The sequence below is a fragment of the Serratia sp. AS12 genome (assembly GCF_000214195.1).
Taxonomy (GTDB): domain Bacteria; phylum Pseudomonadota; class Gammaproteobacteria; order Enterobacterales; family Enterobacteriaceae; genus Serratia; species Serratia plymuthica.
The window spans coordinates 1835278-1892948 of the sequence record NC_015566.1 but is presented as its reverse complement, the minus strand read 5'-3'; the positions used below and the strand labels follow the sequence as shown (position 1 = coordinate 1892948).

Below are 57671 nucleotides of genomic sequence, written 5' to 3'. Positions count from 1 at the left end.
ACCGTCCGCAGGCATACATGTTACTTGAACAAGGCGTCTCTCAGCAGGTCTGTTGGCAGGAAGGTGCCATCAGTCTGGTCGTTTGCCCGCAAAGAGTAGCCAGTGAACAGGGATGGCCGGTGATCACGCTGTTGGGTGATTTGATAACCTTGCCGGGCGGACAAGGGCAAAACGAAATGCAGTTCCCGCCTCCTCGCTATTTTTCCGGTGCCAACCAGGTTTTCAGTCAGATTGTCGAGATGGTGCTGAATCAGCGCCAGCATTGTGGGGGACGATCCTTTACCGGGCGCAGTTGGCAGATCAGCGTGACGCAAACCCACTCATTTTCCCCTGCCGTGCAGGATCGCGTGGCGATCGTAGATTATCAACCGGTGACCGCACAGGGGTTGGACAAGGACCGTTTTTGGCAAACGCTGGTTACCGGAGACGATGCTTTACGGACACAGAGTGCGGAGCAACTTCATCCCGACGCGTTCCTGCGCGCCACACCACAAAAACTGAGCACTTATATTCAGCGGGCAATGAGTTTCCCGACACACCGTCCACATGATGTCAGCCTCAACAAGCCGATGATGCCCGCCAAGAAACTGCGGCTGGATGTCACGCAGTTATACGCACTGAACGGCTGTCATTTATGGTCCGATAAGGTACGCCAATTCGAACGCATCGCCATTGTGGTCGCCAGCAACCTGTCGTTGAGCGCCGACCGTCTGTTGGCGACGACGGCCTTGTGGCCCGATCTGCCGCACTCAGCAGTGGCGATCCCCCTGCCGGCTCAGCCTGAGCTTACCGTCTGGAGCTGGTATGGTGCCTGCGGTATCGGCACGGCACAGCTTTTGGCTCAGTCTCTCGGGGTCAACGCCGACTGTTATGCGGTGGAAGCCGCCTGCGCCAGTTCATTGGCCGCTTTGCACAATGCGGTTAGAGCATTGCAGGCGGGGCGTTATGATGCCGTGCTGGTCGGCGGGATCGAAACCGCGACACTGGAGCGGGATCTGGTTTTGTGTAGCGCGCAAATGATGCTTTCCGCCACACGTATGCGCCCGTTCGCAAAAAACGCTGATGGATTTACCCCTGGCGATGGCGGCGGTTTTTTCATTCTGACCCATCACCCATCACCCCAGGCCATCGCCACCGTTGAGGCGATATCTGGCTCCTGCGACAGCCATTCCATGACCGCCCCTTCACCTCAGGGGCAGGCGCTGGCGATCGCGAAAACCTTGGGTTTGGCCGAGATCAATGCCCAGAGGGTGCAATATCTTGAGGCTCACGGTACAGGCACCGATCTGGGCGACAAATCCGAGCTACAGTCCCTGCAAGGGAGCTATCGCCGCGCTGCTGATGTCCCGTTATATCTGGGATCGGTGAAGTACAACTTTGGACACTGTTTTGCCGGTGCCGGGGCGTTGAGTCTATGCAAAGTGTTAAGCGGCCTCGAACATGGGCAAATTCCCCCGACGCCCGTCTCTGAGCTGAACAGCCATTTGCCACTGGACGATATCCCCGCAGAGATTCCGCAGCAGGCAATGCCCTGGCCCCAGCCGGATGAGGGAGAGCGCCAAGCGGCGATCAACGCCTTTGGCACCGGCGGCATCAACTACCATATGGTCATCAACCAATCATCATAAAAGGCGGCCCCTATGCACGTCATCATCCATAAAATTCGACTGAAAGACATCGCCCAACGAGGCGCTTTTCGCGACTGGGTGGAAACCAGCGATTATGCAGCCTGCAAACAACTGAGTGCCGTACAGGCTTTCGAGGTTATTGAGATCAGTCAAAGCGCGGATGCCCAATTTCATTTTATCGAGATTATTCACCTGAATTCGTTGCAACGCTTTGAGCAACAGATGCAAACACCGCTGTTCCACAGTCTGGTCAACCGGTTTAATCAGTTGGCTGAAGTCGTTAACGAAATTACCGGTGAGCGGATTGCTGATGGCTATCGGCTGTAATAGTGGCGGAATGCCGTCCCGCGTCGTCATTGCTGTTGCACACGCTGCTGCCGATGCAAAAGAACCGAGGTTGTATCGTCAACGGAGGGTGAAACAAAATGCCCGTGAACTGACCCTGGCGCTGTTGGATCAGGTCTGGTGCACAACGGGGTTCATACTGCGTCATCATGCTTCTGGCCAACCGATTGGCGAACATCCCTTGCTGGGATGGCGACAGGTGTCCGTCAGCCATTCGCACTCCTGGTATGCGGGAGCGACCAGCAATGCTGCAGTGGGCATTGATCTGCAACAGTATCGGACATTTAGCGCCACCGCGCGGCGTCTGGCCTTTACTGTCGATGAACTCGCCCTGGGATATGTGCAAACCTCTGCGGCCTGGGCTATTCGCGAAGCTTTTTTAAAAAGTCACGGGCAAGGCTTGCCTTACCCATTGCGGGATATCCATATCGACTGGCAACAGTCGCAGGTTTCCACCTTATCAGCCCGGCTCGAACGCAGGCAGTTCTGGTTGTGGTACAGCTTGGAATGGGTGTGCGCACTGTGCTTTCCAACCGGGACGATTGCCATGCCTGATACCGACATTGACGTTATCTCTTGCTCACGGGGGATCTATCGCCATGAGAAATGACGCATTTGAGCAGGCATTGCAAAACGGAGTTGATATAGCCCGCCTCGCGCCCTCTTCGCATAACTGCCAGCCATGGTCAGTCCGCTACCATGCCGATACTCAACAAGGTTGGGTCACCATCGACCGACCACGCGCGCTCAAAGGATTACCCTCACTGGAGCGAGAAATGCTGATGAGCTGTGGCCTTTTCTTCGAGTATGTCAGCACTCTGCTAAAACACGCCGGTTACCCGCTTAACTGGCGGTGGGAAGGTACGCATCGGGATGATCCTGTTGGGGGATTGATCTCCTTTACACCGGCGATGCCTATCACCGCCGATATCAATGCTTACTCACAATTAGCCAAAGCGATTACAGAACGGCGCACCGTCAGGGCGCCTTATCAGCCAACGCAGGTGAATCCAATACAGCAGGCATGCCTACAGACTTTATTCGACGGCTCCCCGGTCACCCTTCATTTCTACCAGGGTGAGCCGGTGCGCCATGCCGTCGCCCACCTTACCACTCGATATGCGTCTCTTGATTTCTCTCATCATCAGGCTTGGCAAGAAACCTATCAGTTCATTCGGTTTAATGAACGTCAGTACACCGAGGATGGTTTCTATCTGCATAACCTGTTTGGCCCGGTCTCCAACCTGTTCAAGTGCGTTTTCCGGATCGCCTTTCACCCGAAACTGACCCCGCTGGCCACGCGTTTGCAATTGCCCGCCATGATGGCGAAAGGGTTGGCAAAACAGGTGGGCGAAGGGCCGCAATACCTGGCAATGAGCCTGCAGGATGAAAGTGACGAACACCTGTTTATCGCCGGCATGACGCTGGGTCAGCTGTGGCTGACTTTACACTCATGGGGATGGGGCCTGCATCCGATCAGCGTGCTGGTGCAACACGCCAGTGCACGGCATGCCCTGTCCGATACGCTGGCGCTGGTCAACCCAGCCGTTTTTTTCGCACGCTTTGGTCATTTGCAACAATCTGGCGCAGCCACTCCCAGGCGCAGTTGGCAAAGTATTTTAACCGTATCACATCAACATTCGGCCGCTGAAACCAAGGCCGATGTCAGCAAATTTTAACCTGAAAAGGAGTATAAAATGGATGTTTGGATTACTCTGGTAGTGGTATTGCTCACCCTGTCAGTACTGGCCTTTGTCACCAGCCAAAAAGCGCAGGATACCCGGCCCATGTTCTTATGGGGGTTTAACTCAATGGGCCCGGTCGCGCTGGTATATTGCTACTTTGGCGAGGGAGATATATCGCATAAAGCACTGATTATAATATTTATTGTAATTTACCTGCTGCGCATGAATATCGTACTCACTCGCTGGTATGATAATACTGCCGCGTCGAAACTCAAGAACGTGATGCCCATTCGACAGGTACCGCTATTAGCGGTAATGATGGTCAATATCTTCGGTTGGTTATATTGCCTGCCCTTTTACTGGGCCAGTCAATTACAAGGGCCATTGGGAACACTGCAATGGCTGGCCATCGGTGTTTATTGTCTCGGCACCCTATATCATTTCGGTAGTGATTACCAAAAGCGACGTTTCAAACAGGACCCAAGCAATAAGGGGAAAATTCTCGACACCGGCTTTTGGGCAACGGCACGGCACCCTAATTACTTCGGTGACTTTTTGATCTTCACCAGCTTTGGGCTGCTGGCTGGCAATGTATTTGGCATCATCGCGCCACTGACCAATCTGATTCAGTATTTTGCCGATGCGATCCCTAAAAGCGAAAAGATGGCCGAGCAGCGTTATGGTGACGCCTGGCTCGAATATAAACGCAAAGTAAAATGTTTTATTCCGTTCATCTTTTAGCTACCGCACCCCAACGGCAGACCGGGGGTTGGCCACCCCTCTTCTGATACCTTCGGTCATAAGGCCAACTTTAGACAGCCGGCGTTAACCGCGACCATAGTCAAGTGACTGGCTCGGGTTGACAGGATAAACGAGAGTCTGGCGCGGCATTATCCGCAAGTGTCGGCATCACGATTATGACGATATCTCATATTCATTATCCACCGACGTATGGCTAGCGGGTAATGACGGCTATTTTGGTGCAAAGCCAGCGAGGGAAGATAGGGGTAAAAAGTGAAGCTCTCAGCGCAACATAGGATAATGTACACGCATGAAGCCAATGGCCCATGCCATACTGGGCAGCATACTGAAAGTCCATAAAACAAAAAACCCCACGCTCAAAGAGCGCGGGGTCAAAATATATGGCGGAGGAGCAGAGATTCGAACTCTGGAACGGTTTCCCGTCGACGGTTTTCAAGACCGTTGCCTTCAGCCACTCGGCCACCCCTCCGCAACGAGCCGAACTATAAACAGAGCCAATCGGCTTGTAAAGCCCATTGCCGTTCAACCGAACGAAAAAACAGCATTCGGTGAGCAAACGTTGAAGAAACCGCCAACGGCAGCTCAGGGTTGCAGCAATGATAACTAACGGTAAAGATTGGTAAACAAACTTTAATCAAACGCTTGCGCTGCCTATCATCGGAACTAATTTTGTGATGACCTGATAAGAGAGATCATTATGGACCGTATTGTCGTCTCATCCTCCTCGCGCGACTCGTTGCTCAGCACGCATAAAGTTCTGCGCAATACCTACTTCCTGCTTTCGTTAACGCTGGCGTTCTCCGCGCTGACCGCGACCGCCAGCACTATGCTGGGGCTGCCGGCTCCGGGCCTGTTGCTGATGCTGGTCGGGTTCTATGGCCTGATGTTCCTGACCCACAAACTGGCGAACAGCCCGGCAGGCATTCTGGCGGCGTTCGCGCTGACCGGTTTTATGGGTTACGCACTGGGCCCAATCCTCAGTTCGTTCATTAATACCGGGGCCGGCGACCTGATCATGCTGGCACTGGGTGGCACCGCCGTGGTGTTCTTCTGCTGTTCGGCTTATGTGCTGACCACGCGCAAGGACATGTCATTCCTGTCCGGGATGATGATGGCTGGCTTTGTGGTGCTGCTGGTTGCGGTAATCGCTAATCTGTTCCTGCAAATTCCTGCCCTGCATCTGGCGATCAGTGCGCTGTTCATCCTGTTCTCCGCCGGCGCAATCCTGTGGGAAACCAGCAATATCATCCACGGCGGCGAAACCAACTACATCCGCGCTACCGTCAGCCTGTACGTATCGCTGTACAACATGTTCATCAGCCTGTTAAGCATTCTGGGCTTCGCGCGCAGCAACTGATTGAACGCTCGGTAAACGCTAAAACCCCGCCTCGGCGGGGTTTTGTTTTTTGCGACAACCAAAAATTTGTTAAACTGGCGACCGTTCTGAATCATTCGTTATCGAGGCAGTATGTTGGAGTTTGAAGGCCAGATTATTGAAACTGATGCGCAAGGTTACCTGAAAAACAGCGCAGACTGGCATGAGGGCCTGGCCCCGCTGCTGGCCGCACAGGAAGAAATAACACTGAGCGAGGCGCATTGGGAAGTGGTGCGCTTTGTGCGCAACTTTTACCAGGAATTTAATACATCACCGGCGATCCGTATGCTGGTGAAAGCTATGGCGCAGAAATACGGTGAGGAAAAAGGCAACAGTCGTTACCTGTATCGCCTGTTTCCAAAAGGCCCGGCCAAACAGGCAACCAAAATCGCCGGCCTGCCAAAACCGGTAAAATGCATCTGAACGCTAATAGCGAATGCTGAAACCTGGGAAATCGGTCGTGCCGCGGGGTTCGACCAAAACGCGATCGACACGTGCACTGCGCGGGCCACCGTTCTTCAGCCATTCCACCAGCTTATCCACCTGCGGTTGCTCGCCGCAGGCCACCACTTCGACGCTGCCGTCGTCAAGATTGCGCGCATAACCGCTTAACCCCAACGCCGTCGCCTGATGCTGGGCGTTATAGCGAAACCCCACCCCTTGCACCACGCCATAGACATACGCAGCAATGCAAACTTGTGTCATAATCCGCTCCTTATCAACTTTCGTGTATGGTATTGCCTGTGCGCCGCACGGCAATGTCACTCTTTTTACCTAGCTGGCAGCATTCTTAATTATGACCGTACGCCTGTATCTCGCCAAAGGACGTGAAAAGTCCTTACTTCGTCGCCACCCGTGGGTATTCTCCGGTGCCGTTCAACGTATTGAGGGTAAAGCGCTTTCCGGCGAAACCATTGATATTCACGACGCCCAGGGCAAATGGTTGGCGCGCGGCGCCTACTCGCCGGAGTCCCAAATCCGCGCCCGTGTCTGGACCTTCCAGCAGGACGAAGAGATTAACATCGATTTCTTCATTCGCCGTTTACAACAGGCACAAAACTGGCGTGATTGGGTAGCGAAACGTGATGGACTGGACAGCTATCGTCTGATTGCCGGCGAATCTGACGGTATGCCAGGCGTGACCATCGATCGCTTCCAGAATTTCCTGGTCCTGCAATTGCTGTCCGCCGGTGCCGAATACCAACGCGCGGCGCTGATTAGCGCCTTGCAGCATTGCTATCCGGAATGTGCAATCTACGATCGTTCAGACGTAGCGGTGCGCAAAAAAGAAGGTTTGCCGTTGGCTCAGGGGCCGGTGCTGGGCGATCTTCCCCCTGCTCTGCTGCCCATTACCGAGCATGGCATGAAGCTGTTGGTGGATATCCAACAAGGCCACAAGACCGGCTTTTACCTCGATCAGCGCGACAGTCGCCTGGCTGCACGTAATTACTCTGCCGGCCGCCGCGTACTCAACTGCTTCTCCTACACCGGCGCCTTCGCTGTTTCGGCCCTGATGGGCGGCTGTTCACAGGTGATCAGCGTAGATACATCACAGGCAGCGTTGGATATCGCTAAACAGAACGTCGAACTGAATCAGTTGGACCTGAGCAAAGCGGAGTTTGTACGCGATGATGTGTTCCAGTTGCTACGCGCCTACCGCACGCAAGGTGAAAAATTCGACCTGATCATCATGGATCCGCCGAAGTTCGTCGAAAACAAAAACCAACTGGCCAGCGCCTGTCGCGGCTATAAAGATATCAATATGCTGGCGTTGCAGTTGCTGAATCCGGGCGGCATTTTGCTCAGCTTCTCCTGCTCCGGCCTGATGCCTACCGATTTATTCCAGAAAATTTTGGCCGACGCCGCTGTAGATGCCGGGCGTGATGTACAATTTATAGAGCAGTACCGTCAGGCTGCCGATCACCCGGTTATCGCAACTTATCCTGAAGGGTTGTACTTGAAAGGCTTTGCGTGCCGGGTGATGTAACTTGAAATACGCTGCTTTGCCCTCATATAGAGAGCAAAGCACTGTTTCTCAGGAGGTCATCATGATTGCCAGCAAATTCGGTATCGGACAACAGGTTAGACATAAGTTGCTGGGGTATTTGGGGGTGATTATCGATATTGATCCTGAATACTCCCTCGAGCAGCCCAAAGCTGATGAGATAGCGGCGAATACCGATCTACGGTTCGCCCCTTGGTACCACGTAGTGATGGAAGACGAAGAAGGCCAACCTGTACACACTTATCTGGCGGAAGCACAGCTGGATGGAGAAGCCCAGGACGCCCACCCCGAACAACCATCGCTGGATGAACTGGCGGAATCCATCCGCCACCAGTTACAAGCACCACGTCTGCGCAACTGACGCGTAACCATGGCCTGAGAAACTCGCCTTAAAAGCCTGGCACTATGCCAGGCTTTTATTTTACTCAGCGCTCAAGGCCCAAACGCGGGATTTCGATTTTAGGGCAACGATCCATCACCACCTTAAGCCCCGCTTCGTTTGCCAATGCCTCTGCCTGTTCATTAATCACACCGATTTGCAGCCACAACGCCTTGGCACCGATGGCAATAGCCTCTTGAGCCACCGCGTATGCAGCCTCTGAATTACGGAATACGTCAACTATATCAATCGAATGCGGAATGTCCGCCAGCTTCGCATAAACCTGCTGGCCCAGCAACGTCTGCCCCGCCAGCTTGGGGCTAACCGGTGTTACCTGATACCCCTGCGAAAGCAAATAGGCCATCACGCCAAAGCTGGCGCGCGCCGGATTATCACTGGCACCCACCAGCGCAATGGTTTTCGTCTGTTGCAGCAGGCTGGCAATCTCGTTGTCTTGCATTTTCCGCTCCCAAAAGTTGACAGGGACTTCCCTATGTTGAGTGTAACTCATTGACCTTGAATCAGCTAAACGCAAGCCCCCGGAAACTCCCTGCCACTTTTGCGGTCTGATGCTGTCGCTGCTAACATTCACTTGCACTTGGCGAATAATGTCAAAATGAATACAAATGTGTATATTTGTAAACAATAGCGCAATCCTGAAAAACTTTGACACAATCCATGGCGTGTTCAACACTAATAACGATGCCACTTATAAGGAGATAACGATGAAATTTGGTCTGATGGTTGCGGGGCTGCTCAGTGTCAGTATCAGCATGCCTGCCGTAGCTACGACCCTGAGACTCTCCCCTGATATCGACCTGCTCGTGGTCGACGGCAAGAAAATGACGGGATCGTTGTTAAAAGGCGCCGACAGCCTGGAGCTGGATGGTGGGCAACATCAGTTGCTGTTTAAAGTCGTCAAGCCCGTTCGTTCGAGCCAGCATGAGGTAACGGCCTATGCCTCACCACCGCTTATTGCCACCTTCAATACGCAGAATGTCAGCTCCGTAGCCATCGAGTTGCCGCGCATTGAGAATGTGCGTGATGGCCAGAGATTTGATAAAACGCTTAATTATCAGGTTATCGATAATAAAGGTAACGCGCTGGCGATGAGACACGACGTGCTGCACCCCGATGGCGTGACGCTCAATGTTGATCTGGAAAAACTGATGGCAGATTACAACAGCCAGAATCGCCCGGCCTCGGTGCCGTCCTTTGTGCAGGTTCGTACCGGCGCGTCGTCCTCCCCGCTGGGCAACGTGGCGTTAAGCTCCCCCACGGTGACGTTGAAGGGTGAGAACGTTTCCGAACAAATGCTGCAATATTGGTTTCAGCAAGCGGATAAAGACACCCAGAAACGCTTCCTGCAGTGGGCCAATAAACAACCCACCCATTAAAATGATCGGCGTCTTTTACGCAAAGGCGCGCTTTCTTCGCATTTTCCGGTGTAAACGCTAGGCAGTGAAAAACAGTTTCAGTAATCTGTCGCACATCCCCCCGATTAGCGAAGGACATCGAGATGGAATTTACCACCCGCACTATCGCCGCGCGCAAACACATTGCGCTGGTGGCGCACGATCATCGCAAGCAAGCCCTGCTCAAATGGGTTGAAGACAATAAGTCCGTCCTGGAACAGCACCAGCTTTACGCCACCGGTACTACCGGCAACCTGATTCAACGGGCTACAGGCATTCCGGTACAAAGCATGCTGAGCGGCCCGATGGGCGGCGACCAGCAGGTCGGCGCATTGATTGCGGAAGGCAAGATCGATATGCTTATTTTCTTCTGGGATCCGCTGAATGCGGTACCACACGATCCGGATGTAAAAGCCTTGCTGCGCCTGGCGACAGTATGGAATATTCCCGTCGCCACCAACCGCTCCACCGCAGATTTCCTGATCGATTCCTCGCTGTTTAAAAACGAAGTGGAAATCGCCATTCCGGATTATCAACGTTATTTGCAGGATCGCCTGAAGTAGTGATTGCGGCCTGGCAAAAACCAGGCCCTAAGCTTAAGGTTTTTTCTGCAGCGGCACGCCGAGATCCTGCAAATGCTCAACGAACACCGAGGGGCGTTCGCGATCCTGCAATAGCCAGACCTGATGTTTGGCGCGTGTCAGCGCCACATACAACAACCGTCGCTCCTCAGCATCCGGGAAATCTTCGGGTTGTGGTAACAGGACATCCTCCAGCACCGACTCGCGCGCTACCGCAGGAAAACCATCGCTGCCCTCGTGCAAACCGGCGATGATCACATATTCCGCTTGCTGCCCTTTACTGGCGTGAATAGTCATAAACTCGAGGGTCAGTTTTGGCCACCGGGTCGCCGCTTTCGACAGCACTTCCGGTTTCAGATGGTGATAACGCGCCAGCACCAGAATGCGCTCATCCGGCTTGGCGTAACCGCTCAGTTTATCGAGCAGGTTCTCCAGCTGTTCATGCGGTAAAATTACCACCGATTTCTTGTTGCCCTTACTCAGGCTATTCAACGGTTTCTTCAACTGATGCGGGTTCTGCTGCACAAAGCGGTTTGCCACCTCGCCGATACGATCATTGAAGCGATAAGTGGTATCGAGCGCGCACTGAGCGCCTTCACCAAAGTTTTCGGCAAACGCCGTGGTAAGCGTCAACTCTGCACCGCTAAAGCGGTAAATAGCCTGCCAGTCATCACCGACCGCGAACAGGCAGGTCTGCTTATTCTGCTTGCGCAGCGCTGCCAGCAACTGTGCACGTTGCGGCGAGATATCCTGGAACTCATCCACCAGGATGTGCTTCCACGGGCTGACAAAGCGCCCTTTTTCCAGAATATGGACCGCCTGATGAATAAGGCCGGAAAAATCTACCGCCCCCTCATCTTTAAGTGCGCTCTTCCAGGCTTTCAACAGCGGCGCCATCAGCCGGATGCGTTTTGAAAACAGGTCACGGATCCCTTCATCCGCCTGTTCGATCATTTCCGCCTGGCTGCCGCCGTGCATCCTCATCAGCCCCAGCCAACGTTCTAGCCTGCCTGCCAGCCGCTCGGCCAGGCGTTTATCCTGCCAGAAGTCGCCTTCGGGCACGTCCCACTCCAGCTCCTCAATCAACCACTGACGCCACCCTTTGGCCTGCGCCTTTTTCTCTGCGCACTGTTGCTGCCAATGGGTAATCAACAACGTACGCCGGGCTTTGCTGTCGGTTTCCAACTTGCTGATTGCCGGCACTTTACGGTTGCCCTGCTGAATGATCTGCAGCGCCAGCGCGTGGAAGGTTTTGGCTTGAATCGCCACGCTGCCCAAACGCTCCTGAATGCGCTCATTCATCTCTTCCGCCGCCTGGCGACCAAACGCCAGCAGCAGTATCTGCCCGGGTTCAGCCTCCTGACGGCGCAACAACCAGCCGGCTCGCGCCACCAGCACCGAGGTTTTGCCGCTGCCGGCGCCAGCCAGAACCAGTACCGCGTCTTCGCCATTTACCACGGCACGGCTTTGCGAGTCATTCAACGGCGAACTTTCGATAGTCTGGAAGAAATCGTGATACGTCTCCAGCATGCGTTCTGTCCACTGCTGATTACGCAGCCCCACACTGCGCAGCCCATGCTGCAACCACTGCAGACACAGCTGGTAGTCATCCCGACAGTTGTCGAACTCATCGAGCCGCGCTACCGGCATTGGCAAGGCGCCAAAAGACTGCCGGATCTGCTGCTGCAATTTGCCCAGTTCTGACTTTTTGAACCATTTATCCTGCTGTTCAATACGCTGGATATGTTCTACCTGCTGCTGTAAAACGCCGGAGCTGACGTCACTCATCTCGGTGCTCCATTGCTGCCAGGCCTGTTGCAGGTAGTGGTAGAAACGCTGAGTTTCTTGCCATTCGGTACCGTGTAGGCGTACCACTTTCTCATCGGGCAGCTCAAATTCCAGCTCACCCCAGACGATGCCACGTTTACATCGGACCTTAATCAACTGATTGAAAGGGATAAGATATTCGTGTTTCTCACCGCTCACCTCAACCCCGGCGTGCAGCAACCGCACGCGGTTGTAAGGATGCTGAGCCAGGTGTTTCCCCAGCGATGTCGCTTTAAGTTCCATATCGGCGCGCCATGACTATGTTGAGATTAAATAACGGATATCTGCCAGTTTACCTGTGATAAGCAGTGGCACTCTAGCGCTAAAAAAAGGGTAGAATAGATTTTGCGTTTTGATACCAAACGCAACCGCTTCGCGGTTTGGCCATCATTAGAGCAGAATGACGACTATGCGTACTGTACTGAATATTCTTAATTTTGTGTTGGGCGGTTTTTTCACTACCTTTGGCTGGCTGATCGCAACGGTATTCAGCGTCATACTGATTGTTACCCTGCCTCTGACCCGCTCGTGCTGGGAGATCACCAAATTATCGTTTCTGCCTTTCGGCAACGAAGCCATTCACGTGAATGAGCTGTATCCGGAAAAAAGCAACGCGCTGCTTTCCGCCAGCGGTTCACTGCTGAATATTGTCTGGTTGGTGCTCTTCGGTTGGTGGTTGTGCCTGTCCCATATCGCCGCAGGCATTGTGCAGTGCGTGTCGATTATTGGCATTCCGGTTGGTATTGCCAATTTCAAGATCGCCGCCATCGCACTGTGGCCGGTGGGTCGCCGCGTGGTATCGGTTGAGATGGCTCAGCAGGCCAGAACTGAAAATGCCCGGCGTCAGTACCAACAGCGTTAATTTTTTCTCCGTCTGAGGAGTTTTTCGTGCTCTCTTTTGCACCCGCAATACGCCGTTATGCCTACAACAGCAATTTGCTTTATAACCTGCGTATTTTTATTGCGCTGGCCGGCGCGGCCTCTGTCCCTTGGTGGCTGGCCATTCCCAAACTCACTATTCCCCTGACTCTGGGAGTGGTAGCGGCGGCGTTGACGGATTTGGATGACCGCCTGAGCGGCAGGCTGCGTAACCTGCTGATCACGCTAGTGTGTTTTTTTATAGCCTCCGCCTCCATTGAGCTGCTGTTTCCTTATCCATGGTTATTCGCCCTCGGTCTGACTACCTCGACCTGCGGCTTTATCTTACTGGGGGCATTGGGGCAGCGCTACGCCACCATTGCGTTTGGCGCCTTGCTGATCGCAGTTTACACCATGCTTGGCACCTCAATGTATGACGCCTGGTATCAGCAACCGATACTGCTGATCATTGGCGCCCTGTGGTACAACCTCCTGACGCTGATTGGTCATCTGATTTTTCCTATTCGCCCATTACAGGAAAATTTGGCGCGCTGCTATGATCGGTTGGCAAATTATCTGGATGCCAAGGCCAACCTGTTTGACCCCGATGCCGAACATGCTGCGGACCTGCCGTGGGTGGATGTGGCAATGGCCAACAGCACGCTGGTGACGACTCTCAACCAGACCAAAGTCTCATTGCTGACGCGGCTTAAAGGCGACCGCGGTCAGCGCGGTACGCGTCGTACCCTGCATTATTATTTTGTAGCGCAGGATATTCATGAGCGTGCCAGCTCCGCTCATGTTCAATATCAGGCCCTAAGCCGACAATTTCGTCATAGCGATATCCTGTTTCGTTTCCAGCGCTTGCTCAGCATGCAAGCGCGCGCCTGCCAGCAGTTGGCGCAGTCGATCCTGCTGCGGCAAAAATACCAGCACAACCTGCGTTTTGAGCCGGCTTTCAGCCGCATTGATGAAGCTCTGGCCCGCGTGGCCGTCACCCAGGAAAATCGTGAGCTGACCAAAGCGCTATCGCACCTGTTGAAAAATTTGCGCGCGATTGATGCGCAGTTGGCGAATATCGAATCCGAACAGGCGCTGGCCGACGGCCAGACGGAAGAGAACAGTCTGTCAGATGACCGGCTCACTGGCTGGAGCGACATCCGCCTGCGCATTAGCCGCCATCTGACGCCCCAATCAGCCTTATTCCGCCATGCTATTCGCATGTCTGTGGTGCTGTGCATCGGCTATGCTTTTATTCAGTTTACCGGCATGCAGCACGGTTACTGGATCCTGCTGACCAGCCTGTTTGTTTGCCAGCCCAATTACAATGCCACGCGCCGCAGGCTGGCGCTGCGTATCATAGGTACGCTTGCCGGTATTCTTATCGGCCTGCCGATCCTCTATTTTGTCCCTTCGCAGGAAGGCCAGATGGTGTTAATCGTCATTGCCGGCGTCCTGTTTTTTGCTTTTCGTACCGTGCAGTACGCGCACGCAACCATGTTTATCACCCTGCTCGTACTGCTGTGCTTTAACCTGCTGGGTGAGGGCTTTGAAGTGGCTGCGCCACGCGTCTACGACACCCTTTTGGGATGCGCCATCGCTTGGGCAGCCGTGAGTTTTATCTGGCCAGATTGGCATTTTCGCCAATTGGCGGCCGTGGTGAGCAAAACGTTGAATGCCAACTGCCGCTATCTGGATGCGATTTTGGTGCAATACCATCAGGGTAAGGATAACGGTTTGCCGTACCGTATCGCCCGCAGGGATGCACACAACAGCGACGCAGAGTTGGCCTCGGTGATTTCAAACATGTCGGCCGATCCAAAGGCCGACAAGGTGGTTCAGGATGCCGCTTTTCGCCTGCTGTGCCTGAACCACACCTTGTTGAGTTATATCTCCGCATTGGGCGCACACCGCGAACACATGAACAATCCCGCAACGCTGAAATTGCTGAATGATGCCGTATGCTATGTCGATGGTGCCTTGCATCAGGAAGAACAAGACGGCCGACGCATCGCTCAAGCGTTAGAAAGCCTTGCCGAGCGCATCCAACTCGCGGCTCCAGAACCAGAAAGCAAAGAGCAACTGGTATTACAGCAGATAGGGCTGGTCATTGATCTGCTGCCGGAGCTCATGACGTTAAAAGAGCAGATAGCGAAATCGGCATGATCACGCGAGATCTTTCATCAAGTCCTTGATTCCTGGCGTATGCCCATGACTAAGCAGGACCATGGTATGTTCGAACCACTCGGTTAGCTCACTGCGCAGGGCCAGGGGCAAGGCGGCATGGTGATAACCGGCAATCGCCCCGCCTAAGGAAAGCAGCACTCGCAATCCTAAATTGCGTTGCTGCTGCAACAACCGTAGATAGCTGCGTTTGGCGCCATTCAAGCGCAAATCATAGACATTGCGAATACCGGCCCGCCACAGCAAACGCTCCATGTTGATATCGATGTTCGGTAACGTTCTCAGCCGACCATGCGTATCCATTTTGACCTGAAGTTCCAGGCGGGCCTCCCGGATGGCCTGCCGCGCCAATCCAACAAGCTCATCCTGCGCCCGCCACAGAGATTCATCGACCCAGTAATAACGCAGGGTGATTGGGACGCCCCGTTTGGAGTAAACCATATTGACCATTCCACGGGCGCGGAAAGCAGGCTCCAGGCTATCCGTCGCTCGAAGATAGAGCTCGTCTTCCGCTATCACCCCAAACATGACGCCATCAGCCAGCAGCCCATAACCGCCAAACTGCGAGCGCGTAGTAATGCTCCCTAATGCGTAGAAACACGCTTTGGCCTGTTTGACCCTTCCTGTAGATATCCCTTTCATGAAGCTTCTCCTTGTGTAGGTTCTAATTGTATTATTTCTCACATCAATGAAATAAAAGTAACGTGAACAAGTAATTAGAAAAATACGCACTATCAGCAGCCCTGCCAATCATAAAAACAGGACGTCTAAAAAATAATCGCAATTATGCGAGGCACTACGAAAATTTGAGTTGATCTTATTCATGTCCAGATGTACTGTATAAACATACAGTGACACTACGGGCGGGATACTTTATGCGTACTCAATCACTCTACAAACCCCATTTCAGCCACACCTCTTTTGCGGTGAACAATGCTGCGGAAAACTCGGATGCCGGTAAAGGAAATGGCCTTATCAGTGAACTTGTTTACAACGAGCATCAACCCGCGGTGGCGCAACTATTGCTCCCCCTGTTGCAACAGTTAGGCAGACAGTCACGCTGGCTGTTATGGCTAACCCCACAACAAAAACTCAGTAGATTGTGGCTACAGCAGTCTGGTTTGCCTGTCCATAAGGTCGTGCAACTGAGCCAAATCACTCCGCTTGCCACCGTTGAAGCGATGGAAAAGGCACTTCTGACGGGTAACTACAGTGTGGTTCTCGGATGGTTGCCCGATCTTACGGAAGAAGATCGTCTAAAATTACGGCGTGCAGCCGAATTGGGTCACGCTTATGGGTTCATTATGCGTCCACAACGTGACACAAACCCGACTCACGGACAGTGTTCCATGCTAAAAATTCAGTCTTCTTTGTATCATTAAGTAAATTTAGGATTTTTCCCATCATTTTTATCTCTTTGGGTGGGAACCTTTGATGGATCAGGTGCAAAGCGAGTGCCGCTGCGGTTCCGCACGAAAAAATGCAGGCTAAATTGCCCCATTTCTTACCGGTTAGTGTTAGTAAATATGTACGATTCTGCGTTTTTTTTTAGAGCTTTATCACATCACACTTGTAACTTTCGCGCCACGTTGTAGACTTTACATCGCCAAGGTTGCTCTATAACGCCAGAAAAACTGGCCGAGTAACAAACGAGGGCTCAAACCTTGGCGAAGGAATTTAACCAAGGGCTTAAAACAGCTTTAAAGCTCATTGCCTATTTGGATGATAACGAGGCGCAAAATGAAAAAGACAGCTATCGCATTAGCAGTGGCACTGGCTGGTTTCGCTACCGTAGCGCAAGCCGCCCCAAAAGATAATACCTGGTACACCGGTGCTAAACTGGGCTGGTCCCAGTACCATGACACTGGTTTCTACGGCAACGGTTACCAGAATGGTATCGGCAATGGTCCGAACCATAAAGATCAACTGGGTGCTGGCGCGTTCCTGGGTTACCAGGCGAACCAATACCTGGGCTTCGAGCTGGGCTATGACTGGCTTGGCCGTATGCCTTACAAAGGCAGCGTGAACAACGGTGCTTTCAAAGCACAGGGCGTTCAACTGGCAGCTAAACTGAGCTACCCAATTGCTGACGATCTGGATATCTACACTCGTCTGGGTGGTATGGTATGGCGTGCAGACTCCAAAGCTAACTACGGCAATGGCACTCGTCTGAGCGACCACGACACCGGCGTTTCTCCGCTGGCTGCAGTGGGTGTTGAATACGCACTGACCAAAAACTGGGCTACTCGCCTGGACTACCAGTTCGTTAGCAACATCGGTGATGCAGGTACTGTCGGCGCACGTCCAGACAACACCATGCTGAGCTTGGGTGTTTCTTACCGTTTCGGTCAGGATGATGTTGTTGCTCCAGTTGCTCCAGCACCAGCTCCGGCTCCAGTTGTTGAAACCAAGCGTTTCACTCTGAAGTCTGACGTGCTGTTCAACTTCAACAAAGCAACTCTGAAACCAGAAGGCCAACAGGCTCTGGACCAGCTGTACACTCAGCTGAGCTCCATGGATCCTAAAGACGGTTCTGTTGTAGTTCTGGGTTACACCGACGCAGTGGGTTCTGACCAGTACAACCAGAAACTGTCTGAAAAACGCGCACAAAGCGTTGTTGATTACCTGGTTTCTAAAGGTATCCCTTCAGACAAAATCTCCGCACGTGGTATGGGCGAAGCTGATTCCGTCACTGGCAACACCTGTGGCTACAAAGCTGGCCGTGCTACTAAAGCGCAGATCGCTTGCCTGGCACCAGATCGTCGCGTAGAGATCGAAGTTAAAGGCATCAAAGACGTTGTGACTCAGCCACAGGGCTAAGTTACCACTTCTTAGTAAAAAACCCCGCAATGCGGGGTTTTTTTTGTCTATAGGCGTTGAGTTTTACAACAACGGCCCTTTTCTTGCTGGGCAGATTACTTTTCGTCTTTGCCGAGGATCGCCTTCAGATCCTGTTTCAGCGACGACATCTGACTGGCGTACTTCTCTTTACGTTCGGCATCTTCGATCAGTTGTACTACCGTCTCTGACAGTGTCACCCCACGGCGACGAGCAAGCGCGGCCAGACGCTGCCAAACCAGAAACTCCAGATCGATAGATTTTTTACGCGTATGTTGATGTTCTGCGTTAAAATGACGCTTACGCCTTGCGCGGATAGTTTGCTTCATCCGGTTATCAAGTTCCGGATTCATATGCCTGCTAATCCACGTCAGCACTTTTACCGGCTCATTTTCCAGCTTAAGCAGCTCGTCAATGGCTTCCTGAGCTACGCTGTTTTCAATGTGGCGGGTAATAGATTCACCTTCCCGGTGCTTTTTCACCAGGTATTTCCATTTCCAACCACTCTCCAGGTTTTCCAGTTGCTGATATTTCATCTTGAACTCTTCAGTGACCGCGTAACTTTATTAAGCATAACAGCTTTGCGCCGAATTTCCCCGGCAATTACGCCCCCTTTTAGACTGTTTTTTGCACAGTCATCGCGCGATGTCAAACTCCCTGATACCAACTGTGACTCTGTATGTATCAAGCTGGCGTTATTCTTGTATAATCGCCCTTTCCCTTTTTGACGATTGCATCTAACACTTTGACCAATAACCGACTTGAATGGCAATCTCTGTTGCCGGACGTTACGCCTTATCAAGCGATATTTGATACCGCTGCTCAATTGGCACCTGTGTCCTTTGCCTCTATTCAGCCTCGGCTGGAAAATGCACTGACGCTGTTTTGCCACCCACAGTCGCCACCGCGTTTCATGTTGCTGAAAGCGCAGGAAACCCGCGAATATCTGGCATTGATTGCCCGTGCGGTTGAGCCATTGCAGCCACAGAACACTGCATTCAAAGGCAGCCACTATGTGATCCAGGGCAGCAAGATAAACGTAGAGCCTGCTCGTCAGGGTGATGAACCCTTTGCCGCCGGTGGTGCCTGCGTGTTTCAGGAATGGGTGGAACCGGAGCAACTGTTTGGCTGTGTCAGAATTCATAATGATGAAATCTCGCTGCAGCCGGGCCTGGTGCATCAGGCCAACGGCGGCGTACTGATCCTGTCGGCACGTTCTCTGCTGGCCCAGCCGCTGCTATGGCTGCGGTTGAAGCAAATGATCACCCAACGCCAGTTCCATTGGGTTTCCCCTGATGAAACACGCCCGCTTCCGGTCACTATTCCACCGATGCCGCTTGAGCTGCGTCTGATCGTAGTTGGCGATCGTCACGGTCTTGCCGACTTCCATGATATCGAGCCGGAACTTAGCGAGCAGGCCGTCTACGGCGAATACGAAGATGACCTGCAGCTCACCGAAGCCGAGGATATGGTGCAGTGGTGCAGCTACGTCAATACCGTTATCGATGAACAACAACTGCCCTCGTTGGCGGCAGATGCCTGGCCCCCATTGATGATACAAGCTGTGCGCTACAGTGGCGATCAGGGCAACCTGCCGCTTTCACCGCTATGGATCGGCCAGCAGCTTTCTGAAGCAGCACTGTACGCAGAAGAAGAAAGTATTACAGCCAAAGCCTTTGAAGCTGCTTTGAATGCACGCGAGTGGCGCGAAAGCTACCTTGCCGAACGGATGCAGGATGAGATCGAGCTGGGCCAAATTCTGATTGAGACCGAAGGCGAAGTTGTCGGCCAGATCAACGGGCTCTCCGTGCTGGAATACCCTGGGCATCCACGCAGCTTCGGCGAACCTTCCCGCATCAGTTGCGTTGTGCATCTTGGCGACGGCGAATTTACCGACGTTGAGCGTAAGGCCGAGCTTGGCGGTAACCTGCATGCCAAAGGCATGATGATTATGCAGGCGTTTCTGATTTCTGAGCTGGAACTGGATCAGCCGCTGCCCTTCTCCGCTTCAATCGTGTTTGAGCAATCCTACGGTGAAGTAGATGGCGATAGCGCCTCGTTGGCCGAGCTGTGTGCATTGATCAGTGCGTTATCACTACAACCGATCACCCAGCAGATTGCGGTAACCGGCTCAGTCGATCAATTCGGCAATGTGCAGCCGATTGGCGGCGTCAACGAGAAGATCGAAGGCTTTTTTGAAGTTTGCCAGCGTCGCGGTTTGACGGGTAAACAGGGCATCATTCTGCCAGCAACTAACGTGCGTCACCTGTGTCTGCGCCAGGATGTGGTCGATGCGGTGCGCGAAGGGCAATTCCATCTGTGGGCCGTCGACAGCGCCGCAGAAGCCTTGCCATTACTTACCGGTTACCCCTACTCTGATGAACAGCAACCGAATCTGTTAGCTGCTATTCAGGAACGAATTGCGCAGGTGAATCCGCAGGAACGTCGGCGCTGGCCATGGCCTTTTCGTTGGCTTAACTGGTTCAACCACGGCTGATCGGACTTGTTCAGCGTACACGTGTTAGCTAATCTGCGTCCTTCAATAAAATAAGGCTTACTGAGAACATGGTAGAAAAACGCGACTCCTATACGAAAGAAGACCTCGAAGCATCCGGCCGTGGCGAGCTGTTTGGTGCCGGTGGCCCGCCGTTGCCGGCAGGTAACATGTTGATGATGGACCGCGTGGTCAAGATGACCGAAGACGGTGGCTCCCACAACAAGGGTTATGTGGAAGCGGAACTGGATATCAATCCGGACCTATGGTTCTTCGGTTGCCACTTTATCGGCGATCCCGTGATGCCAGGCTGCCTGGGCCTGGACGCCATGTGGCAGCTGGTAGGTTTCTATCTCGGCTGGCTGGGTGGCGAAGGTAAAGGCCGTGCGTTGGGCGTGGGTGAAGTGAAATTCACCGGCCAGGTACTGCCAACCGCGAAGAAAGTCACCTACCGCATTAACTTCAAACGTGTCATCACCCGTAAACTGATTATGGGTGTGGCTGATGGTGAAGTGCTGGTCGATGGCCAGGTCATTTATACCGCCAGCGATCTGAAAGTGGGCCTGTTCAAGGACACTGCTGCGTTCTAATCGCAGTGACGGCGGCCCTTCCCGGCCGCCGTTTGTTTTCCCCGCCGTTATCTTGTTGTGAACTGCAAAGCTCACGTTCATAGCGGCCAATCAGTTACTACAATTATTGTAGTAACTTAAGAGGTGTGCCATGCAAAGAACCCGTTTTGATAACATGCCATGCCCGATAGCACGCTCGCTGGATCGCGTCGGAGAATGGTGGAGCATCCTGATACTTCGCGATGCGTTTCAAGGACTGTCAAAGTTTGATGAATTCCAGCAAAGCCTCGGCCTTTCACCCACCATACTGACTCGTCGCCTAAAATATCTGGTGGAAAGCGGCATTTTTCATAAACAGCGTTATCAGACGCGGCCGGTACGTTATGAGTATTTGCTCACCGAACGCGGCCAGGATTTTTTCCCGGTGCTGGCGGCTCTGTTTCACTGGGGCAACGCCCACCTGGCCGATGAAGGCATCACTGCCGAACTGGTCGATCGCCGTACCGGGCAACCGATATACGTGCAACTGGTCGACAGCGTCACTCGGCAACCGATCGCATTGCATCACATCACTTTAGCGCCAGGGCCGGCGGCAAGCGACGGTATACGTCGGCGTGCAGCCCTGATGCAACAAAATCATTCTGCATTACCCCCCGAATTATCCAAGGAGTCACTATGAACAGTCGTCGTATAGTCATTACCGGCATGGGTGCCGTTTCACCACTGGGATGCGGCGTAGAGGCTATCTGGCAGCGTCTGCTAAATGGCCAGTCAGGCATTCGTCCGCTTCCGGAAGCGATCGTGGCCGACCTGCAGGTAAAAATCGGTGGTCAGGTTCCTACTCTGGAACAGGATGCCGAAGCGGGCTTTGATCCCGACCTTTCCGTGGCGCCAAAAGATCAGAAAAAAATGGACCGCTTTATTCTGTTCGCCATGGCGGCGGCCGATGAAGCGATCCGCCAAGCGGGCTGGGTTGCTGATACGGAAGAGAAACAAGAACGCACCGCAACCGTGATCGCCTCTGGCATCGGCGGTTTCCCTGCTATTGCCCACGCGGTGCGTACCACTGACAGCCGTGGTACCAAACGCCTGTCGCCATTTACCATTCCGTCCTTCCTGGTTAACCTGGCCGCCGGCCACGTCTCGATTAAACACCAGTTCAAGGGCCCGATTGGCGCCCCCGTTACCGCTTGTGCAGCAGGCGTACAGGCCATCGGCGACGCAGTACGTATGATTCGTAACGATGAGGCTGACATCGCGCTGTGTGGCGGTACAGAGGCCGCTATCGACACCGTCAGCCTGGGGGGCTTCGCAGCCGCGCGCGCCATGTCCACTACGCCGCCAGAAGCGGCAGAAAAAGCGTCGCGGCCTTTCGACAGCGCTCGTGACGGCTTTGTCATGGGTGAAGGCGCCGGCATGCTGGTCATAGAAACGCTGGAACATGCGCTGGCTCGCGGAGCAACGCCGCTGGCGGAGATTGTCGGTTACGGCACCAGTGCGGACGCCTATCACATGACCTCCGGCGCAGAAGATGGCGATGGCGCCTACCGCGCAATGAAAATTGCCTTGAAACAGGCAGGTGTCTCACCCGAACAGATCCAGCATCTGAACGCCCACGCCACGTCGACACCAGTGGGCGATCTGGGGGAAATCAACGCGATTAAACACCTGTTCGGTACCGACGGCGGCGTGGCGGTGACCTCTACCAAATCCGCGACCGGCCATTTACTGGGCGCCGCGGGCGGGTTGGAAACCATCTTTACTGCGCTGGCACTACGCGATCAGATCGCACCGGCCACGCTGAATCTGGATAATCCGGATCCGGCAGCCGAGGGCCTACATTTGGTGGCGAAAAAAGCGCAGCCTATGGCCATCAATTATGCGTTGTCGAACGGTTTTGGTTTTGGCGGGGTAAACGCGAGTATCTTGCTGAAACGTTGGCAGGGGTAATACGACTTAAACAAAAACCTCCGCCTTGAGCGGAGGTTGTTCCTTTTTATGACAGGGAGCCGCTTAAGCGGTCACAGCCCTGTCTTCCATGGCTTCTCGCCAACCTCCCAGCCATTGAGACCGGCTGTCCACAGTTGTTTTATAAGGACAAAGATCTTTCGGATGTCCTAAAATACCTGCCTGATAACCTTTCGAATGCGCCCTTTCCAGACGATCGCGTTTCTGTCTCTTCATGCCTCGTTTCCCTCACTTTTTGGTCAGTTGGAAAGAAAACAATGGCTGCTTTATATGCAGCCACGTATAAGCAATAGCGCTAAATGAAGGGAAGATCAATGCGCAAAATTCACGCCAATGTCATATTTGTGAGCTAAACCCGCAGAATTGGCTAAGTGGCTGATATGCTGGAAAATACGATAAATCATTGAAATAAAATAAAAATCCCTCCCGGAGAAAAGTTTTAATATCTCTCGCCGGAAGGGATTAGACCGTTTTAGTACAAATTATGACTAAAAACGTCCCGCCTGGGAGGCGATAGCCTGGGCTTCCTGCTGCCAGCCCTGCGCCAACGTACGCACCAGTGCGTCGTAGCCATCCTCGCCCTGTTTCAATTCCAGGCTGAACGGTCGTTTGGTCAGATTGCCCTGATGATTCAACACCCACTCGCCACGGATAATCGCCTTGCCGTCAAAGCGGCCGTGGAAGCCGCTGATGGTGACGTTAAGCACATCCTGCTCGCTGCTCATCGGCTGAGAAGACACCACCCACCCTGGCAGCGCACTGCTCAGGTTAGTGACCAGCGTCTGCTGCAGTTGTTGATCGAGCGGGCTGGCCCACAGGTTGTTCTGAGCGATCACGTACTGCACGTCATTAGTCTGGTAAACCACACCGTTCTGCGCCAGATAATCCGCCACGCTGACGTGTTCCAACCACAGCTGACGTGTCGCAGTGCCGGTACTGACCGGTGCAGGCGCACCCAGCGCCGGCAGTTGGTAGTAGGTTTTTTGTGGGGTGCTGCTACAGGCGCTGAGTAACAGCGCCAGGGCTACCGGAATCCATTTCATCATTTATTGGCCTTCTTCGGCTGAGGATCGTTACTGCCCGCGGCTTCAAATACCAGCGCGTTGCTCTTTTCGTTCAGGGTACGCAGCACCGGTTGCAGCTCACGCAGCACCTGATCAAGACGTTGCATATCACCGACCATTTTGTTGTAGGCCGGAGAGCCTGGCTGGAAACCTTTCACACTGCGATTCAGTTCCTGCAGCGTTTTTTGCATATCCTGCGGCAGCGCCTTCATCTCTTTGCTGGCGATGATGTCGTTCAGCGACTGCATGGTTTTCTGCGTCGACTGCATGGTTTTCTGGCTTTCCGCCAGGGTTTTGGTCGCTTCGTTGATCATCGGATTCAATGGCAACGAGTTGATCTTATCCAGCGTCTGCATCAGTTTCTGCTGGATCTGCGCCAAACCGCCGCTGGTAGTCGGCATCAATGGATAACCGAACAGCTCACGCGGCCCTTTCCAGGCTTTCTCCTGCGGATAGAAGTCCAGATCGATATACAGAGAGCCGGTCAGCAGGTTGGCGGACTTCAGAGAAGCGCGCATACCGCGTGATTCCGCATCTTTCAGATGGCCTTCGATATCGAAATTGCCACCCAGCTGTTTCTGGAAGCGATCCGGTTCAATGCGGATTAACACCGGAATGCGGTAGTCATTGTCCAAACGTTGCGCCATGCCCTCTTTATAGAACGGCACCTGCGCGACCGTACCAAGGCGAATGCCACGGAATTCTACCGGCGCGCCCGGTTGCAAACCGCGAACCGAGTCGGAGAAGAACATCAGGTAATCCTTGTGTACGGTATACAGCGAATCCTGGATGCTGCGCTGGTTATCGAACAACTGATATTCCGCCTTCTCTTTCGCCAGTTCACCGCGATCCCAACCGTCCGGCACGTCAAAACTCACACCGCCGCTGAATAACGTTGCCAACGAGCCCATTTCCACACGCATGCCCTGCGCCGACATGTCGAACGCCACGCCGCTGTCTTTCCAGAAGCGCACGTTGCTGGTCACCAGTTGATCATAAGGCGCCGAGATAAACAGCTGATAGCGCATGACGCGCTGCTTGGGATCAAAATAACTGGTCTCTACCGAACCGACACGATAACCACGGAACAGCACCGGGTCACCGGCGTTCAACTGACCCGATTTCTCGCTGTCGATCACGATGCGCAGCCCTTTGGCGTCCGGAGACGCCAGCGGCGGCGCATCCAGCAATTGGTAATTATCCTTGCCTGCCTTGCCCTTGGTACCCGGTTGCAGTTCGATATAGGCGCCGGACAATAGCGTACCCAGGCCGGAAACGCCTTCGCGGCCAATCTGCGGTTTAACTACCCAAAAGGCGCTATCCTGATGCAGCAGTTTCTCCATGCCAGAGTTAAGCCGCGCCTGCACCATCACCTTGCTCAGGTCGTCACTCAACGTCACACTCTCGACGACGCCGACGTCAACGCTACGGCTCTTGATTTTGGTTTTGCCCGCCTCCAGTCCTTCGGCAGTGGTGGTAACCAAGGTCACCACCGGCCCCTGATGGCTAAAGTGGTAAAACAGGATCCACGCGCCGATCAGCGCGGTGACGATGGGAACAATCCACACCGGCGACCAGCGCTTGATCTTTTCAACTTCCGCGACGCTATGATTATTTTCCGTCACCTTGCGGCTCCTTTTTTATTGTCTCGTTTACGCGATCCCAGGTCAGCCGGGGATCAAACGTCATGGCTGCAAACATGGTGAGGATCACCACCAGGGCAAACAGCAGCGCGCCAGTAGCAGGATAAATACTCATCAATTGTCCCATCCGTACCAATGCCGAAAGCACGGCAATAACAAACACGTCGATCATTGACCAGCGGCCGACAAACTCAACCACTTCATAAATCAGGTGCATTCGTTCGCTGTCGGCCCTGTCTTGCCGTTTGCTGTTGGCATCCCAGCACAACCAACCAATCGCCAACATCTTCAGCGAAGGCACCATAATACTGGCGATGAAGATAACCATCGCCACGGGATAAGATCCTTCCCCCCACAGCAGGATCACCCCGGCCATGATGGTGGAAGTGATTTTGTTGCCCAACGCCTCGGTAACCATAATAGGCATTAGATTCGCCGGAATATACAGCATGATCGACGTAAACAGCAGCGCCAGCGTCCATTGCAGACTGTGACGGCGACGCACATAACCATTGGTATGGCAACGTGGGCAATGAGCCAGCTCCGCCGGCAGGATCGCCGTACAACACGGGCAGGAGCGCAAACCCTGGCGTAACCCGGTCCGCCCCACCATCACCGGGCGATCGATGTGCGGCATCGGCTCTATATCGTTCCACAGCCAACGGCGATCCACACACTGGAAGGCACGCACCTGCAGTAAGCAAAACAGGCAATAAGCCCCAAAGCTGCTGCCGACGCCAATATCCCCGTAGGCCATCAGCTTGACGAAACTGACCAGAACCCCGGCGAGAAAAATTTCCACCATGCACCAGGTTTTGAACTGGAACAGCATCTTGGCCATCCACTCTTTCAGGCCAAGAGGGATGCGTACCTTGGCGCATAACAGAATAATAGCTACCATGCAAAACGCCGGAATCAACTGAACGAATACCATAAACAGCGTGGCCATGCTGGCGTAATCTTCAGCCACCATCACCTGCGGGATCTGGATCAGTTTGATTTCGTTACCGATACCGGCAACGCGCATATTGATAAAAGGGAAAATATTCGCCAGCAGCAGCATAAACAAAGCGCTGACGGCATAACCGATGGGCCGCTTGCGCGGTTCCTCCCAGCGGGAGCTGAGGGTCGTTTTACAGCGCGGGCACACCGCTTTTGTGCCATATACCAGCGGCGGCAACGCCACCAACATGTCACACTGCGGACACAGCATCAGGTTGTCCCGTTGCTGTTCAGCAGGCTTTGCGTGGCTGTGCTGCTCGTGATTGTCGTGGGAACACACCATATTCCTCCTTAATAACGTTGCTCACCGGTACGGCAATACCGCCCGCAGCAGCGCGCGGACGGTATTCTCAACGGTTAGCCGTTTTTCATCGCTTCCAGCTCTTCCCAACGGGCGAACGCTTCTTCCAGCGCCCCTTCAGCGGCGGCCAGCGCCGTCAACACCTGCTGTGTTTCACTGTGTGGACGCGTGAAGAAATCCGCGTCGCTCATTTGCGCCTGCAGCGCTTCGATTTCCGTTTCCAGCTGTTCCAGCCGCTGTGGCAACTGTTCCAGCTCGCGCAACAGGTTATAGCTCAGTTTAACCGCTGATTTCTTCGGCTGTTCAGCCTTTTTTTCCGCCGACGGTTTGTTCTGATCGGCGGCGGCAACCTGACGGATCGGTTTCGCTGTAGCGCGTTGATGATGCGCATCGTAGTAACCGCCGACGAAGGTGCTGATCACGCCCTTGCCTTCGAAGATCCAACACTCGGTCACCGAGTTATCAACGAACTGACGATCGTGGCTCACCAGCAGCACGGTGCCTTGATAGCCATCGATCAACTCTTCCAGCAACTCCAGCGTTTCGACGTCGAGATCGTTGGTTGGTTCATCGAGGATCAGCAAGTTGCTCGGTTTCAGGAACAGCTTGGCCAGCAACAGGCGGTTACGTTCCCCGCCCGACAGCGCTTTCACCGGCGTCATCGCGCGTTTTGGGTGGAACAGGAAGTCCTGCAGATAGCCCAACACGTGGCGGGACCGGCCGTTGACCATCACTTCCTGCTTGCCTTCCGCCAGGTTGTCCATCACCGTGCGTTCCGGATCCAGATCGGCGCGATGCTGGTCAAAGTAAGCCACTTCCAGCTTGGTGCCGCAGTGTACACGGCCGCTGTCGGCTTTCAGTTGACCGAGCATCAATTTCAGCAACGTGGTTTTACCGCAACCGTTAGGGCCAACCAGCGCAATCTTGTCGCCACGTTGCACCTGGGCGGAGAAATTACGCACCAGCACTTTGTCGCCGACCTGATAGTTAACGTCCTCCATCTCGAACACGATCTTGCCGGAACGTACCGCTTCTTCCACCTGCATCTTGGCGGTGCCCATCACTTCACGACGTTCCGAACGCTCGTTACGCAGCGCTTTCAGGGCGCGGACACGGCCTTCGTTACGAGTACGGCGGGCCTTGATGCCCTGGCGGATCCAGACTTCTTCCTGAGCCAGCTTGCGGTCGAACTCAGCATTTTGCAGCTCTTCCACCCGCAGCGCTTCTTCTTTGCTCAGCAGGTACAGATCGTAGTTACCCGGCCAGGACACCAGCTTGCCGCGATCGAGATCGACAATGCGCGTCGCCATGTTGCGGATAAAGGAACGGTCATGGGAAATGAACACGATGCTGCCCTGGAACTCTTTCAGGAAACCTTCCAACCAGTCGATGGTTGAGATATCCAGGTGGTTGGTCGGTTCGTCGAGCAGCAACACGCGCGGTGAGCTGACCAGCGCACGGCCCAGAGCGGCCTTGCGCAGCCAACCGCCGGAGAGCGAGGACAACTCTGCGTCGCCGTCCAGCCCCAATTGCAACAGCACTTCGCTGATGCGGCTGTCGAGTTGCCACAGGCCCTGGTGATCGAGGATCTCCATAATCTGCGCCATGCGCGTCAGATTTTTCTCGCTGGGATCGGTTTCCACCAAATGCGAAATCGCGTGATAGGCTTTCAGATGTTCCGCCTGCTCGGCTACGCCTTCGGCGACAAAATCGAATACCGTACCGCCGATATTGCGCGGAGGATCCTGCTGCAGACGCGCCACAATCAGATCCTGCTCGTAAATCACCCGGCCATCGTCCAGCGGAATTTCTTTGCCGAGGATCTTCAACAGCGTGGATTTACCGGCGCCGTTGCGCCCAACCAGACAAACGCGTTCGTTGTCTTCAATATGAATTTCGGTGTTGTCTAAAAGCGGCGCATCGCTGAAGGACAGCCAGGCGCCGGACATGCTGATTAACGACATAGTAATTATTTTCCTTCGCCGGCATGGGTGAGCAGCCAGCAGTTATGAATTTGACGGTTACGGGCAAAGTCCTGCGACTGCGTCTGGGCGGTGATCTCTTTCGCCTCCAGACCCAGTTCGCTCAGGCCGGCCATATCCATCTGGAAACCGCGCTTGTTGTTCGAGAACATGATGGTTCCGTTACGGCGCAGCAACCGTTTTAAATCTTGCATCAACATCAGGTGATCGCGCTGGACGTCAAAGGTGTTCTCCATTCGCTTGGAGTTGGAGAACGTCGGCGGATCGATAAAGATCACGTCGAACTGTTCGTCGGCATTATGCAGCCATGACAGGCAGTCCGCATGGATCAATCGATGCTGTTTACCGGTCAGGCCATTGACGCGCAGGTTCTTCTCCGCCCATTCCAGGTAGGTACGCGACATATCCACGGTAGTGGTGCTGCGCGCGCCGCCCAATCCGGCGTGAACGCTGGCTGTGCCGGTATAAGCGAACAGGTTGAGGAAGTCTTTGCCTTTGCTCATCTCGCCCAACATACGGCGCGCGATGCGGTGATCGAGGAACAAACCGGTATCGAGATAATCGGTCAGATTAACCCACAGCTTGGCATTGAACTCTTCCACCAGCAAGAACTCACCTTTCTGAGCCAGCTTTTCGTACTGGTTTTTGCCCTTCTGACGCTCACGGGTTTTCAGGATCAGTTGGTTTGACGGCAGGTCCAGCACCGATAGCGTAGCATTGATCACGTCGAACAGACGTTGACGCGCCTTCTGCGCATCGACGGTTTTCGGCGGCGCATACTCCTGTACCACGACTTTGCTGCCGTAGCGGTCAACCGCGACGTTGTATTCCGGCAGATCGGCGTCGTACAGGCGATAACATTCAATGCCCTGCTGCTTGGCCCACTTGTCGAGTTTTTTCAGGTTCTTGCGCAGACGGTTGGCAAAGTCTTCCGCCGCCAGCACGCCGCTGGCGCCCTGCGGGTTCTCCGCCAATTGGTAGTTTTTCTGTACGCAATCCAGCGGACCGTTTTTAGCCTTGAATTGGCGTTCGGCGCGCAGTTGCAGGCAGCTCAGCAGCTCCGGCGACGCGCTGAACAGCGACAGTTGCCAGCCGCCGAAGGCGCTCTTCATAATGCGGCCCAGCATATTATGCAGCGCGATCAGCGCCGGTTCGCTTTCCAGTCGCTCACCGTAAGGCGGGTTGCTGACCACGGTGCCCGTTGGGCCTTCCGGCAGCGGGTTGGTCAGTTTGCTGACGTCACCGACGTTAAAAGTAATCAGTTCGGCAACGCCGGCGCGGCGGGCATTGCCGCGCGCCATCTCAATCACTCGGCGATCGATATCCGAGCCGAAGAAACGCGAGGTGGTTTCCTGCAGACCACGGCGCGCGCGCACCTGCGCTTCGGTGATCACTTCACGCCACAAATCGACATTGTGGCCGTTCCAGGCGGTAAAGCCCCAGTGCTGACGGTGCAAGCCCGGCGCGCGATCGGAGGCAATCATCGCCGCTTCAATCAGCAAGGTGCCTGAACCGCACATCGGATCAAGCATCGGCGTGCCCGGTTGCCAGCCTGAACGCTGTACAATCGCTGCCGCCAGGCTTTCCTTCAACGGCGCCTGGCCGGTCAGATCACGGTAGCCGCGCTGATGCAGACCTTCGCCGCTCAGATCGAGCGCTACGCTGGCCATATCGCGCTGCAGGAATACGTTAACTCGAATGTCCGGCTGTTGCTTTGCCACCGTCGGGCGTTGGTCGATCTTGCGGGTGAAGCTGTCTACAATGGCGTCCTTGACCTTCAGCGCGCCATATTGGCTGTTACGGATCTCTTCGTTAACGCCGCTGAAGTGAACGGCGAAGGTTTTATCCACGCCAAAAATGTTCGTCCAGTCGATCGCCTGCACGCCAAGATACAGGTCCAGATCGCTGTGTACGCGGAATTCATTAAGCGGCAACAGAATACGTGAGGCCAGGCGGCTCCACAGCAGGCTTTGGTACAGAAGACGATCGTCACCCTGAAAATGTACCCCACCCTGCACCACTTTGCAGGCGTGAGCGCCCAGCGCTTCCAGTTCGCTTTTTAACAGTTCTTCCAGTCCACGCGCCGTGCTGGCAAACAGAGAGTTCATATCGTACTTATCACCAAAAAGAAAATTGTTGCGCATTATAGCTAATCCAGACCGCTTGTCATAAAGTTGCTCCCTTCTATTTAATAATCGTACGGAGATAAGGGTGATTACGCTTTCCAGACTTTACGTTCATCCGGTTAAATCGCTTCGGGGTTTGCAACTTTCTCACGCACAAGTTTCCAGCAGTGGTCTGGCGTTCGATCGCACCTTTATGATCACCGAGCCGGATGGCACCTTTATTACAGCACGCCAATATCCGCAGATGGTATTGTTTACGCCTGCACTGCTGGCGGACGGCCTGTTTCTGACCGCACCGGACGGGGAAAGCGCAGCTATCCGTTTCGCAGATTTTGCTGCCGAAGCGCAGCCAACCGAAGTGTGGGGCAATCATTTCACCGCCTTGATTGCACCGCCGGCGATCAACAGTTGGCTGAGTGGTTATTTCCAGCGTGAGGTACAGCTACGCTGGCTAGGCCCTGACTTGACCCGGAGAGTCAAAAAACACCCGGAAATCCCTTTATCTTTCGCCGACGGTTATCCTTATCTGCTGATTAACGAAGCCTCGTTCAATGATTTGCAACAACGCTGCCCTGGCAGTATCAAGCTCGAACAGTTCCGCCCCAATCTGGTGGTGACCGGTGCCAGCGCCTGGGCCGAAGACGGCTGGCAGGTGATCCGCGTCGGTGACGTGATGTTCGATCTGGTAAAACCGTGCAGCCGCTGCGTGCTCACCACCGTCAGCACCGAGCGCGGGCGCAAACACCCCAGCGGTGAGCCACTGAGCACCCTGCAAAAATTCCGCACCGCCGATAACGGCGATATCGATTTTGGCCAGAATATGGTGGCGCGCAACAGCGGTATTATCCGCGTTGGCGATGCGGTGGAAGTGTTATCTACCAAGCCGCCACGCCCTTATGGCGCAGGTAAAGTGGTCGAAAGCATGCAGGCGCCGCAAGACAGTGCGCAGAGCGTCACCATCGAATACGCAGGGAAGGTGTTTACCGGCAATAATCAGCAGATCTTGCTGGAGCAGTTGGAACAGCAAGGGATCCGCGTACCTTATTCATGCCGTGCGGGGATTTGCGGCAGTTGCCGTATTGAGTTGGTCAGTGGCGAAGTGGCACCGCTGAAGAAAAGTGCGGTAGCGGGCAACGGCACCATTCTTTCCTGCAGCTGTATTCCGAAAAGCGATTTGACGCTGGCGTGATCCGCCTTATACCGCCCTGTCGTAGGCCGGGGCGGAAGCTTCATCCTGCGCACAGGGTTTGAGGCGATCGTGCATCACCTTGATCGCATCACCCAACACCATGGTACGTCCGGCCAGCGACAGCTGATTTTGCGCCAGCAGACACAAGCTGGCGTTATCGCCGGCTTCAACGACCAATAAGCGGGCATCTGAGCCGCTGTCCATCACCTTCACCGCCGCCAATTCACCGTTCTTCGGCTGCAGCGGATAATGCTGCTGGGCGAAGTGCCAGCTTTTCGGCATCAAGGGTTTCAGGAAGCGATAGGCCACCAGAGCGTTTAATACCAGTTCGGCGCGTTGCTCATGGCTGAGCTTTATCTGTTTGCACTGCTCTTCATAATTAAAATAAAGCGCAGCGTCATCAACGCAAAAGGCGCATTCATCGAAGGCATCCGGCGTTAACATTTTGGCCGGGAAGCGTGAGCGGAAGATCATCCCATTGGCTAAATCCAGCATTAGCCGATCGTGTTCAGCATCAAAATACCAACGCCAATTATCGTCAGGTTTTATCTTCATCTCTTATCCTTCTCGCTGCCCATGCCACACTCTATTTACCCAAAAGGCGATTTTATCACCGATAAAGTAGCTCAAACATCGGATAATTCCGCGAACGATATTTATGCCAGTGGACAAAATATAGACGAGCCGGGGGAAGAAATAAACCCCCGGCTGAAAATCAAAGAAAAAATATTAGATGTAGTTAACGATATCTTTAATCAGACGCGGACCGTGGAAGATAAAACCGGAATAAATTTGCACCAGCGAAGCACCGGCCGCCATTTTTTCCCGCGCGGCGGTCAGGGAGTCTATTCCGCCGACACCGATAATCGGCAAGCGGCCCTGCAGCTCAATCGACAAACGGCGGATCACTTCGGTGCTGCTCGCCTGCAGCGGACGACCGCTAAGGCCCCCCGTTTGCTCGCAGTAATTCAACCCCTGGATCAACTTGCGATCCAGCGTAGTATTGGTCGCGATCACGCCATCAATATTATGCCGCACCAGGCTGTCGGCTATTTGGATCAATTCTTCTTCAGAAAGATCCGGCGCGATCTTTACCGCGACCGGTACATATTTGTGATGCCGCGCATGCAATTCCTGCTGCTTATTTTTAATGGCGGCTAAAAGATCGTCTAACGCTTCACCATACTGTAGGGATCGTAACCCCGGTGTATTTGGTGACGAAATGTTAATCGCGATATAGCCGGCATACGGATAAACTTTATCCATGCAGATCAGATAATCGTCTTTTCCTTGCTCAACCGGGGTATCTTTATTCTTGCCGATATTAATCCCCAGAATGCCGCCAAAATGGGATTTTTTAACGTTTTCAACCAGATTATCCACACCCTGGTTATTAAAGCCCATTCGGTTGATCAGGCCTTCGGCTTCCACGATGCGGAACAGCCGCGGTTTATCATTGCCCGCTTGCGGGCGCGGCGTCACGGTGCCAACTTCGACAAAGCCAAACCCCATGGCACCGAATGCATCGATGCACTCACCGTCTTTATCCAGACCGGCGGCCAACCCCAATGGGTTTTTAAAAGAGAGTCCCATGCAGCTAACCGGCTTGGCCGGCACAGACTGACGAATGAGAAATTCTAACGGGGTGCCAGTGATACGGCGAAGCTGATGAAAGGTCAATTCATGCGCACGCTCGGGATCGAGCTGGAACAACGCTTTCCTGATGATGGGGTAGTACATGTACTCTCCTGATTTCCCGGTTGCAAACCGGGGGCCGATTATCCGGCATCCCCTGATCAATTGGAATTGATTAAAAGCAAAAAAAAGCGTTTTTTACGCAATCGTTTTCCTTTAACGGCCCCAGATCGCCGCCAATCCGCATTTACGCATATCAAAATCAAAAAATGAGATTTAAGCAACCCGCTCCTAACTGATAGGTTTAAAACAGATCACAAACATTTCCTGATTAAACCTAACTTTTAGTTATAAGGAGTGGCAATGCGCGTTATATCACTGGCCGGCAGCCCCCGCATCCCCTCGCGCTCAGCCGCGCTGCTGACCCTGAGTCAAAACTGGCTGCAGCAGCAAGGTGTAGAAGTGATTGCCTACACGCTGCACGATTTCGATGCCGAGGATTTGCTCTACGCCAATTTTAACAGCCCGGCGATCAAAGCCTTTGCCGAGCAGTTAGCGCAGGCAGACGGTTTGCTGGTGTCGACGCCGGTCTATAAAGCCTCGTTCTCCGGCGCGCTGAAAACCCTGCTGGATTTGCTGCCGGAACGCGCCCTGGACCATAAGGTCGTGTTGCCGCTGGCCACCGGCGGCTCTATTGGCCACATGCTGGCGGTGGACTACGCCCTGAAGCCGGTGCTGGCGGCGTTGAAAGCGCAGGAAGTGCTGCACGGCGTGTTTGCCGATGATAGCCAGGTGGTGCTGAACGGCGAAGAAATCAACCTGTCTGACGGCGTGGCAACCCGCCTGGAAGAGGCGCTGGAAAGTTTTTATCTGGCGCTCGGCCGTCGCAAACCGCCCACGGTAAAGCTCTCCCCTTCCCTGTTTGCCCGTCAGACTGCCTGACTGAGAAGAGAATAAAAAGGAAAAGGACATCATGATGAAGCGACTTTCTTCACTCCGCCGCTGGCTTGGCGCAGGCACATTGGCCGGCATTCTCTCCCTTGCGTGGAGCAATGCCGCCAACGCGCAGGATCCGGCGCAGTTCCGCATCGGTTACCAAAAAGGATCGGTCAGCCTGGTATTGGCAAAAACCCATCGGCTATTGGAACAGCGTTTTCCCTCGACCAAAATCAGCTGGATAGAATTCCCCGCCGGCCCGCAAATGCTCGAGGCGCTGAACGTCGGCAGTATCGATTTGGGCAGCACCGGCGATATCCCGCCAATCTTCGCCCAGGCCGCCGGCGCCGATCTGCTTTATGTCGGCGTAGAGCCGCCAAAACCCAAGGCGGAAGTGATCCTGGTGCCGGAAAACAGCCCGATCAAAACCGTCGCCGAGCTGAAAGGCCATAAGGTTGCCTTCCAGAAAGGTTCCAGCTCCCACAACCTGCTGTTGCGCTCGCTGCAGAAAGCCGGGCTGCAATTTACCGATATCCAACCCGTTTACCTGACCCCGGCCGATGCCCGCGCCGCCTTCCAACAAGGCAACGTTGATGCTTGGGCGATTTGGGATCCGTACTATTCCGCGGCATTGCTGCAAGGCGGCGTACGGGTGCTGGGCGACGGCAGTGGTCTGAATCAAACCGGTTCGTTTTATTTGGCGGTTCGCCCCTACGTACAGGCGCACGGCCCCTTTGTCAGCCAGGTTCTTGAGGTGCTGACCCAAGCCGATGCGCTGACCCGTAGCGATCGCGCACAGAGCGTCACGCTGTTGGCAAACGCCATGGGCCTGCCGGAAAAGGTGATCGCCACTTATCTGGATCACCGCCCGCCGACCGCCATCAAACCTTTGGATGCGCACACCATTGCCGCCCAGCAGCAAACCGCCGATCTGTTTTATGCCAACCGTTTAGTGCCGGTGAAGGTCGATATCTCTCAACGCATCTGGCACCCGAGCGCGCAATAATTTTGGAGAACAAGCTATGAGCCTAAACGTATTCTGGTTTTTACCTACGCACGGCGACGGCCATTATCTTGGCAGTACAGAAGGTGCCCGCAGTGTCGATTACGGCTATTTGCAGCAGATCGCTCAGGCCGCTGACCGGTTGGGCTTTGGCGGCGTGCTGATCCCCACAGGCCGCTCGTGCGAAGACTCCTGGCTGGTCGCAGCCTCGCTGATCCCAGTCACCCAACGGTTGAAGTTCCTGGTAGCGCTGCGCCCCGGCATCATTTCGCCCACGTTGGCCGCCCGCCAGGCCGCAACGCTGGATCGCCTTTCCAACGGCCGCGCTCTGTTTAACCTCGTCACCGGCGGTGATCCCGAAGAACTCGCGGCAGAAGGCCTGCACCTGAATCACGAAGAACGCTACGAGGCCTCGGCAGAGTTCACTCACGTTTGGCGCAAGGTGCTGGAAGGGGAAACCGTCGATTTTGACGGCAAACACATTCAGGTGAAAGGTGCCAAACTGCTGTATCCGCCGGTGCAACTGCCGCGTCCGCCGCTGTATTTTGGCGGTTCTTCCGCCGCCGCTCAGGATCTGGCCGCCGAACAGGTTGAAATGTACCTCACCTGGGGGGAGCCACCGGCACAGGTACGAGAAAAAATTGCCGAAGTGCGCGCCAAAGCCGCAGCCAAAGGCCGCACGGTGCGTTTCGGCATTCGTCTGCATGTGATCGTGCGTGAAACCACAGAAGAAGCCTGGCGGGCGGCCGACCGGCTGATCGCCAATCTGGATGAAGAGACCATCGCCAACGCACAGGCAGCCTTCGCCCGTTTTGATTCCGTAGGGCAACGGCGCATGGCGGCGCTCCACGGCGGCAAGAAAGACAATCTGGAGATCAGCCCTAACCTGTGGGCCGGTGTTGGCCTGGTACGCGGTGGCGCCGGCACCGCGCTGGTCGGCGATGGCCCGACGGTGGCGGCACGCATGCAGGAATATGCCGATCTGGGCATCGATACCTTTATTTTATCCGGTTACCCGCATCTGGAAGAAGCCTATCGCGTCGGCGAGTTGCTGTTCCCGCATCTCGATCTGGCGGAAAACGAAGTCCCTGCTCGGCGTCGGCCAGTCAAACCGCAAGGTGAAGTGGTCGCCAATATTTACATTCCGCAAAAAGCATCGCAAAGCTGAGGAGAAGCGGTATGGCAAACGGCACACAACGCATCTTGCACCGGCTGGCACCCTGGGCGTTACCGGTCACACTGGTGGTGATCTGGCAAATCTCGGTTGAGGCCGGCTGGCTGTCTAATCGCATTCTGCCCGCGCCAAGCGCGGTAGTGACCGCTTTCTGGACGCTAACCAAAAGCGGCGAGCTGTGGCAACACCTGACCATCAGCAGTTGGCGCGCGCTGATCGGCTTTAGCATCGGCGGCAGCATCGGGCTGGTTCTGGGGTTTATCACCGGTTTGTCGCGTTGGGGCGAGCGCCTGTTAGACAGCTCGGTGCAGATGATCCGCAACGTGCCGCATCTGGCGCTGATCCCGCTTGTGATCTTGTGGTTCGGCATTGATGAATCCGCCAAGATTTTTCTGGTCGCGCTGGGCACCTTGTTCCCTATCTATCTGAATACCTATCACGGCATCAAGAATATCGATAGCGGCCTGCTTGAAATGGCGCGCAGCTATGGCCTGAGCGGTTTCCGGTTATTTACCCAGGTGGTATTGCCGGGCGCGTTGCCCTCGATCATGGTCGGCGTGCGTTTCGCTCTGGGCTTTATGTGGCTGACGCTGATCGTGGCCGAAACCATTTCCGCCAACTCGGGGATTGGTTATCTGGCGATGAACGCCCGCGAATTTCTGCAGACCGACGTGGTGGTGGTGGCGATTGTGCTGTATGCCCTGCTCGGCAAGCTGGCGGACGTCAGCGCGCAGTTGCTGGAACGCGTCTGGTTGCGCTGGCATCCGGCTTATCAACTTAAACCAGGAGAAGCGCTATGACGACTCCCGCTCGCATTCCCCAAGGCACCCCGGTTACCCTGGACTCTATTGCCAAACGCTATGGCAACCGAACTGTGCTGGACAATATTCAGTTGCGCATCAGCTCCGGGCAATTTGTCGCCGTGGTCGGCCGCAGCGGTTGTGGCAAAAGCACGCTGCTGCGTTTGATGGCCGGGTTGGAAAAAGCCAGCAGCGGCGAGCTGCTTAGCGGAAATGCCCCCCTCGCCAGCGCCAAAGAGGATACCCGTCTGATGTTTCAGGATGCACGCCTGCTGCCATGGAAAAAGGTGATCGATAACGTTGGCCTTGGCCTGCGCGGCGACTGGCGTGCCGATGCGTTGCAGGCACTGGAAGCCGTTGGGTTGGCCGATCGCGCCAATGAATGGCCGGCAGCGCTGTCCGGCGGACAAAAACAGCGAGTGGCACTGGCGCGCGCGCTGATCCACCGTCCTCGTCTGCTGTTGCTGGACGAGCCTTTGGGCGCGCTTGATGCGTTAACAAGGATTGAAATGCAGGGGCTGATTGAAGGCCTGTGGCAGCAGCATGGTTTCACCGTACTGTTGGTGACGCATGATGTCAGCGAAGCCATTGCGCTGGCGGATCGGGTGATCTTGATTGAAGAGGGCCGTATCGGGCTGGATCTGACGATTGATCTGCCGCGCCCGCGCCGTAAGGGGTCAGCCAGATTGGCGGAACTGGAAGCCGAAGTGCTGGACAGAGTGCTGTCGCCGCCCCCGCCGGTGGTTGAAAGCCCACGCAGGGCAACGAATTGAAACCAGGGACGGCATGTCGCAGCGCCGTCCCTGGTTAGTTTTTACGCGTCGAGCGCTTTACTGATCTTCTCGAACAAATCGCCGGACAGGTTTTCCAGCCCTTTCAACTGTTCAAGCGCCTTGCGCATCAGGGCCTGACGCGAAGCATCATAGCGTTTCAGGCGGATCAAGGGTTCAATCAAACGAGCGGCAATCTGCGGGTTGCGCTGGTTCAGATCGCTGAGGATCTCCACCAGGAACTGATAACCGCTGCCGTCCGCCGCATGGAACGCCGCCGGGTTGGCGGAAGCGAAACCACCGATCAGCGAGCGAGTACGGTTTGGATTGCTCAGGCTGAACGAACGGTGCTTCAGCAGGCCGCGTACCTGGGTCAGCACGTCCGCCGCCGGGCTGCTCGCCTGCAGCACGAACCACTTGTCCATGACCAACCCATCCTGATGCCAGCGTTCATCGAACGCCGCCAGCAGCGCATCGCGGCACGGCAACTGCGCCGCTACCGCCGCAGCCAGCGCAGCCAGCGAATCGGTCATGTTATCCGCCTGACGATACTGCTCAGCCACCAGCCGATCGGCCAGCGCCTCATCGCCAAAGGCCAAATAACCCAGGCACAGGTTGCGCAGAGCACGTTTGCCGATATCGGCATGCTCCACCCGGTAACCGTCGGTTTTGTTGGCGTTATAAACCGCCAGCCATTCGTCGGCCATTTCCTTTGCCAGGCAACGGACAATCGATTCATGCACCGCGGCGATCGCTTCCGGATCGATAGTGGCGAACAGCTCGGCAATCTCGGTTTCCGAAGGCAGCGTCAGGATTTGCGCGGCAAGTGCCGGATCCAGTTTCTCGTCCAGCAGCACGGCACGGAACGCGTCGGCAACGTGCAACGGCAGAGACAGCGGCTGTTTCTGCTGATGCTTGGCAACGTTCAGTTTGATATAGGTAGCCAGCAGGCTCTGCGCCGCGTCCCAACGGGCGAATTCATTGCGCGCGTGCTGCATCAGGAAAGTCAGTTGCTGATCGCTGTACGGATAATCCAGCTTCACCGGTGCGGAGAACTCGCGCAACAGCGAAGGTACCGGCTTGTGCGCCACGCCGTCAAACACGAAGGTCTGCTCGGCTTCAGTGATGTTCAGCACGTTACCGATCGCCGCACCGTCTTTCTGCAGGGCAATCACGTTGCCTTCGGCGTCGTACAATTCGATATCCAGCGGAATATGCAACGGCAACTTCTCTGGCTGATCGGCGGTCGGTTCGGTTTTTTGGCTGACGTGCAGGCGGTATTGTTGGTGCTCCGCATCGTATTCATCGCGAACGGTCAGCAACGGCGTGCCGGACTGGCTGTACCAGCGACGGAACAGCGACAGATCGACATTGGAAGCATCCTCCATCGCCTGAACGAAATCATCGCAGGTTGCTGCGCTGCCGTCATGGCGCTCGAAATACAGTTGGATGCCCTTCTGGAACTGTTCTTCGCCCAGCAGCGTATGCATCATGCGGATCACTTCGGACCCTTTCTCATACACCGTCAGGGTGTAGAAGTTGTTCATTTCGATCACTTTATCCGGACGAATCGCGTGCGCCATCGGGCTGGCGTCCTCGGCGAACTGCGCGCCGCGCATGACGCGCACGTTATCGATGCGGTTGACCGAGCGTGAACCCAGATCTGAACTGAACTCCTGATCGCGGAACACCGTCAGGCCTTCTTTCAAGCTAAGCTGGAACCAATCGCGACAGGTCACGCGGTTGCCGGTCCAGTTGTGGAAATATTCGTGGCCAATCACCGCTTCGATATTCAGGTAATCCTTGTCGGTGGCGGTTTCCGCTTTCGCCAGCACGTATTTGGAGTTGAAGATATTTAGCCCTTTGTTCTCCATCGCCCCCATATTGAAGAAATCGACGGCCACGATCATATAAATGTCGAGGTCGTACTCCAGACCGAAACGGGTTTCGTCCCATTTCATCGAGTTCTTCAGTGAGGTCATCGCCCAATCGGCGCGATCCAGGTTGCCACGGTCAACGAACAGTTCCAGCGCCACCTTACGCCCGGAACGGGTGGTGAAGCTGTCGCGCAGCACGTCGAAGTCACCGGCCACCAGCGCAAACAGATAACAAGGTTTTGGGAACGGATCTTGCCACTGTACCCAGTGACGCCCATCCTCCAGTTCGCCCTGGCCTACGCGGTTGCCGTTCGACAGCAGGAACGGATAACGCGCCTTATCCGCCACAATGCGGGTAGTGAAGCGCGCCAACACGTCCGGACGATCCAGGTAATAGGTGATGTGACGGAAACCTTCCGCCTCACACTGGGTACACAACGCTTCGCCTGACAGGTACAGCCCTTCCAGCGCGGTATTCTTCGCCGGGTGAATATCATTGACGATGGTCATGGTAAATTGTGCTGGTAATTTCTCTATAACCAGCTTGTTATCCTGCAACTGATAGGCGCTCCACGGCTGCCCGTCGATCTGAATACTTACCAGCGTCAGATCTTCGCCATTCAGCACCAGCGCCGCATCGGCAGCGCCCTGACGTTTAATCTTGCTGACTGCAGTGACGCGTGTCGTTTCCGCGTCCAGCTCAAAATCCAAATCAATGTCGGTGATGCTGTAGTCTGGCGCGCGATAATCGTGGCGATACTTCGCCTGTGGCAGTTGTGTCATAAAAACCCTTGATGTCTCAGTGAGTTACAGGTGCCAGGTTGTCATCATTGGCTTATTTCAGCCGCCGCAGAGGCGCGAAAATGTTGATGATCCTGATTGTAAATAAACTGTATCACAGCCACGAAAAAAGCCTAGAGATGCCGGGGTACTGGAACGGAGAAATCGGAGGTGGATCCTAATGTTGTCGCCGAACGGCCCGCGCCATCAGGCTCCTTCACCTGATGCAGAGCAAAAATCAGCATTTAATGCTAAAAGCCGTCTTTCAGATACAGGCCGGTCGATACTTCATCGCCATGGGCAATGACCCTTGTTTCAAGGCCGTTCCCAACCCTAAACCCCTGCCCGCAGAACGTCTCCCGGTGACAGAGGTTCCGGGGGTATAGTTAAGACATATCAGCTGCCTCGATGATATAATTGATAAATCTGGTTTAAGGACTCACGGCAATATGAAAGTAAAATATCTGATCTATTTTTTTACCTTTGCCCTGATGTCATCGTTCGCCATATTTATTTCCGATGAGCTGATTGAAGCCCATGCAGACTATCGCGACAATCAACTTAACCTGTATAAGGTGAGTCGCGCCAAAGAGATCTCGGAAGCGTTTCAAGCCACCCTGTTGGCGCACCGTTTAAAACGTCTGAGCCGGGTTAATGCGAACATTACCCCGGCGCAATGGCAGGAAGCCGACAGCCTGGCGCGCGAAAAAATTGCCCGGTTCAAGCCGCATATCGACAGCAAGATTTCGCAACAGCTCGGCATACGGCAAAAAATCGCCGCGCTTTCCATGCTCGGCCTAATGGAACAATTGCTGGATAACGATAATCGACAGCTTTCATATGTTACCGATGCCAATGCCAATCTGTTTAATATCAACAGCGCCTACTACATTTCTCAGACCAGCAAAAGCTACTACCGTTATACCTACGATACCCGCATGATCGATGCCGACTCGTTTCTGTTTCTGGAAGCCGTGCGCCTGAATAACCGACTGAATATGTCCCTGACCGAATTAATCGATCAGGTCATTGACGTGAACACCAATCAGCTGGAGCGCAAAGACGCCTATCTGAAAGCCGTACAGCTCACCGGGGTGTTGAATGCACTAAGCACCCGACTGATCTTTATGAAGCTGACCTACAACGATGTCCCCACCACCCTGCTGGTGAATGAGCTGCTCCGTCAGCTTTCGAAAGGGCAGCTCGACCGGATTACCCAAGGGTTGTATACCTCAATCGATAATCATACCCCCTACTCCGCCGATTTTATTTATCAGTACGTCAAAAATCTGAGTGAGCTTTCGCAACGGCTTTATCAACGCAGTTTTGAACTGGAAATCGTCGCATCACAGCATAAGATCTACACCAGCCAGACGGCTATTTATGGCTTGATTTCTCTCGGTGGTCTGATCGTGCTGTTTATTTTCCTGCCGACCCTGGTTTACTGTTCAAATATCAGCCGCTGGCTGACTAAAACGCATAATAATATTTTGCGGTTGTCGCGCGGCAATATGAACATCGATCGCAATGAAGTGTTTTACGGCCAGGAGTTAATCGCCATCAGCGATGCCATTAAACAGCTAAAACAGTATCAATTGGAAAAGGTGACGCTGGAAAATGAAAAACATCTGTTGATCAAGGAGCTGGAAGCCTCTTCGTTTCTTGATCCCCTGACCAATATCTATAACCGCCGCAAGTTCTTCCGTGAATGCGAATCCCTGGCAGCGCGCAGCTACCCGTTGGCCTTTTGTTTGATTGATATCGATAATTTCAAAAAACTGAATGACAGTTACGGGCATGATATCGGCGACCGTGCACTGGTGGCCTTCGGCAAATTGCTGCAGGACGCCTTCCGCTCCAGCGACATTTTCTGCCGCTATGGCGGTGAAGAATTCGCCGTGATCCTCTGCAACTGCACGCTTGAGAATGCGCGAGAAATTATGTCTAAGCTCCGCGAGCGCACCCACCAACTCACCCTCACCCTCGATGATGGGCAAACTGTGCGTTTCACGACCAGTTGCGGTATTGCCCAGGTGAACAGCCTCGGCCTGTTGCCGACGGCGATCAAACAGGCGGATGAAGCGCTCTATTTCTGCAAGAAAAACGGCAAGGACCAGATCAGCATTCACACACCGACCGGCTTTATCTGAATTGTTGTTTAAAATAATTAACATTATAATTTTTATGACTAATTAGGCTAAGTCATTCACCTTACAGGCTTATCTGGCTTTTCTGCCTGAAACCTGACGGCAGGCCGGCATAAAGGCACGTTTAATCCTCGACCCGCTCCGGCGATTTGTGGTGTGATGCAGCTTCAATAACAGGATAATCCGGGTATACTCGCTCAACTTTTTTATGACTATCCGGATTTGGACTCGCGCCTGACGAGGATGCAGTAACGCGCTATGACTCAATACGCTTCCCCGATTTTGACATCACTGCTTGATACTGACGCTTACAAGCTTCATATGCAGCAAGCCGTGTTCCATCGCTACCCCGCGATCAGCGTGGCGGCGGAATTTCGCTGCCGTGGAGATGAACTGCTGGGCGAATATGCCGACGAAATCCGTGCGCAAGTCGCGCTGATGAGCCAACTGGCGCTGACCGAGGCTGAATTTGGCTATCTTTCAGGGTTGCCTTTCTTCCGTCAGGACTACCTAAGCTGGTTGCGTGATTTCCGCTATGACCCGCAGCAGGTTCAGATCGACAATCGTGACGGCAGGCTGCATATCCGCATTGCCGGCCCGTGGCGCGAAGTGATTTTGTGGGAAGTCCCCCTGCTGGCGGTGATCAGCGAAGTGGTGCACCGTCACCGTTCGCCGCAGGTCACGCCGGACATGGCGGTAGCGCATCTGCGCAGCAAACTGGCGCAGTTTAAAGCCGTGAGCGCCGATGTGGATATCTCCCGCTTCAAACTGATGGACTTCGGCACCCGTCGCCGTTTCTCCAAAAGCGTGCAGCAGGCGATCGTCAGCACGCTGAAAAACGAATTCCCCTACCTGGTCGGTACCAGCAATTACGATCTGGCGCATCAACTCGGCCTGACGCCGGTAGGCACCCAGGCGCATGAATGGTTCCAGGCGCATCAGCAGATAAGCCCGGTGTTGGCCAACAGTCAACGAGCAGCATTGCAGGCCTGGTTGGACGAGTATCCAGACCAGCTCGGCATCGCGTTGACCGACTGCATCGCCATGGACGCCTTCCTGCGTGATTTCGGCCCACAATTCGCGCCGCGTTATCAGGGGCTGCGCCATGACTCCGGCGACCCGTTTGAATGGGGTGAAAAAGCCATCGCGCATTACCAGAAGCTGGGTATCGATCCGATGAGCAAAACGCTGGTGTTCTCCGACAACCTGGATCTGGACAAGGCGCTGGCGCTTTATCGCCACTTCGATCAACGCATCAACCTGGTGTTCGGCATCGGCACGCGCTTGACCTGCGACATTCCGGGCGTAAAACCGCTGAATATCGTCATCAAACTGGTTGAATGCAAGGGCAAGCCAGTGGCTAAACTGTCCGACAGTCCGGGTAAAACCATCTGTCAGGATCAGGCCTTCGTGAAGGCGTTGCGCAAAGCCTTCGATCTGCCGCTGGTGAAAAAAGCCAGCTAAGCGACCATGCGTTGCAAATGCTAAAAAGCCGGCTGAAAACTTCAGACCGGCTTTTTTCTCCTTTATAAGACACTTTCCGCTGCCCCCTTTTCGCCCAGCCCCAAGAAATGTTGTACCAATCCGGCGATTTCTGCTTGTGCTCTGCATCGCGGCAAGTAACATAGCACCATCCCCATATTGTTGGGTTTTAAGCTATTTCTAAACCAAATTATAAAGAGAGAAATCTATGAGCGTAGTGCCTGTAGTCGACGTACTGCAAGGTCGTGCTGCGGTTGACAGTGAAGTCACCGTACGCGGTTGGGTGCGTACCCGGAGAGATTCTAAAGCTGGTATCTCCTTCCTGGCCGTCTATGACGGTTCCTGCTTTGATCCGTTACAGGCCGTCGTTAATAATTCTCTGCCGAATTATCAGGATGAAGTGCTGCATCTGACCACCGGCTGCTCGATTGAAGTCACCGGCAAAGTCGTTGCCTCTCCGGGCGAAGGCCAGAGTTTCGAACTGCAGGCGACCGCCATCAAAGTGGTTGGCTGGGTTGACGATCCGGACACTTACCCGATGGCGGCCAAACGTCACAGCATCGAGTACCTGCGCGAGGTCGCTCACCTGCGTCCACGCACCAACCTGATCGGCGCCGTGGCCCGCGTGCGTCATACGCTGGCGCAGGCGATCCACCGTTTCTACCACGAGAACGGGTTCTTCTGGGTTTCCACCCCGCTTATCACCGCTTCCGATACCGAAGGCGCCGGCGAAATGTTCCGGGTTTCAACGCTGGATCTGGAAAATCTGCCGCGCACCGATAAAGGCGCGGTTGATTTCAGCCAGGACTTTTTCGGCAAAGAAGCTTTCCTGACCGTTTCCGGCCAGTTGAACGGCGAAACTTACGCCTGTGCGTTGTCGAAAGTGTATACCTTCGGCCCCACCTTCCGCGCAGAGAACTCCAACACCAGCCGCCACCTGGCTGAATTTTGGATGATCGAACCGGAAGTGGCGTTTGCCAACCTCGAAGATATCGCCGAACTGGCGGAAAAAATGCTGAAGTATGTGTTCCAGGCCGTGTTGAACGAGCGTATGGATGACATGCAGTTCTTCGCCGAGCGTGTGGACAAAGATGCGATTGAGCGCCTGAAACGCTTTGTTTCTTCCGATTTCGCCCAGGTAGATTACACCGAAGCGGTGGAAATCCTGATCGCCTCCGGCCAAACCTTCGAAAACCCGGTATCCTGGGGCATCGACCTGTCTTCCGAGCATGAGCGCTATCTGGCCGAGAAACACTTTAAAGCGCCGGTGGTGGTGAAAAACTACCCGAAAGACATTAAAGCTTTCTATATGCGCATGAACGACGACGGCAAAACCGTTGCAGCCATGGACGTGCTGGCTCCTGGCATTGGCGAGATCATCGGCGGTGCCCAGCGTGAGGAACGTCTGGACGTCTTGGATCAGCGTCTGGAAGCGATGGGCCTGAATAAAGAAGATTACTGGTGGTATCGTGATCTGCGTCGCTACGGCACCGTTCCTCATGCCGGTTTCGGTTTAGGTTTTGAGCGTTTAATCGCCTACGTTACCGGCGTGCAAAACGTGCGCGATGTCATTCCGTTCCCACGCACCCCACGTAACGCAAGCTTTTAATTAATCAGCCTAAACATTTTCCAAATAATTTAGTTACAAAACCAAGGCCAGCTTTGCTGGCCTTTCGCATTTTCTAATATTGACCCGCGTCACAAAGTTCCCTTAATATTACATTTTGTTACATATACTTTCCTTTTGAAACCTCATTAGGACATTGGTAGCATTTTCGTTCTAGATTAACCTGTCTGCGAATGGAACACTGCGTTCAGACACAGGACGACACCAATCTATCTACAATAGTTCCAAAAGAATTATTGGCGGCAGTGGCAAAGGTGTCCGAATAACACCAATGAGGGTAATAATGATGAAGCGCAACATTCTTGCAGTGGTAATCCCGGCTCTGTTAGCTGCTGGTGCAGCAAACGCAGCTGAAATCTACAACAAAGACGGCAACAAGCTGGATCTGTACGGCAAAGTTGACGGTCTGCACTACTTCTCCGACGACAAAGGCAATGACGGCGACCAGACCTATGTTCGTTTCGGCTTCAAAGGTGAAACCCAGATTACTGACCAACTGACCGGTTACGGCCAGTGGGAATACAACGTTGCAGCTAACCACGACGAAGCGCAGGGCACCAAAGACACCAAGACTCGTCTGGGCTTCGCAGGTCTGAAATTTGCTGACTACGGTTCATTCGACTACGGCCGTAACTACGGCGTACTGTACGACGTGGAAGGCTGGACAGATATGCTGCCAGAGTTCGGTGGCGATACCTACACCTACACCGACAACTACATGACCGGCCGTACCAACGGCGTTGCTACTTACCGTAACAACAACTTCTTCGGTCTGGTTGACGGTCTGAACTTCGCTGTTCAGTACCAGGGTAAGAACGAAAACGACAGCCGCGCTCTGAAGAAACAAAACGGCGACGGTTGGGGCCTGTCTTCTACTTATGACATCGGCGAAGGCGTGAGCTTCGGTGCTGCATACGCGTCTTCTGACCGTACTGACAAACAAACCACCGACTCTACCGCTAAAGGCGACAAAGCTGATGCGTGGACCGTGGGCGCTAAATACGACGCGAACAACGTCTACCTGGCAGCCATGTACTCCGAAACCCGTAACATGACGCCATACGGTAATTTCGATACCGGTATCGCTGACAAAACCCAGAACTTCGAAGTGACTGCACAGTACCAGTTCGACTTCGGTCTGCGCCCAGAAGTGTCTTACCTGCAGTCTAAAGGTAAAAACCTGGCTGGCCGTACCGCAAACGGTTCTAGCTTCGGCGGCGGCGACGCCGACCTGGTTAAATATGTTTCTGTTGGTACCACTTACTACTTCAACAAAAACATGTCCACCTATGTTGATTACAAAATCAACCTGCTGGACGACAACGAGTTCACTAAAGCCACTGGCACCGCTACCGATGATATCGTAGGTGTTGGTCTGGTTTACCAGTTCTAAGTTGTCACACTTGACGGCGGTTCACCGCCGTATGAGTTAAAAACAGGGCTTCGGCCCTGTTTTTGTTTTTGTGCCGCGAGTAACTTTTTATTCTGCCAACGCCCCCTTCTCCCTCATTTTTTATGCTGAACCTGCCCCCTTCACAAGATCGATGTGTTTTTCTCGCAAACGGTTGGCAAAGCGCATAACTGGCGCTACCCTGATGCTTCTGTCTGCTTAACTCCGAGCCATGGAAGCACCTGACATGTTTGAAAAAATCACTGCTGCACCCGCCGACCCAATCCTGGGTCTGACCGACATTTTCCGCGCGGATGCCCGCCCTAATAAAATCAACTTAGGGATTGGCGTTTACAAAGATGAAACCGGCAAAACCCCGGTACTGACCAGCGTGAAAAAAGCTGAGCAATATCTGCTGGAAAATGAAACCACCAAAAACTATCTCGGCATTGAAGGCATCCCGGCGTTCGCCAACTGCACGCAAGAGCTGCTGTTCGGCAAACAAAGCCCAATTATTGCCGACAAGCGTGCGCGCACTGCACAAACGCCTGGTGGCACCGGCGGCCTGCGTGTTGCAGCTGACTTCATCGCCAACCAGACCAGCGCGAAACGCATCTGGATCAGCAACCCAAGCTGGCCGAACCACAACAACGTGTTTGGTGCGGTCGGTCTGGAAGTGTTGGAATACGCTTACTACGACGCCGCCAATCATGCGCTGGACTTCGATGGCCTGCTCCGCAGCCTGAAACAGGCTCAGGCCGGCGATGTGGTGCTGTTCCACGGTTGCTGCCATAACCCAACCGGCATCGACCCAACGGCTGAGCAGTGGGCACAATTGGCCGAGCTGTCTGTGGCTAACGGTTGGTTGCCACTGTTTGACTTCGCATACCAGGGCTTTGCGAAAGGATTGGAAGAAGATGCGCAGGGCCTGCGTATTTTCGCCGCCAAGCATCAGGAACTGATCGTCGCCAGCTCGTACTCGAAGAACTTCGGCCTGTACAATGAACGCGTCGGTGCCTGCACGGTCGTAGCCGCCGATGCGGAAACCGCAGATCGCGCGTTCAGCCAGGTGAAAGCCGCCATTCGTGCCAACTACTCCAACCCACCGTCGCACGGCGCCGCCATCGTGGCGACCATCCTGGGCGACGATGCGCTGCGTGCGTTGTGGGAGCAGGAACTGACCGATATGCGTCAGCGCATCCACCGTATGCGTCAGCTGTTCGTCAATACCCTGCAGGAGAAAGGCGCAGAGCAGGACTTCGGCTTTATCATCAACCAGAACGGTATGTTCTCGTTCAGCGGGTTGAGTAAAGAGCAGGTGCTGCGCCTGCGCGAAGAGTTTGGCGTTTATGCCGTCAACTCCGGTCGCGTTAACGTTGCGGGCATGACGCCGGACAATATGGCGCCGCTGTGCGAGGCCATCGTCGCCGTGCTGTAAAACGTTGCTGCTGCAAATACAAAAGGGGCGCTTTTAGCGCCCCTTAGTTATTTCTGCCGGGAAATAACCTTACCAGATAGCCGGCTCTTCACGCAGGAACGGGTTGGTTTCACGCTCTTGGCCAAAGGTGGACATTGGCCCATGGCCCGGGATAAACGCCATGTCATCGCCCTGCGGCAACAGCTTGGTACGAATAGAGTTAATCAGCGCCTGATGATCGCCACGCGGGAAATCGCTGCGCCCGACACCGCCGTTAAACAGCACGTCGCCCACCAACGCCAGCCGCGCCTTTTCATTAATAAAGACGATATGGCCAGGGGTGTGGCCAGGGCAATGCAACACGTTGAACGTCATCTCGCCCACCTGCACCTTGTCGCCTTCTTGCAACCATTGGGTCGGCGTCAGCGGCGCACACTCTTCCAGCCCAAACATCCGGCTCTGCGCCGGCAAGCCGTCCAACCAGAAAGCGTCTTCCTTATCCGGGCCGTAAATCGGCACCTGATAATGCACAGCCAGTTCCGCCGCGGCACCTACGTGATCGAGATGGCCGTGCGTCAGCAGGATCTGCGTGATCGTAACGCCCTGCTTCGCCACTTCGGCCTTCAATTTTTCTGCCTCGCCACCGGGATCGACCAATGCCGCCTGCTGCGTGCTTTCACACCAGATCAGGCTACAGTTCTGACTGAAGGCGGTAACGGGAATAATTTGGTATTTCATAAGGCTCCAACGACAACAGCGCCACACCCTCGCAGGCTGGCGCTATTCACAAGGGTGTACAACGATTACCAGGTCCGCACCGGGCCGGTATCGATGTGTACAAAGTTGCTACGTGGGTAATATCCTACACCACCACCGCGCATTTTTAACGCCGCTTTACGGATATTACTCAATTGGATACCTTCGATATGGAAGTCCATCGCCTGACCTTTGGTGTGATAGCTGTGCTTGGCCACACCACGGCTGCGCTCACGCAGCTCATTGTTGGTATCCAGGGAGCGGTAACCTGAAACCAACTGCACCGGCTTGTTGGTACCCAACAGACCTTGCAGACGATAGAGCTGATCAAACAGACGGGGATCGATCGGCTTAACCTTATTGGCGCGATAATCACGGAAAAGATGATTAAGACGAACCAGCTCGTCTTTATTATACCCCTTCCCATCAAAGAATTCGGCCTTCAACGTTTCGCCCGTATGCATGTTATTTACGACCAGAATGCGTGGGCGTGAAGTAGAAAGACTGGCAAAAGCCTGCCCTGGAAGCAGAGCTATACCCATGGCGGCGCTACCTAATGCCAGCCATTTGCGGCGATGATGATCAATTTTGTCCATGTTTCTGTTAAACCCGGCAAGAATATCAAAATATATGCACAAAACAGCGCACTGCCCGAACCATAACCGCCCACACAGCCTGAGTCAACCCGTGATGTCCCGCGGTTTGCAGGCACCCACTGAATGAGTGCCTGCATCATGGTCCGATATTCAGACCGTTATTTATTTATAATTACTGCATTTATTGCATTAATTTTTCAGCCTGAGCCAAAATTTGTGCACCCGATCTCACCGTATCATCGTAATTGTAAATATCTGTACGAAATTGTGGCTTTCCATCATCAGAAACCCAGGCGGTTAAATAATACAATTTAACCGGAATATGCTGTCGGATATTTACGTAGGTTGTATTTCCCCCTTTAAGGGTGGAGGAAACGCGGGTATTGTTCCAGCCGGCATCTTGCAGCAGCATATTAGCCAAATCAGATGCCTTGTTAACGCGCACGCAACCGGAACTCAGGGCACGAATATCTTTCTGGAACAGATTATGGTTCGGCGTGTCGTGCAGATAGATAGCATCCGAGCTCGGCATGTTGAATTTGAAACGCCCCAGTGAGTTGGTGGCACCTGGCGCCTGGCGAATGCGGTAAGGGAAATTACGCGCAGACACCATGTTCCAGTCAATCATCGCCGGGTTAATGACTTCAGCGTCATTGCTCCAGCCAGAAAGCACGGTATAGCCGTGTTTCTGGAAATAGCTGCCGTCACGCATTGCCTTTGGCACAATATCTTCGCGTACCAGCGTAGTCGGCACATTCCACGGCGGGTTGACCACGACGTTGTTCAGCGCACTGTTCATCAGCGGCGTCTTGCGGCTAGGCCGACCGACGATGACCCGTGAGGAAAGCACTTCATTGCCGTTCTGGTAGTAAGTCAGCGAGTAATTGGGAATGTTAACCATGATCCCGGTGTCGACGTAGCCTGGGAGGATGCGCAAACGCTGGATATTCAATGCCAACAGCGAAGCGCGCGTTTGCGGCGACACGTTGAGCCATTCGCGGGTACGGGCGCCAATCACGCCGTCGGCGGTCAAGCCTTGCCATTTCTGGAAGCGTTTAACGCCTTCGACCAGATCGGGGGTATAAGCGTTATCAGTAACGGTCACCGGGCCGGCAGGTTGCTGTGCGAATGGCGATTCCGGCGATGCGGCAAGATCTTTTACCGGTGCGGCAGACGGGCTGATAACCACACTTTTGCTCTCGCGGCTTTTTTCTTCATCGACTGACAAGCCGCCATCGTCCGGTTCATTGCGCGAGCCGGTCAGTACCGCAGGCGGTTCCTGCGTTTGCACCGATACTGCGGTAGTGGTCAGCATGCCATTGCGCGCCAGGATCTCACGCAGGGCGGCAATGTCGTTGCTCAGTTGATCGGGGCGCAGGCTCGGACCGTTAGCCATCTGCGGCCATGGACGGTTATCGGCCAGCATGTCGCGCAGCGCCTGATGCATCTTGGCATATTGCGGGTGCTGCGGCGCCAGTTTGGTGACATAAGACAGCGTCTTGCCCTGACGCACCGCCAGTTGCCATTGATTAATCACCGCATTAGGCGGCAGGCCGAGCTTGTAGGGAATATTGCTATACAGCCAGCTGTTACCGTTGGCGCCGATGGCTGAAACGAACTGCAAATACCCCAGCATAGCATCAGACAGGACAACGTCGCGCGCTACGCCGCTAATCGCCGGATTGGTCAGCAGCTTCACCCATTGGGTAAACTGTGGCTGTACCCCGGAGATGGCCAGCTCGGCCAACTGCTGCTGGAACTGCTGAACCGCCTCGCGATCCTGCCACATCAGTTGCATCCGGTTAGCGGCGTACAAAGGAGCCAGCGTTGAAAGATAGTGCGGTGTCATTCCTTTCGGCAATGCTGCCAATAATTCCGAACGGCTTTGCGCAACTGACATGCCGGATGACGCTACCGGAAACGCAGGCACGGTTGCCCATGCGGGTAACGACGACGCAAGTCCAGATGCGATTGCGCAGCTCAGCGCCAGACGCCGTAAAGTGTTTCCATTTTTAAGCAACATCCATTGCCCCCTGTATGCTCACAAAAAATACATCAAAAACCGCTTGTTAATTTCAGTATACGAACAGAAAGGCCATTTTGCCCTTGGACGCCGCTAATAACTGTTATGTCATTAAGCTACCCGGTTTTTAGCGGATAAAAAAGCAGGACTATCATCCATGCACACAAAAAAATAGCCACCCCAGGGCGGCTATTTTCAGATTATTAGCGGGCTTTTTTGGCGTTTACGGCGTTTCTACCGCAGCAGTGCCCGGTGCAGGCAACTCGTTGGCGAAACCGCGCAGCCCCACTACGTGCACGTGCTCATGGTTCTGGAACACCTTACGCACCAGCTTATAAGTGGTGCCTTTTTCCGGGCTGATGTTTTCCGGCGCAGCGATAATCAGCTGCATTTCCAGACGATCGCACAGCTCGAACAGCGTTGCGATAGACTTGGCATCCAGTCGCGCCGCCTCATCGAGGAACAGCAAGCGGCAAGGTGAGATATCCTTGCCACGCAGACGGCGTGACTCCTCTTCCCAGCTCTGCACCACCATCACCAGAATCGACATCCCGGTCCCTATCGCTTCCCCGGTAGACAACGCGCCGCTCTCGGCACGCAACCAACCGTCAGAGCCGCGGAACACTTCCACTTCCAGCTCCAGATAGTTACGGTAATCCAGCAGCTCTTCGCCGATAGTCTGCGGCGTGCGTTGCCCCATATCAATCTGCGGGTTCAGGCGCTGATACAGCTTGGCCAAAGCTTCAGAGAAGGTCAGACGGTTGCTGTTGAACAGATCCTGATGCTGCTCCCTCTGCTCGGCAAGCACGTCCAGCAGCGTCGCATGCGCTTCGCGCACGTTGACGTTCAGCCGCACGCTCTTCACCTGGCCGAAAGACACCGCCTGCAGACCCTGGTTGAGCATGCGGATGCGGTTCTGTTCACGCTGGATGGTTTTGCGGATGATATTCGCCACGCTCTTGGAACTGATCGCCAGCTTCTGCTCACGCGCGGTCAGTTCTTCGGTCAGGCGACCCAGCTCGATCTCCATCTGTTCGATGGCCTCAACCGGGTCATCAGTACGAATGATATCCTGGCGGATACGCTCGCGCAGATGCTGATACACCGCGATATAGAACTGAATCTTGCGTTCCGGGCGTTTTGGATCTTCCGACAAGCGCAGAACGTCGCGCAGATGTTCGTTATCCGACACCGCCAGACGTAACGCACCCAGTGCCTTATCCGACATCGAGCGCAGCTCGTCACCGTCCATATAAGCCAGTTCGCGACGGTGCAGACGGCGTTCAACGCCGTTGTCTTTCACCATGCGCATGACCGCACACCAGCCCGCCTTGGCGGTCACCACCTGTTCACGCAGTTGGTAATAGTCGCGCTCCAGCTTGCGCAGTTTCTTCTGCAGGCTGTCCATTTCCGCTTCACAGAAGGTCAGCTGTTTTTCCAGTTGATTACGGCGAGCGCGGTTGGTACTCAGCGCCGCATGCAGCTCGTCACGACGCGCTCGTGCACGCGCTTCGGCATTGGCATCCGCCTGCACGCCGATATCTACCAGTTCCTGACTCAGCTCTTTCAGCATGTCGCGCTTGGCGTCATACGAACTTTTCAGCGATGCCAGCACCTGGCTGTACTGGGTAAATTGGGTTTGATACTGACGAAGTTGCTCACGGGCGCGGGTACGTTCCGCTTCCGCATGCTCCAGACGCTGGCGCAGCTTGTCGTTAAGATCGTTGTTGGCATTCTGCATGCCGGCGGAGTCGGTATAACCAAAGTGCGCACGACGCTGTACCACTTCGATCAGAGCAAATGCCTGCTGCTTGGCCTGGCGCTGTACGCTCTGCGCCTGGGTGTAATCCTGCTGCAGCTGTTCATGCTGTTGCGGATCGCTTTGCAACACCGACAGCAAGGGTTCCAGTTTGGCCAGGGAGACGCCGTGTTGCTGAATATGGCGCGCGGCATCCTGTGCCTCTTCCAGCTCTTCGCGGATCTCTTCCACCCGGTCCTGCAGAGTGTCGTCGTTCAACAGTGACACCAATGGCATCAGCCGGTTGAGCGCCGAGATGCCCTCTTTCGCCTGATCGTACTGCTGCCGCTGCTGCTGGTTCTGCGCTTCATGGTTATTCAGCGCACGCTCGATTTCACCGCGACGGGAATTAAGGCCACGGATTTCCGCTTCCGGATCGGCGTCAAACGCCACCGCCAGATGGGAGCCGATAAAGCGGCTGAAAGCCTGATGCGAACGCTGGGTCTTTTGCACGTCGAACGACAACGTCGCGTAGCGCTCAGCCAGCGTTTCACGCTCGGCATGCAGCACTTCCAGGCGGTTTTCACGCGCGGCGCGGCCAAACAGCGGCACTTCCGGGTAACGCGAATAACGCCACTGACGGTCGGCGGTTTTCACCAATACCGCCCTGTCCTGCTCTTCGACGGCGAACACGCTGTCATCGAACGACTGCGGATCCCCTTCGATCAGATAGAGATCTTCCGGGCAGTCTTCGAGACCTTCCAGCATCTCACGCACCAGCGACAGATCCGGCACCACGATCGCGTGGCGCGATGGGCCGTACAGCGCCGAGAAGTAAGGCGCATCGTCGATGGTGACATCGTCGTAGATTTCAGAGAGCAGTACGCCGCCAAAACGTTCGGCCAACGTCACCAGACGCTGATCTTCGGCACCGCCAGGCTGGCTAAGGCGTTCGATTTGCGCTTCAACTTCACGCTTGCGGGCAGCCACCTCGTCGCGTTCAACGGTGGTTTCACGTTCGCGCTCCAGCAGTTGCTGCATGAACTCGGTCACCTGCTGGCTGCTTTCCAGTTCTTCACCGCTCTGCTCGCTAAGCTGGCTCAGGGAGTCCTGTGCCGCCAACCAGACGGGCGCACGGGCGGTCAGCTCGCGGATACGCTGCTGGATCTGCTCCAGTTCCTGACGCATTTCCATCCGTCGCTCACCGGCGTCACTGACGCTCTGCGACAGCGACTCCAGACGCTCTTCCAACTCTTGCAGCAGCGCATCGAGATCGTCCGGCTGGTACTCCTGACCGTGGCGCTTGCAGAACTCCTGCAGCAGACGCTCGGCATCTTGTTGGGAGCGCAGACGCTGTTCCAATTCGCTCAGGCGCATGCGTAGCGGCTGCACGCGTTCGGCAAGGTGCTGCTGCGAAGGCCAATCGCGCAACAATTCGCGCGCGCATTGCCAGGCTTCACTGCGGCTGACCTGGCCGGCGATTTTACCCACCAGCTGATAAGCTTGTTCAAACTGACCGTGCGCGGCGTCGGCCACGCTCAGTTTCTGCTCGAGCATCAGCAAGGCTTCCGTCGCTTCCTGCTCGCGTGCCTGGAAAGTATCCAGCCACTGTTCGGCATTTTCAGCGGTCAGCTCTGGCAGTTGGCACAGGGAACGAGCGCGTTCCAATGCCTGCAACGCCTGCTGATACTGAATAGCGCGGGTCTGCTGCACGTCGAGTGCCTGCTGGTAGTCGGCGAGCTGGCTTTTCAGTTCATCCACTTCCAGTTCGGCCGCCTCGGCACGCGCTTCGTTTTCGGCCTGCTGCTCACTGGCCTCGGCAACCACTTCGTTCTGTTCTTCCAGGCGGTAGGTCAGCTCTTCCAGATCGCCTTCATAACGCTCGATCTTTTCCTGCTGACGCATCGCCGTCTGCACCAGATTCAGATGATCGCTGGCGGCCTGGTAGTCGGTTTCCAAATCGGATTCCGCGCCGCTCTGCTCTGCCAACTCACGCGCCATTTCCACGTGGCGATACTGCTCGGTGGCCAGCTGTTTACGGCTGCCCAGCAGATCGCTGCGCAGCGCCAGCGCGCCGTCCAGATGAATGCGCCGTTCGTTGGCATGGCGCATGTAGTCTGCCGCCACGTAGGACGTGGCTTCAGAAATCAGGTGCTTGAATAGGTCACGGTCCGACTGAGTGACGCGGATCGCTTCCAGCGTCATGCGGTTTTCACGCAGTGCCGCTTCCATATCCTGGAACGCCTTGCGCACGCCGCTGTTTTCCGGCAACAGATAATCGCGCAGCGATCGGGTGATGGCGCTGGAGATCCCGCCGTACAGCGAGGCCTCGATCAGGCGGTAAAACTTGCTGCGATCGGCGGACGAACGCAGGCGTTTCGGCAGCACGCCCAGATCGAACATTAACGCGTGGTAATCGGTGATGGAGTTGAACTGCTTGAACTGCACGCCTTCCATCTCTTCGACACGCTCTTTCAGTTCCTGCAGCGTCAGTACGCGCGCCTGGCGCTCGCCTACCGTTTGGGTCAGCAGTTCAGTCGGCTGCACTGCGGTCGGCAGGCCCTGAATGGTGAACGGCTTGATGTCCACCTTGCGATCGCGGCCGGCCACCTGCTGCAAACGCACGCCAACCACCACGCGCTGATGGCGTGAGTTGATCACATCAAGCGTGGAGTAACAGACCCCGGCGCGCAGCTTGCCGTGCAAGCCTTTGTCGCGCGAACCGCTGGTGGCGCCGGCTTCGGTGGTATTACGAAAGTGCAGCAGCGTCAAATCGGGGATTAGCGCGGTGACGAAAGCCGCCATAGTGGTGGATTTCCCTGCCCCGTTACCGCCGGACAGCGTGGTCACCAGCTCATCCAGATCAAAGGTACGAGCAAAGAAGCCGTTCCAGTTAACCAGCGTCAGCGAGCGAAATTTACCGCGTTCAATCATTCCTGTTCATCCTCTGCACTGTCCGGAGTGTTATCAACCTGCTGGTCTTCAGCTTCGCTCTCGTCATTCAGCGACAGACTGTTTTCAACCGGCATCGCCTCACCGTCACGAATCATGCGCAGTTGCGCTTCACGCGGATCGTCACCGCTGCGCACGTCGGCGCCAAAGCGGAACACGGCTTCGGTGATGCGGAACTTGCTGCTGTCATTGCCCATGAAATAGACCATGCCCAGACGACGCAGGCGGTTCAGCGAGGTGCGCACTTTTTCGTGCAGTTTCTGACGATCGAGATCCGAGCCAGTGGAACGCTGGTTAACGAACTTCAGCAATTTGGTCTCATCCGCCAGGCTCAATAGCTCGTCGTAC

The 57671-nt window shown here is 54.7% G+C and carries 50 protein-coding genes and 1 tRNA gene (2 of these 51 only partly in view); 31 read left to right on the top strand and 20 right to left on the bottom strand.

Annotated elements, in window-relative coordinates:
- The 5 genes from SERAS12_RS08770 to SERAS12_RS08750 form a co-directional block, all read left to right on the top strand.
- A protein-coding gene (locus tag SERAS12_RS08770; protein WP_013812347.1) for a polyketide synthase crosses the window boundary here: on the top strand, positions 1-1628 show its 3' portion. 685 nt of this gene lie to the left of the window's left edge; 1628 of the gene's 2313 nt are visible here — the last part of the coding sequence; the start codon falls outside the window, past its left edge; the stop codon is at positions 1626-1628.
- Positions 1629-1640: 12 nt separating this feature from the next.
- Positions 1641-1955: a RedY gene (locus SERAS12_RS08765; RefSeq protein WP_013812346.1), complete on the top strand. Its 315-nt coding sequence runs from the start codon at positions 1641-1643 to the stop codon at positions 1953-1955.
- Positions 1956-2043: 88 nt separating this feature from the next.
- Entirely contained in the window at positions 2044-2583 is a 540-nt protein-coding gene (locus SERAS12_RS08760) for a 4'-phosphopantetheinyl transferase superfamily protein (RefSeq protein WP_239440988.1), read from the top strand.
- Positions 2573-3652 carry a prodigiosin biosynthesis protein PigM gene (locus tag SERAS12_RS08755; protein WP_042437277.1) on the top strand — a complete coding sequence of 360 codons (1080 nt, stop codon included), beginning with the start codon at positions 2573-2575 and terminating at the stop codon, positions 3650-3652. Before SERAS12_RS08760 ends, SERAS12_RS08755 begins: the two co-directional genes overlap by 11 nt.
- A gap of 18 nt (positions 3653-3670) precedes the next feature.
- Positions 3671-4399, top strand: coding sequence for a DUF1295 domain-containing protein (locus SERAS12_RS08750; protein ID WP_013812343.1), 729 nt, complete (start codon positions 3671-3673; stop codon positions 4397-4399).
- A gap of 402 nt (positions 4400-4801) precedes the next feature.
- Here the strand turns inward: SERAS12_RS08750 and SERAS12_RS08745 are convergent.
- Positions 4802-4889: transfer RNA gene (locus tag SERAS12_RS08745), tRNA-Ser, on the bottom strand.
- 228 nt (positions 4890-5117) lie between these two features.
- On the opposite strand from SERAS12_RS08745, the gene yccA reads away from it, so the two are divergent.
- Together yccA and tusE are read left to right on the top strand one after the other, a co-directional pair.
- Entirely contained in the window at positions 5118-5777 is a 660-nt protein-coding gene (gene yccA, locus SERAS12_RS08740) for an FtsH protease modulator YccA (RefSeq protein ID WP_004942825.1), read from the top strand.
- Positions 5778-5888: 111 nt separating this feature from the next.
- A complete protein-coding gene (gene tusE, locus SERAS12_RS08735) occupies positions 5889-6218 on the top strand; it encodes a sulfurtransferase TusE (RefSeq protein WP_004942823.1) in 330 nt (109 codons plus the stop codon).
- A gap of 3 nt (positions 6219-6221) precedes the next feature.
- Here tusE and yccX read toward each other — a convergent pair whose 3' ends face one another.
- Positions 6222-6500, bottom strand: a complete 279-nt coding sequence (gene yccX, locus SERAS12_RS08730) for an acylphosphatase (protein ID WP_013812342.1) — start codon at positions 6498-6500, stop codon at positions 6222-6224.
- A gap of 91 nt (positions 6501-6591) precedes the next feature.
- Between yccX and rlmI the strand changes: the two genes are divergently transcribed.
- Both rlmI and hspQ read left to right on the top strand, forming a co-directional pair.
- Positions 6592-7782 carry a 23S rRNA (cytosine(1962)-C(5))-methyltransferase RlmI gene (rlmI, locus tag SERAS12_RS08725; RefSeq protein ID WP_013812341.1) on the top strand — a complete coding sequence of 397 codons (1191 nt, stop codon included), beginning with the start codon at positions 6592-6594 and terminating at the stop codon, positions 7780-7782.
- A gap of 61 nt (positions 7783-7843) precedes the next feature.
- On the top strand, positions 7844-8161 hold the full coding sequence (hspQ, locus tag SERAS12_RS08720; protein WP_004942817.1) for a heat shock protein HspQ: 318 nt from the start codon (positions 7844-7846) through the stop codon (positions 8159-8161).
- A gap of 64 nt (positions 8162-8225) precedes the next feature.
- On the opposite strand, the gene SERAS12_RS08715 is transcribed toward hspQ, so the two are convergent.
- On the bottom strand, positions 8226-8639 hold the full coding sequence (locus tag SERAS12_RS08715; protein ID WP_013812340.1) for a CoA-binding protein: 414 nt from the start codon (positions 8637-8639) through the stop codon (positions 8226-8228).
- Positions 8640-8904: 265 nt separating this feature from the next.
- On the opposite strand from SERAS12_RS08715, the gene SERAS12_RS08710 reads away from it, so the two are divergent.
- Positions 8905-9576 (top strand): DUF2057 family protein, encoded by a 672-nt coding sequence (locus SERAS12_RS08710; RefSeq protein ID WP_013812339.1) that lies wholly within the window; start codon positions 8905-8907, stop codon positions 9574-9576.
- 122 nt (positions 9577-9698) lie between these two features.
- Positions 9699-10157, top strand: a complete 459-nt coding sequence (locus SERAS12_RS08705; RefSeq protein WP_013812338.1) for a methylglyoxal synthase — start codon at positions 9699-9701, stop codon at positions 10155-10157.
- Between the two features lie 33 nt (positions 10158-10190).
- Here the strand turns inward: SERAS12_RS08705 and helD are convergent, their stop codons facing one another.
- Positions 10191-12245, bottom strand: a complete 2055-nt coding sequence (gene helD, locus SERAS12_RS08700) for a DNA helicase IV (RefSeq protein ID WP_013812337.1) — start codon at positions 12243-12245, stop codon at positions 10191-10193.
- Positions 12246-12411: 166 nt separating this feature from the next.
- Between helD and SERAS12_RS08695 the strand changes: the two genes are divergently transcribed.
- Together SERAS12_RS08695 and yccS are read left to right on the top strand one after the other, a co-directional pair.
- Positions 12412-12864 (top strand): YccF domain-containing protein, encoded by a 453-nt coding sequence (locus SERAS12_RS08695; protein WP_013812336.1) that lies wholly within the window; start codon positions 12412-12414, stop codon positions 12862-12864.
- Positions 12865-12890: 26 nt separating this feature from the next.
- Positions 12891-15026 (top strand): YccS family putative transporter, encoded by a 2136-nt coding sequence (yccS, locus tag SERAS12_RS08690; RefSeq protein WP_013812335.1) that lies wholly within the window; start codon positions 12891-12893, stop codon positions 15024-15026.
- Here the strand turns inward: yccS and SERAS12_RS08685 are convergent, their stop codons facing one another.
- Positions 15027-15686, bottom strand: a complete 660-nt coding sequence (locus SERAS12_RS08685) for a TfoX/Sxy family DNA transformation protein (protein ID WP_013812334.1) — start codon at positions 15684-15686, stop codon at positions 15027-15029.
- A 233-nt stretch (positions 15687-15919) separates the two neighbouring features.
- Here SERAS12_RS08685 and sulA point away from each other — a divergent pair, with 233 nt between their 5' ends.
- Together sulA and ompA are read left to right on the top strand one after the other, a co-directional pair.
- Positions 15920-16426, top strand: a complete 507-nt coding sequence (gene sulA / locus SERAS12_RS08680) for an SOS-induced cell division inhibitor SulA (protein ID WP_013812333.1) — start codon at positions 15920-15922, stop codon at positions 16424-16426.
- 358 nt (positions 16427-16784) lie between these two features.
- On the top strand, positions 16785-17864 hold the full coding sequence (ompA, locus tag SERAS12_RS08675; RefSeq protein ID WP_013812332.1) for a porin OmpA: 1080 nt from the start codon (positions 16785-16787) through the stop codon (positions 17862-17864).
- Between the two features lie 95 nt (positions 17865-17959).
- Here the strand turns inward: ompA and matP are convergent, their stop codons facing one another.
- Entirely contained in the window at positions 17960-18418 is a 459-nt protein-coding gene (gene matP, locus SERAS12_RS08670; RefSeq protein WP_013812331.1) for a macrodomain Ter protein MatP, read from the bottom strand.
- A gap of 209 nt (positions 18419-18627) precedes the next feature.
- On the opposite strand from matP, the gene SERAS12_RS08665 reads away from it, so the two are divergent.
- From SERAS12_RS08665 to fabF, 4 genes are all read left to right on the top strand, one after another.
- The gene (locus SERAS12_RS08665) at positions 18628-20379 is read left to right on the top strand and encodes a Lon protease family protein (RefSeq protein ID WP_006324583.1); all 1752 of its coding nucleotides are present in this window, start codon (positions 18628-18630) and stop codon (positions 20377-20379) included.
- Between the two features lie 68 nt (positions 20380-20447).
- Complete coding sequence (fabA, locus tag SERAS12_RS08660; protein WP_004942787.1) at positions 20448-20966, top strand: bifunctional 3-hydroxydecanoyl-ACP dehydratase/trans-2-decenoyl-ACP isomerase; 519 nt, start codon at positions 20448-20450, stop codon at positions 20964-20966.
- A 130-nt stretch (positions 20967-21096) separates the two neighbouring features.
- Positions 21097-21624 (top strand): helix-turn-helix domain-containing protein, encoded by a 528-nt coding sequence (locus SERAS12_RS08655; RefSeq protein WP_004942783.1) that lies wholly within the window; start codon positions 21097-21099, stop codon positions 21622-21624.
- Positions 21621-22895 carry a beta-ketoacyl-ACP synthase II gene (gene fabF / locus SERAS12_RS08650; protein WP_013812329.1) on the top strand — a complete coding sequence of 425 codons (1275 nt, stop codon included), beginning with the start codon at positions 21621-21623 and terminating at the stop codon, positions 22893-22895. Before SERAS12_RS08655 ends, fabF begins: the two co-directional genes overlap by 4 nt.
- Before the next feature lie 63 nt (positions 22896-22958).
- On the opposite strand, the gene rmf is transcribed toward fabF, so the two are convergent.
- The 6 genes from rmf to rlmKL all read right to left on the bottom strand — a co-directional run bounded on the left by rmf (position 22959) and on the right by rlmKL (position 31013).
- Positions 22959-23129 (bottom strand): ribosome modulation factor, encoded by a 171-nt coding sequence (gene rmf, locus SERAS12_RS25470; RefSeq protein ID WP_013812328.1) that lies wholly within the window; start codon positions 23127-23129, stop codon positions 22959-22961.
- Positions 23130-23401: 272 nt separating this feature from the next.
- The gene (gene pqiC, locus SERAS12_RS08645) at positions 23402-23959 is read right to left on the bottom strand and encodes a membrane integrity-associated transporter subunit PqiC (protein WP_013812327.1); all 558 of its coding nucleotides are present in this window, start codon (positions 23957-23959) and stop codon (positions 23402-23404) included.
- Positions 23956-25602: an intermembrane transport protein PqiB gene (gene pqiB / locus SERAS12_RS08640; protein ID WP_013812326.1), complete on the bottom strand. Its 1647-nt coding sequence runs from the start codon at positions 25600-25602 to the stop codon at positions 23956-23958. Before pqiB ends, pqiC begins: the two co-directional genes overlap by 4 nt.
- Positions 25589-26905, bottom strand: coding sequence for a membrane integrity-associated transporter subunit PqiA (gene pqiA, locus SERAS12_RS08635; protein WP_013812325.1), 1317 nt, complete (start codon positions 26903-26905; stop codon positions 25589-25591). The genes pqiB and pqiA overlap by 14 nt, the downstream gene beginning before the upstream one ends.
- Before the next feature lie 74 nt (positions 26906-26979).
- Positions 26980-28887, bottom strand: a complete 1908-nt coding sequence (locus SERAS12_RS08630; protein ID WP_004942764.1) for an ABC transporter ATP-binding protein — start codon at positions 28885-28887, stop codon at positions 26980-26982.
- 5 nt (positions 28888-28892) lie between these two features.
- Positions 28893-31013, bottom strand: coding sequence for a bifunctional 23S rRNA (guanine(2069)-N(7))-methyltransferase RlmK/23S rRNA (guanine(2445)-N(2))-methyltransferase RlmL (gene rlmKL / locus SERAS12_RS08625; RefSeq protein WP_143760061.1), 2121 nt, complete (start codon positions 31011-31013; stop codon positions 28893-28895).
- Positions 31014-31116: 103 nt separating this feature from the next.
- Between rlmKL and SERAS12_RS08620 the strand changes: the two genes are divergently transcribed.
- On the top strand, positions 31117-32220 hold the full coding sequence (locus SERAS12_RS08620) for a YcbX family protein (RefSeq protein WP_013812323.1): 1104 nt from the start codon (positions 31117-31119) through the stop codon (positions 32218-32220).
- A 6-nt stretch (positions 32221-32226) separates the two neighbouring features.
- Here the strand turns inward: SERAS12_RS08620 and SERAS12_RS08615 are convergent, their stop codons facing one another.
- Both SERAS12_RS08615 and pyrD read right to left on the bottom strand, forming a co-directional pair.
- Complete coding sequence (locus SERAS12_RS08615; protein WP_013812322.1) at positions 32227-32775, bottom strand: cell division protein ZapC; 549 nt, start codon at positions 32773-32775, stop codon at positions 32227-32229.
- Positions 32776-32949: 174 nt separating this feature from the next.
- Positions 32950-33960, bottom strand: coding sequence for a quinone-dependent dihydroorotate dehydrogenase (gene pyrD / locus SERAS12_RS08610; protein ID WP_013812321.1), 1011 nt, complete (start codon positions 33958-33960; stop codon positions 32950-32952).
- Positions 33961-34218: 258 nt separating this feature from the next.
- Here pyrD and ssuE point away from each other — a divergent pair, with 258 nt between their 5' ends.
- The 5 genes from ssuE to ssuB are packed head-to-tail and all read left to right on the top strand — an operon-like array spanning position 34219 to position 38541.
- Positions 34219-34797: an NADPH-dependent FMN reductase gene (gene ssuE, locus SERAS12_RS08605; protein WP_013812320.1), complete on the top strand. Its 579-nt coding sequence runs from the start codon at positions 34219-34221 to the stop codon at positions 34795-34797.
- 34 nt (positions 34798-34831) lie between these two features.
- Entirely contained in the window at positions 34832-35797 is a 966-nt protein-coding gene (locus SERAS12_RS08600; protein WP_080563644.1) for a sulfonate ABC transporter substrate-binding protein, read from the top strand.
- Between the two features lie 16 nt (positions 35798-35813).
- Positions 35814-36962, top strand: a complete 1149-nt coding sequence (gene ssuD, locus SERAS12_RS08595) for an FMNH2-dependent alkanesulfonate monooxygenase (RefSeq protein WP_013812318.1) — start codon at positions 35814-35816, stop codon at positions 36960-36962.
- A gap of 11 nt (positions 36963-36973) precedes the next feature.
- Entirely contained in the window at positions 36974-37768 is a 795-nt protein-coding gene (gene ssuC / locus SERAS12_RS08590) for an aliphatic sulfonate ABC transporter permease SsuC (RefSeq protein WP_004942729.1), read from the top strand.
- Positions 37765-38541: an aliphatic sulfonates ABC transporter ATP-binding protein gene (gene ssuB, locus SERAS12_RS08585; protein ID WP_013812317.1), complete on the top strand. Its 777-nt coding sequence runs from the start codon at positions 37765-37767 to the stop codon at positions 38539-38541. The genes ssuC and ssuB overlap by 4 nt, the downstream gene beginning before the upstream one ends.
- 41 nt (positions 38542-38582) lie before the next feature.
- On the opposite strand, the gene pepN is transcribed toward ssuB, so the two are convergent.
- The gene (gene pepN / locus SERAS12_RS08580) at positions 38583-41198 is read right to left on the bottom strand and encodes an aminopeptidase N (RefSeq protein WP_013812316.1); all 2616 of its coding nucleotides are present in this window, start codon (positions 41196-41198) and stop codon (positions 38583-38585) included.
- Between the two features lie 446 nt (positions 41199-41644).
- Here pepN and SERAS12_RS08575 point away from each other — a divergent pair, with 446 nt between their 5' ends.
- From SERAS12_RS08575 to SERAS12_RS08555, 5 genes are all read left to right on the top strand, one after another.
- Complete coding sequence (locus tag SERAS12_RS08575; RefSeq protein WP_013812314.1) at positions 41645-43345, top strand: GGDEF domain-containing protein; 1701 nt, start codon at positions 41645-41647, stop codon at positions 43343-43345.
- Positions 43346-43600: 255 nt separating this feature from the next.
- Entirely contained in the window at positions 43601-44806 is a 1206-nt protein-coding gene (gene pncB / locus SERAS12_RS08570) for a nicotinate phosphoribosyltransferase (RefSeq protein WP_013812313.1), read from the top strand.
- Between the two features lie 226 nt (positions 44807-45032).
- The gene (gene asnS, locus SERAS12_RS08565; RefSeq protein ID WP_013812312.1) at positions 45033-46433 is read left to right on the top strand and encodes an asparagine--tRNA ligase; all 1401 of its coding nucleotides are present in this window, start codon (positions 45033-45035) and stop codon (positions 46431-46433) included.
- Between the two features lie 301 nt (positions 46434-46734).
- Complete coding sequence (gene ompC / locus SERAS12_RS08560) at positions 46735-47844, top strand: porin OmpC (RefSeq protein WP_013812311.1); 1110 nt, start codon at positions 46735-46737, stop codon at positions 47842-47844.
- Positions 47845-48088: 244 nt separating this feature from the next.
- A complete protein-coding gene (locus SERAS12_RS08555; protein ID WP_013812310.1) occupies positions 48089-49279 on the top strand; it encodes an amino acid aminotransferase in 1191 nt (396 codons plus the stop codon).
- Between the two features lie 69 nt (positions 49280-49348).
- Here the strand turns inward: SERAS12_RS08555 and SERAS12_RS08550 are convergent, their stop codons facing one another.
- From SERAS12_RS08550 to ldtD, 3 genes are all read right to left on the bottom strand, one after another.
- Positions 49349-49996 carry an MBL fold metallo-hydrolase gene (locus SERAS12_RS08550; protein WP_013812309.1) on the bottom strand — a complete coding sequence of 216 codons (648 nt, stop codon included), beginning with the start codon at positions 49994-49996 and terminating at the stop codon, positions 49349-49351.
- A gap of 65 nt (positions 49997-50061) precedes the next feature.
- Positions 50062-50610, bottom strand: a complete 549-nt coding sequence (locus tag SERAS12_RS08545) for a YcbK family protein (RefSeq protein ID WP_006320781.1) — start codon at positions 50608-50610, stop codon at positions 50062-50064.
- Between the two features lie 181 nt (positions 50611-50791).
- Positions 50792-52510: a L,D-transpeptidase gene (ldtD, locus tag SERAS12_RS08540; RefSeq protein ID WP_041416027.1), complete on the bottom strand. Its 1719-nt coding sequence runs from the start codon at positions 52508-52510 to the stop codon at positions 50792-50794.
- Between ldtD and SERAS12_RS26580 the strand changes: the two genes are divergently transcribed.
- Positions 52509-52730 (top strand): hypothetical protein, encoded by a 222-nt coding sequence (locus SERAS12_RS26580; protein WP_006324566.1) that lies wholly within the window; start codon positions 52509-52511, stop codon positions 52728-52730. The two genes, ldtD and SERAS12_RS26580, sit on opposite strands and share 2 nt — an antisense overlap.
- Before the next feature lie 126 nt (positions 52731-52856).
- On the opposite strand, the gene mukB is transcribed toward SERAS12_RS26580, so the two are convergent.
- Positions 52857-57305, bottom strand: coding sequence for a chromosome partition protein MukB (gene mukB, locus SERAS12_RS08535; RefSeq protein WP_013812307.1), 4449 nt, complete (start codon positions 57303-57305; stop codon positions 52857-52859).
- A protein-coding gene (gene mukE, locus SERAS12_RS08530; protein ID WP_013812306.1) for a chromosome partition protein MukE crosses the window boundary here: on the bottom strand, positions 57302-57671 show its 3' portion. 359 nt of this gene lie beyond the right edge of the window; 370 of the gene's 729 nt are visible here — the last part of the coding sequence; its start codon lies beyond the right edge, outside the window; its stop codon occupies positions 57302-57304. The genes mukB and mukE overlap by 4 nt, the downstream gene beginning before the upstream one ends.

Bases quoted from the DNA above. Each gene is read 5' to 3' on its own strand.
- SERAS12_RS08765 (WP_013812346.1), top strand. From the start codon at position 1,641: ATGCACGTCATCATCCATAAAATTCGACTGAAAGACATCGCCCAACGA.
- SERAS12_RS08755 (WP_042437277.1), top strand. From the start codon at position 2,573: ATGAGAAATGACGCATTTGAGCAGGCATTGCAAAACGGAGTTGATATA.
- SERAS12_RS08750 (WP_013812343.1), top strand. From the start codon at position 3,671: ATGGATGTTTGGATTACTCTGGTAGTGGTATTGCTCACCCTGTCAGTA.
- yccA (WP_004942825.1), top strand. From the start codon at position 5,118: ATGGACCGTATTGTCGTCTCATCCTCCTCGCGCGACTCGTTGCTCAGC.
- tusE (WP_004942823.1), top strand. From the start codon at position 5,889: ATGTTGGAGTTTGAAGGCCAGATTATTGAAACTGATGCGCAAGGTTAC.
- yccX (WP_013812342.1), bottom strand. From the start codon at position 6,500: ATGACACAAGTTTGCATTGCTGCGTATGTCTATGGCGTGGTGCAAGGG.
- rlmI (WP_013812341.1), top strand. From the start codon at position 6,592: ATGACCGTACGCCTGTATCTCGCCAAAGGACGTGAAAAGTCCTTACTT.
- hspQ (WP_004942817.1), top strand. From the start codon at position 7,844: ATGATTGCCAGCAAATTCGGTATCGGACAACAGGTTAGACATAAGTTG.
- SERAS12_RS08715 (WP_013812340.1), bottom strand. From the start codon at position 8,639: ATGCAAGACAACGAGATTGCCAGCCTGCTGCAACAGACGAAAACCATT.
- SERAS12_RS08710 (WP_013812339.1), top strand. From the start codon at position 8,905: ATGAAATTTGGTCTGATGGTTGCGGGGCTGCTCAGTGTCAGTATCAGC.
- SERAS12_RS08705 (WP_013812338.1), top strand. From the start codon at position 9,699: ATGGAATTTACCACCCGCACTATCGCCGCGCGCAAACACATTGCGCTG.
- helD (WP_013812337.1), bottom strand. From the start codon at position 12,245: ATGGAACTTAAAGCGACATCGCTGGGGAAACACCTGGCTCAGCATCCT.
- SERAS12_RS08695 (WP_013812336.1), top strand. From the start codon at position 12,412: ATGCGTACTGTACTGAATATTCTTAATTTTGTGTTGGGCGGTTTTTTC.
- SERAS12_RS08685 (WP_013812334.1), bottom strand. From the start codon at position 15,686: ATGAAAGGGATATCTACAGGAAGGGTCAAACAGGCCAAAGCGTGTTTC.
- sulA (WP_013812333.1), top strand. From the start codon at position 15,920: ATGCGTACTCAATCACTCTACAAACCCCATTTCAGCCACACCTCTTTT.
- ompA (WP_013812332.1), top strand. From the start codon at position 16,785: ATGAAAAAGACAGCTATCGCATTAGCAGTGGCACTGGCTGGTTTCGCT.
- matP (WP_013812331.1), bottom strand. From the start codon at position 18,418: ATGAAATATCAGCAACTGGAAAACCTGGAGAGTGGTTGGAAATGGAAA.
- fabA (WP_004942787.1), top strand. From the start codon at position 20,448: ATGGTAGAAAAACGCGACTCCTATACGAAAGAAGACCTCGAAGCATCC.
- SERAS12_RS08655 (WP_004942783.1), top strand. From the start codon at position 21,097: ATGCAAAGAACCCGTTTTGATAACATGCCATGCCCGATAGCACGCTCG.
- fabF (WP_013812329.1), top strand. From the start codon at position 21,621: ATGAACAGTCGTCGTATAGTCATTACCGGCATGGGTGCCGTTTCACCA.
- rmf (WP_013812328.1), bottom strand. From the start codon at position 23,129: ATGAAGAGACAGAAACGCGATCGTCTGGAAAGGGCGCATTCGAAAGGT.
- pqiC (WP_013812327.1), bottom strand. From the start codon at position 23,959: ATGATGAAATGGATTCCGGTAGCCCTGGCGCTGTTACTCAGCGCCTGT.
- pqiA (WP_013812325.1), bottom strand. From the start codon at position 26,905: ATGGTGTGTTCCCACGACAATCACGAGCAGCACAGCCACGCAAAGCCT.
- SERAS12_RS08630 (WP_004942764.1), bottom strand. From the start codon at position 28,887: ATGTCGTTAATCAGCATGTCCGGCGCCTGGCTGTCCTTCAGCGATGCG.
- rlmKL (WP_143760061.1), bottom strand. From the start codon at position 31,013: ATGAACTCTCTGTTTGCCAGCACGGCGCGTGGACTGGAAGAACTGTTA.
- SERAS12_RS08615 (WP_013812322.1), bottom strand. From the start codon at position 32,775: ATGAAGATAAAACCTGACGATAATTGGCGTTGGTATTTTGATGCTGAA.
- pyrD (WP_013812321.1), bottom strand. From the start codon at position 33,960: ATGTACTACCCCATCATCAGGAAAGCGTTGTTCCAGCTCGATCCCGAG.
- ssuE (WP_013812320.1), top strand. From the start codon at position 34,219: ATGCGCGTTATATCACTGGCCGGCAGCCCCCGCATCCCCTCGCGCTCA.
- SERAS12_RS08600 (WP_080563644.1), top strand. From the start codon at position 34,832: ATGAAGCGACTTTCTTCACTCCGCCGCTGGCTTGGCGCAGGCACATTG.
- ssuD (WP_013812318.1), top strand. From the start codon at position 35,814: ATGAGCCTAAACGTATTCTGGTTTTTACCTACGCACGGCGACGGCCAT.
- ssuC (WP_004942729.1), top strand. From the start codon at position 36,974: ATGGCAAACGGCACACAACGCATCTTGCACCGGCTGGCACCCTGGGCG.
- ssuB (WP_013812317.1), top strand. From the start codon at position 37,765: ATGACGACTCCCGCTCGCATTCCCCAAGGCACCCCGGTTACCCTGGAC.
- pepN (WP_013812316.1), bottom strand. From the start codon at position 41,198: ATGACACAACTGCCACAGGCGAAGTATCGCCACGATTATCGCGCGCCA.
- SERAS12_RS08575 (WP_013812314.1), top strand. From the start codon at position 41,645: ATGAAAGTAAAATATCTGATCTATTTTTTTACCTTTGCCCTGATGTCA.
- pncB (WP_013812313.1), top strand. From the start codon at position 43,601: ATGACTCAATACGCTTCCCCGATTTTGACATCACTGCTTGATACTGAC.
- asnS (WP_013812312.1), top strand. From the start codon at position 45,033: ATGAGCGTAGTGCCTGTAGTCGACGTACTGCAAGGTCGTGCTGCGGTT.
- ompC (WP_013812311.1), top strand. From the start codon at position 46,735: ATGATGAAGCGCAACATTCTTGCAGTGGTAATCCCGGCTCTGTTAGCT.
- SERAS12_RS08555 (WP_013812310.1), top strand. From the start codon at position 48,089: ATGTTTGAAAAAATCACTGCTGCACCCGCCGACCCAATCCTGGGTCTG.
- SERAS12_RS08550 (WP_013812309.1), bottom strand. From the start codon at position 49,996: ATGAAATACCAAATTATTCCCGTTACCGCCTTCAGTCAGAACTGTAGC.
- SERAS12_RS08545 (WP_006320781.1), bottom strand. From the start codon at position 50,610: ATGGACAAAATTGATCATCATCGCCGCAAATGGCTGGCATTAGGTAGC.
- SERAS12_RS26580 (WP_006324566.1), top strand. From the start codon at position 52,509: ATGCCGGATGACGCTACCGGAAACGCAGGCACGGTTGCCCATGCGGGT.
- ldtD (WP_041416027.1), bottom strand. From the start codon at position 52,510: ATGTCAGTTGCGCAAAGCCGTTCGGAATTATTGGCAGCATTGCCGAAA.
- mukB (WP_013812307.1), bottom strand. From the start codon at position 57,305: ATGATTGAACGCGGTAAATTTCGCTCGCTGACGCTGGTTAACTGGAAC.